Origin of the sequence: Campylobacter coli LMG 9860, assembly GCF_000254135.1 — a bacterium.
In the GTDB taxonomy this organism is placed as follows: domain Bacteria; phylum Campylobacterota; class Campylobacteria; order Campylobacterales; family Campylobacteraceae; genus Campylobacter_D; species Campylobacter_D coli.
Window position 1 is genome coordinate 57672 of sequence record NZ_AINS01000033.1, and the last position, 46654, is coordinate 104325.

At 32.3% G+C, this 46654-nt stretch carries 48 protein-coding genes, 6 tRNA genes, 1 pseudogene and 1 riboswitch (1 of these 56 running past the window's edge); of the genes and pseudogenes, 12 read left to right on the forward strand and 43 right to left on the reverse strand.

Annotated elements, in window-relative coordinates; genetic code table 11:
• The 17 genes from CCO88_RS04695 to CCO88_RS04770 form a co-directional block, all read right to left on the reverse strand.
• Window positions 1-986, reverse strand: partial view of a tetratricopeptide repeat protein gene (locus tag CCO88_RS04695; protein WP_002779477.1) — the 5' portion only. 292 nt of this gene lie to the left of the window's left edge; the window shows 986 of its 1278 coding nt (coding positions 1-986); the start codon lies at window positions 984-986; its stop codon lies off the left edge, out of view.
• A complete protein-coding gene (locus CCO88_RS04700) occupies window positions 959-1333 on the reverse strand; it encodes a YkgJ family cysteine cluster protein (RefSeq protein WP_002779476.1) in 375 nt (124 codons plus the stop codon). Before CCO88_RS04700 ends, CCO88_RS04695 begins: the two co-directional genes overlap by 28 nt.
• Window positions 1323-2024, reverse strand: a complete 702-nt coding sequence (locus tag CCO88_RS04705) for a tRNA1(Val) (adenine(37)-N6)-methyltransferase (protein WP_002779475.1) — start codon at window positions 2022-2024, stop codon at window positions 1323-1325. The genes CCO88_RS04700 and CCO88_RS04705 overlap by 11 nt, the downstream gene beginning before the upstream one ends.
• Window positions 2025-2026: 2 nt before the next feature.
• Window positions 2027-2179 carry a hypothetical protein gene (locus CCO88_RS10405; protein WP_002779473.1) on the reverse strand — a complete coding sequence of 51 codons (153 nt, stop codon included), beginning with the start codon at window positions 2177-2179 and terminating at the stop codon, window positions 2027-2029.
• Between the two features lie 50 nt (window positions 2180-2229).
• Window positions 2230-2306: transfer RNA gene (locus tag CCO88_RS04710), tRNA-Arg, on the reverse strand.
• A gap of 28 nt (window positions 2307-2334) precedes the next feature.
• Window positions 2335-4410, reverse strand: coding sequence for an elongation factor G (gene fusA / locus CCO88_RS04715; RefSeq protein ID WP_002780804.1), 2076 nt, complete (start codon window positions 4408-4410; stop codon window positions 2335-2337).
• Window positions 4411-4422: 12 nt separating this feature from the next.
• Complete coding sequence (gene rpsG / locus CCO88_RS04720; RefSeq protein ID WP_002782933.1) at window positions 4423-4893, reverse strand: 30S ribosomal protein S7; 471 nt, start codon at window positions 4891-4893, stop codon at window positions 4423-4425.
• 69 nt (window positions 4894-4962) lie between these two features.
• Window positions 4963-5346 (reverse strand): 30S ribosomal protein S12, encoded by a 384-nt coding sequence (gene rpsL / locus CCO88_RS04725; RefSeq protein WP_002839619.1) that lies wholly within the window; start codon window positions 5344-5346, stop codon window positions 4963-4965.
• Between the two features lie 139 nt (window positions 5347-5485).
• Window positions 5486-6925 carry an aldehyde dehydrogenase gene (gene aldA, locus CCO88_RS04730; RefSeq protein ID WP_002812504.1) on the reverse strand — a complete coding sequence of 480 codons (1440 nt, stop codon included), beginning with the start codon at window positions 6923-6925 and terminating at the stop codon, window positions 5486-5488.
• 13 nt (window positions 6926-6938) lie between these two features.
• Entirely contained in the window at window positions 6939-7256 is a 318-nt protein-coding gene (locus CCO88_RS04735) for an L-rhamnose mutarotase (RefSeq protein WP_002780800.1), read from the reverse strand.
• A complete protein-coding gene (locus CCO88_RS04740) occupies window positions 7232-8026 on the reverse strand; it encodes an amidohydrolase family protein (RefSeq protein WP_002780799.1) in 795 nt (264 codons plus the stop codon). Before CCO88_RS04740 ends, CCO88_RS04735 begins: the two co-directional genes overlap by 25 nt.
• Window position 8027: 1 nt before the next feature.
• The gene (fucP, locus tag CCO88_RS04745) at window positions 8028-9269 is read right to left on the reverse strand and encodes an L-fucose:H+ symporter permease (RefSeq protein WP_002779466.1); all 1242 of its coding nucleotides are present in this window, start codon (window positions 9267-9269) and stop codon (window positions 8028-8030) included.
• A 10-nt stretch (window positions 9270-9279) separates the two neighbouring features.
• Complete coding sequence (locus CCO88_RS04750; protein WP_002779465.1) at window positions 9280-10068, reverse strand: SDR family oxidoreductase; 789 nt, start codon at window positions 10066-10068, stop codon at window positions 9280-9282.
• A gap of 14 nt (window positions 10069-10082) precedes the next feature.
• The gene (locus CCO88_RS04755; protein WP_002806556.1) at window positions 10083-11354 is read right to left on the reverse strand and encodes an MFS transporter; all 1272 of its coding nucleotides are present in this window, start codon (window positions 11352-11354) and stop codon (window positions 10083-10085) included.
• Between the two features lie 9 nt (window positions 11355-11363).
• The gene (locus tag CCO88_RS04760; protein WP_002806554.1) at window positions 11364-12530 is read right to left on the reverse strand and encodes a UxaA family hydrolase; all 1167 of its coding nucleotides are present in this window, start codon (window positions 12528-12530) and stop codon (window positions 11364-11366) included.
• A gap of 2 nt (window positions 12531-12532) precedes the next feature.
• Window positions 12533-12796 carry a UxaA family hydrolase gene (locus tag CCO88_RS04765; RefSeq protein WP_002779462.1) on the reverse strand — a complete coding sequence of 88 codons (264 nt, stop codon included), beginning with the start codon at window positions 12794-12796 and terminating at the stop codon, window positions 12533-12535.
• Window positions 12793-13701 (reverse strand): dihydrodipicolinate synthase family protein, encoded by a 909-nt coding sequence (locus CCO88_RS04770; RefSeq protein WP_002793543.1) that lies wholly within the window; start codon window positions 13699-13701, stop codon window positions 12793-12795. The genes CCO88_RS04765 and CCO88_RS04770 overlap by 4 nt, the downstream gene beginning before the upstream one ends.
• A gap of 229 nt (window positions 13702-13930) precedes the next feature.
• Between CCO88_RS04770 and CCO88_RS04775 the strand changes: the two genes are divergently transcribed.
• Window positions 13931-14692 carry an IclR family transcriptional regulator gene (locus CCO88_RS04775; RefSeq protein WP_002793545.1) on the forward strand — a complete coding sequence of 254 codons (762 nt, stop codon included), beginning with the start codon at window positions 13931-13933 and terminating at the stop codon, window positions 14690-14692.
• Between the two features lie 30 nt (window positions 14693-14722).
• On the opposite strand, the gene rpoC is transcribed toward CCO88_RS04775, so the two are convergent.
• The 19 genes from rpoC to nssR all read right to left on the reverse strand — a co-directional run bounded on the left by rpoC (window position 14723) and on the right by nssR (window position 31354).
• The gene (gene rpoC, locus CCO88_RS04780; protein WP_002839623.1) at window positions 14723-19273 is read right to left on the reverse strand and encodes a DNA-directed RNA polymerase subunit beta'; all 4551 of its coding nucleotides are present in this window, start codon (window positions 19271-19273) and stop codon (window positions 14723-14725) included.
• Window positions 19266-23393, reverse strand: a complete 4128-nt coding sequence (gene rpoB, locus CCO88_RS04785; RefSeq protein ID WP_002782940.1) for a DNA-directed RNA polymerase subunit beta — start codon at window positions 23391-23393, stop codon at window positions 19266-19268. The genes rpoC and rpoB overlap by 8 nt, the downstream gene beginning before the upstream one ends.
• 119 nt (window positions 23394-23512) lie before the next feature.
• Window positions 23513-23890: a 50S ribosomal protein L7/L12 gene (gene rplL / locus CCO88_RS04790; RefSeq protein WP_002779455.1), complete on the reverse strand. Its 378-nt coding sequence runs from the start codon at window positions 23888-23890 to the stop codon at window positions 23513-23515.
• Window positions 23891-23907: 17 nt separating this feature from the next.
• Window positions 23908-24387, reverse strand: a complete 480-nt coding sequence (gene rplJ, locus CCO88_RS04795; protein ID WP_002806542.1) for a 50S ribosomal protein L10 — start codon at window positions 24385-24387, stop codon at window positions 23908-23910.
• A 148-nt stretch (window positions 24388-24535) separates the two neighbouring features.
• The gene (gene rplA, locus CCO88_RS04800) at window positions 24536-25237 is read right to left on the reverse strand and encodes a 50S ribosomal protein L1 (RefSeq protein ID WP_002779453.1); all 702 of its coding nucleotides are present in this window, start codon (window positions 25235-25237) and stop codon (window positions 24536-24538) included.
• 57 nt (window positions 25238-25294) lie between these two features.
• On the reverse strand, window positions 25295-25720 hold the full coding sequence (gene rplK, locus CCO88_RS04805; protein ID WP_002779452.1) for a 50S ribosomal protein L11: 426 nt from the start codon (window positions 25718-25720) through the stop codon (window positions 25295-25297).
• A gap of 25 nt (window positions 25721-25745) precedes the next feature.
• On the reverse strand, window positions 25746-26279 hold the full coding sequence (gene nusG, locus CCO88_RS04810; protein WP_002779451.1) for a transcription termination/antitermination protein NusG: 534 nt from the start codon (window positions 26277-26279) through the stop codon (window positions 25746-25748).
• Window positions 26280-26292: 13 nt separating this feature from the next.
• The gene (gene secE / locus CCO88_RS04815) at window positions 26293-26472 is read right to left on the reverse strand and encodes a preprotein translocase subunit SecE (RefSeq protein WP_002780792.1); all 180 of its coding nucleotides are present in this window, start codon (window positions 26470-26472) and stop codon (window positions 26293-26295) included.
• Between the two features lie 18 nt (window positions 26473-26490).
• Window positions 26491-26566: transfer RNA gene (locus CCO88_RS04820), tRNA-Trp, on the reverse strand.
• Between the two features lie 11 nt (window positions 26567-26577).
• Window positions 26578-26736: a 50S ribosomal protein L33 gene (rpmG, locus tag CCO88_RS04825; RefSeq protein ID WP_002779449.1), complete on the reverse strand. Its 159-nt coding sequence runs from the start codon at window positions 26734-26736 to the stop codon at window positions 26578-26580.
• Between the two features lie 52 nt (window positions 26737-26788).
• Window positions 26789-27988 carry an elongation factor Tu gene (tuf, locus tag CCO88_RS04830; protein WP_002779448.1) on the reverse strand — a complete coding sequence of 400 codons (1200 nt, stop codon included), beginning with the start codon at window positions 27986-27988 and terminating at the stop codon, window positions 26789-26791.
• 60 nt (window positions 27989-28048) lie between these two features.
• Window positions 28049-28123, reverse strand: a tRNA-Thr gene (locus tag CCO88_RS04835).
• Between the two features lie 95 nt (window positions 28124-28218).
• A tRNA-Gly gene (locus tag CCO88_RS04840) sits at window positions 28219-28295 on the reverse strand.
• Between the two features lie 6 nt (window positions 28296-28301).
• Window positions 28302-28387: transfer RNA gene (locus tag CCO88_RS04845), tRNA-Tyr, on the reverse strand.
• 60 nt (window positions 28388-28447) lie between these two features.
• Window positions 28448-28523 (reverse strand) — tRNA-Thr (locus CCO88_RS04850).
• A gap of 134 nt (window positions 28524-28657) precedes the next feature.
• The gene (locus CCO88_RS04855; RefSeq protein WP_002815436.1) at window positions 28658-29395 is read right to left on the reverse strand and encodes an amino acid ABC transporter ATP-binding protein; all 738 of its coding nucleotides are present in this window, start codon (window positions 29393-29395) and stop codon (window positions 28658-28660) included.
• Between the two features lies 1 nt (window position 29396).
• Window positions 29397-30053: an amino acid ABC transporter permease gene (locus tag CCO88_RS04860; RefSeq protein WP_002809477.1), complete on the reverse strand. Its 657-nt coding sequence runs from the start codon at window positions 30051-30053 to the stop codon at window positions 29397-29399.
• Window positions 30046-30747, reverse strand: a complete 702-nt coding sequence (locus CCO88_RS04865) for an amino acid ABC transporter permease (RefSeq protein ID WP_002778476.1) — start codon at window positions 30745-30747, stop codon at window positions 30046-30048. Before CCO88_RS04865 ends, CCO88_RS04860 begins: the two co-directional genes overlap by 8 nt.
• Before the next feature lie 10 nt (window positions 30748-30757).
• The gene (gene nssR / locus CCO88_RS04870; protein ID WP_002780788.1) at window positions 30758-31354 is read right to left on the reverse strand and encodes a nitrosative stress-sensitive transcriptional regulator NssR; all 597 of its coding nucleotides are present in this window, start codon (window positions 31352-31354) and stop codon (window positions 30758-30760) included.
• An 81-nt stretch (window positions 31355-31435) separates the two neighbouring features.
• Here nssR and ctb point away from each other — a divergent pair, with 81 nt between their 5' ends.
• Window positions 31436-31822 (forward strand): truncated hemoglobin Ctb, encoded by a 387-nt coding sequence (ctb, locus tag CCO88_RS04875; protein WP_002780786.1) that lies wholly within the window; start codon window positions 31436-31438, stop codon window positions 31820-31822.
• A gap of 2 nt (window positions 31823-31824) precedes the next feature.
• Here the strand turns inward: ctb and recG are convergent, their stop codons facing one another.
• The 3 genes from recG to CCO88_RS04890 are packed head-to-tail and all read right to left on the reverse strand — an operon-like array spanning window position 31825 to window position 35895.
• A complete protein-coding gene (recG, locus tag CCO88_RS04880) occupies window positions 31825-33639 on the reverse strand; it encodes an ATP-dependent DNA helicase RecG (RefSeq protein ID WP_002839628.1) in 1815 nt (604 codons plus the stop codon).
• The gene (locus CCO88_RS04885) at window positions 33629-34849 is read right to left on the reverse strand and encodes a M16 family metallopeptidase (RefSeq protein ID WP_002785991.1); all 1221 of its coding nucleotides are present in this window, start codon (window positions 34847-34849) and stop codon (window positions 33629-33631) included. The genes recG and CCO88_RS04885 overlap by 11 nt, the downstream gene beginning before the upstream one ends.
• Window positions 34849-35895, reverse strand: coding sequence for a dehypoxanthine futalosine cyclase (locus CCO88_RS04890; RefSeq protein WP_002785990.1), 1047 nt, complete (start codon window positions 35893-35895; stop codon window positions 34849-34851). Before CCO88_RS04890 ends, CCO88_RS04885 begins: the two co-directional genes overlap by 1 nt.
• A 71-nt stretch (window positions 35896-35966) precedes the next feature.
• Between CCO88_RS04890 and CCO88_RS04895 the strand changes: the two genes are divergently transcribed.
• The gene (locus CCO88_RS04895; protein WP_002778467.1) at window positions 35967-37154 is read left to right on the forward strand and encodes an MFS transporter; all 1188 of its coding nucleotides are present in this window, start codon (window positions 35967-35969) and stop codon (window positions 37152-37154) included.
• Between the two features lie 26 nt (window positions 37155-37180).
• On the opposite strand, the gene nusA is transcribed toward CCO88_RS04895, so the two are convergent.
• Entirely contained in the window at window positions 37181-38269 is a 1089-nt protein-coding gene (nusA, locus tag CCO88_RS04900) for a transcription termination factor NusA (RefSeq protein WP_002778466.1), read from the reverse strand.
• Window positions 38270-38393: 124 nt separating this feature from the next.
• Here nusA and CCO88_RS04905 point away from each other — a divergent pair, with 124 nt between their 5' ends.
• Genes CCO88_RS04905 through CCO88_RS04930 form a run of 6 tightly spaced genes read left to right on the forward strand, consistent with a single transcriptional unit; the run spans window position 38394 to window position 42572 of the window.
• The gene (locus CCO88_RS04905; RefSeq protein WP_002778465.1) at window positions 38394-38636 is read left to right on the forward strand and encodes an HP0268 family nuclease; all 243 of its coding nucleotides are present in this window, start codon (window positions 38394-38396) and stop codon (window positions 38634-38636) included.
• Window positions 38633-39934: a tRNA (N6-isopentenyl adenosine(37)-C2)-methylthiotransferase MiaB gene (gene miaB / locus CCO88_RS04910; RefSeq protein ID WP_002780781.1), complete on the forward strand. Its 1302-nt coding sequence runs from the start codon at window positions 38633-38635 to the stop codon at window positions 39932-39934. Before CCO88_RS04905 ends, miaB begins: the two co-directional genes overlap by 4 nt.
• Entirely contained in the window at window positions 39918-40541 is a 624-nt protein-coding gene (locus tag CCO88_RS04915; protein WP_002778463.1) for a lysophospholipid acyltransferase family protein, read from the forward strand. The genes miaB and CCO88_RS04915 overlap by 17 nt, the downstream gene beginning before the upstream one ends.
• A gap of 8 nt (window positions 40542-40549) precedes the next feature.
• Window positions 40550-41536 (forward strand): hypothetical protein, encoded by a 987-nt coding sequence (locus CCO88_RS04920; protein WP_002780779.1) that lies wholly within the window; start codon window positions 40550-40552, stop codon window positions 41534-41536.
• Window positions 41533-42057 carry a hypothetical protein gene (locus CCO88_RS04925; protein ID WP_002780778.1) on the forward strand — a complete coding sequence of 175 codons (525 nt, stop codon included), beginning with the start codon at window positions 41533-41535 and terminating at the stop codon, window positions 42055-42057. The genes CCO88_RS04920 and CCO88_RS04925 overlap by 4 nt, the downstream gene beginning before the upstream one ends.
• Window positions 42054-42572: a hypothetical protein gene (locus CCO88_RS04930; protein ID WP_002780767.1), complete on the forward strand. Its 519-nt coding sequence runs from the start codon at window positions 42054-42056 to the stop codon at window positions 42570-42572. The genes CCO88_RS04925 and CCO88_RS04930 overlap by 4 nt, the downstream gene beginning before the upstream one ends.
• On the opposite strand, the gene thiC is transcribed toward CCO88_RS04930, so the two are convergent.
• The 3 genes from thiC to rpe all read right to left on the reverse strand — a co-directional run bounded on the left by thiC (window position 42564) and on the right by rpe (window position 45433).
• Complete coding sequence (gene thiC / locus CCO88_RS04935) at window positions 42564-43856, reverse strand: phosphomethylpyrimidine synthase ThiC (RefSeq protein WP_002780766.1); 1293 nt, start codon at window positions 43854-43856, stop codon at window positions 42564-42566. The genes CCO88_RS04930 and thiC overlap by 9 nt on opposite strands.
• A 44-nt stretch (window positions 43857-43900) precedes the next feature.
• Window positions 43901-44005: riboswitch (TPP riboswitch) on the reverse strand.
• A gap of 22 nt (window positions 44006-44027) precedes the next feature.
• Entirely contained in the window at window positions 44028-44789 is a 762-nt protein-coding gene (locus CCO88_RS04940; protein WP_002780764.1) for a 3'-5' exonuclease, read from the reverse strand.
• A complete protein-coding gene (gene rpe / locus CCO88_RS04945; RefSeq protein WP_002783571.1) occupies window positions 44786-45433 on the reverse strand; it encodes a ribulose-phosphate 3-epimerase in 648 nt (215 codons plus the stop codon). The genes CCO88_RS04940 and rpe overlap by 4 nt, the downstream gene beginning before the upstream one ends.
• 137 nt (window positions 45434-45570) lie before the next feature.
• Between rpe and rpmB the strand changes: the two genes are divergently transcribed.
• The 3 genes and pseudogenes from rpmB to CCO88_RS04960 form a co-directional block, all read left to right on the forward strand.
• Entirely contained in the window at window positions 45571-45765 is a 195-nt protein-coding gene (gene rpmB / locus CCO88_RS04950; RefSeq protein WP_002778456.1) for a 50S ribosomal protein L28, read from the forward strand.
• Window positions 45766-45961: 196 nt separating this feature from the next.
• The gene (locus CCO88_RS04955; RefSeq protein WP_002778454.1) at window positions 45962-46177 is read left to right on the forward strand and encodes an HP1242/YdcH family protein; all 216 of its coding nucleotides are present in this window, start codon (window positions 45962-45964) and stop codon (window positions 46175-46177) included.
• An 11-nt stretch (window positions 46178-46188) separates the two neighbouring features.
• Window positions 46189-46654 (forward strand): annotated as a pseudogene (locus CCO88_RS04960) (methyl-accepting chemotaxis protein); the annotation flags it as partial.

Consider the following 46654-nt stretch of genomic DNA (forward strand, 5'->3'; position numbering starts at 1 on the left):
AATTTTTCGCTCACAAGAGCAACAACCTGCGGAGTGATTTTTTTATTCAAATTTGCTTCTTCAAATTCAAACACTGCTGCACGCAAAAGATATTCTTTCTCTTGAGTGCGTTTATAAATTTGCATACTAAGATCTTTAGCCTTGTTGTATAATTTTAACCTTTGATATAAATAAAGCTTCATATCATCATCTGCATTATATTTTAAAGCAAAATGCAATGCTTCTTTGTCTTTGTTTTGAGAACTTAAAAGCTCGATAAGAGCTAGGATAAAGCTTTTGTTTTTTGTAATATTATAAAGCTCTATATAAATTTCTTGTAAAGCTTTGCTATTGCCCTTATCATTATAAATCTTTGCTAGTAAAATGCAAGTTTTAAGAGTGCAACCATTAATATTTTTTGAATTTTCTAGTATATTTTTAATGCTTGAAGTATCATTTAATATAGCATAAACACCCACGAGCTTAAACAAAATCTCCTCGTTTTGAACTTGATTATAGGCTAGTTGATAATATTTTATGGCATCTTTTAAATTATTTTGGCGTATTAATACATCTCCATAAAGCTCTAAATTTCTTGGATCATCACTTTTTTTCTTTAAAAGCCCTTGGATAAGCTCTTGAGCTTCTTTAAGATTATAAGAATTTAAGGCATAAAGTGCACTAAGACGCTTAAGATTATCACTCTTATCAAGATAAGGCTTGGCTATATTATTTATCTCTTCTTTTTTATCAAGGTTGTTTGCTAGAGTTAGCAAAAATGCATTTTCTAAAAAATTAGTAATATTATAATCTCTAAAAAGTGCCAAAAACTCATCCCTAGCTTCTTCATATTGATTAAAATATTCATAATTATAAGCTTTCATGATCCTTAAATCAAATTCATTGCTCTTTTGCTGCTTATAATCGGGGTAAGCTATAATCGTTTTTGAAGCCCCACACGCAGTTAAAAAAAAGCCTATTAAGACAAATAACAAATTCCTATACATTCTTTTTTTAGCTCCTCTTGATGTGTTTTAAAATATTCCCAAAAAGGAAAGGTGCGGCATTGCTTCGGACGAAAATCATAAATAGAGCAATTTCTTTTTTCCTTATCGAAAAAAATACATGCAAATCCATCTTCAAATTCAACTTCCTTAAAACTCATTCTAAAGCCTACCTTTTTTAAATATTTCAAAGCAAATTCTTTTTCATCTAATTGCAAATGCTCTCTCAAAGCCTTTAACTCTTCCTTGTTTGCAAAAATATTTCCACTTTCTCCTGTGCAACATTTTCCACCGCATTCTTGACAAGCATTTTCATTAAATCCATAAGAAAAATCTTTATTAAATATCATAACTTTCCAACCTAAATCTAGAGTGAATCTCTTGCATTTGCTCACTCAAATTCTCATTTTTATAGATAAAAAAAGGGGGTAAAATCTCACAAGGCGATTTTACACTTTTTCTAGCTTGCACCAAGACAAGTCTTGCTGAAATATTTTGATGAGTATGTACAAAACGAATTTTAGTTAATTTTAGCTTTTTACTCTCTAAAACAAGGCAAATTTTATCTAAAGCCAAGGCTTCGTAACAAAAATACAATACCCCCATAGGTTTTAACAAAGCATTGGATCTAACAATAAATTCATTTAAAGTCAAATATTTTTGAAATTTACTTATATTTTTATGCGTATTTTTACCCTCATGCGCCCCATCTCTATAAAAAGGTGGATTACAAACTATAAAATCAAATTTTTTATCATTTTGAAAATTTCTAAAATCTTCATGCAATACTCCAGCTTGTATATTATTTTGTTTTAGATTACGATGAATGAGTTCTATATTTTCTTGTTGTATATCAAGCAAAGATAAATCTAAATTAGAAACAAATTTTTTAAGTAAAATTCCTATAATACCACATCCCGAACCTACTTCCAAGACTTGATTTTTAATACCCATTTCTAAAACAAAATCAGCTAAAAGTAAAGAATCGCTGTTGTAACGATAACCATCACTCAATTGGGCTAATTTAATACTATCTTGCATTTTCAATGGGTTGGAATTTTAATTCTTTTTAAAGGAGTATTTTCTTTGCTTGTGTTTTGTTCTTGTTTTAAAGCATTATTTTGACTTGCAAAATCTATAAAATTTTGAGCAAAAAGTAAGGAAGATAATGATATTGTGAAAAAAAATTTCAACATAATTTTCCTTGAAATTTATATTCTATTTAAGTTTATTTAAAAAATTTAAATGGTGTCCACGGCGAGATTCGAACTCACGGCCTCAAAATTAGGAATTTTGCGCTCTATCCTGCTGAGCTACGAGGACAGAAAGCGGGAAAAATCCCGCTAAAAATTTAACCGTTTCTTTTTTTGATGATTTCATCCGCAACATTTTTAGGAACTTCATCATAATGATCAAATTCCATAGAATAAGTCGCACGACCTTGAGTTTGACTTCTAAGATCAGTAGAATAACCAAACATTTCAGCCAAAGGACAAAATGCTGTGATGATTTTATTTCCACCACGCTCATCCATGCTATTTACTTGACCACGGCGTTTGTTAAGATCTCCAATAACATCGCCCATGTAATCTTCAGGAGTTTCTACTTCAACTTTCATCATAGGCTCTAAGATCACAGCACCTGCTTTTCTAGCACCTTCTTTAAAGCCCATAGAAGCAGCAAGTTTAAACGCCATCTCAGATGAATCCACCTCGTGATAACTTCCATCATAAACAGTTACTTTAACATCTTCTACTGGATAACCTGCTAAAACACCATTTTGCAATGCTTCTTGAACACCTTTATCAACCGCAGGAATATATTCTTTTGGAATTACCCCACCTTTGATATCATTAACAAACTCATATCCACTACCTGGCTCAAGTGGCTCAAGGCGTAAGAATACATGTCCGTATTGACCACGACCGCCTGATTGCTTAGCGTATTTGTATTCTTGTTCAACAGTTTTTCTAATGGTTTCGCGGTAAGCAACTTGAGGTTGTCCCACTTCAGCTTCCACTTTAAATTCACGAAGCATACGATCAACAATAATTTCAAGGTGTAATTCACCCATACCTGAAATGATAGTTTGGCCACTTTCTTCATCTGTAGAAACTCTAAAACTTGGATCTTCTTGTGCTAATTTATTTAAAGCAATAGACATTTTTTCTTGATCTGCTTTAGTTTTTGGTTCTACTGCAACAGAAATAACAGGATCTGGGAAATCCATTCTTTCAAGAATTACCTTATCTTTTTCACTTGCAAGAGTATCCCCTGTTAAAGTATCTTTAAGTCCTACAACTGCACCGATTTCTCCTGCGTAAAGAACTTTAATTTCTTCTCTTTTATTAGAGTGCATTTTTAACAAACGACCAATTCTTTCTTTTTTATCTTTGGTTGAGTTATAAGCATAAGAACCGCTTTCTAAACATCCACGATAAACACGCACGAAAGTAAGTTGTCCTACAAATGGATCTGTCATAATTTTAAATGCAAGTCCTGCAAATTCGCCATCATCGGTTGATTTTACAGAAACTTCTGTGCCGTCTTCATATTCACCCTTGATATTTGCCACTTCATCAGGAGCTGGTAAATAAGCCACAACAGCATCAAGTAAAGGTTGAACACCCTTATTTTTAAATGCAGTTCCACAAAGCATAGGAACAATAGAAAGACTTAAACACCCTGCTTTAATACCAGTTTTAATTTCCTCAAGGCTTAATTCTTCACCGCCTAGATATTTTTCCATCAACTCATCTGAAGTTTCTGAAACCGCTTCTATCATTTTAGTGCGATATTCTTCTGCTTTTTCTTTAAGCTCAGCAGGAATTTCTTTTTCTACATAATCTGTTGGCTTAGTATCATCTTCCCAAACTAAAGCTTTCATAGTTACAAGATCGATAACACCTTTGAAATTATCTTCAGCGCCGATTGGAATTTGAAGTGGAACTGGATTAGCTTTTAAGCGATTACGAATTTGATCTTCTACATTATAGAAGTTTGCGCCGATTCTATCCATTTTATTTACAAAAACTATTCTTGGAACACCATATTTATTTGCTTGTCTCCAAACAGTTTCGCTTTGAGGTTGCACCCCACCTACTGAACAAAATACTGCAACAGCACCATCAAGAACACGCATAGATCTTTCAACTTCTATGGTGAAATCCACGTGGCCCGGAGTGTCTATAAGGTTAATTTGATGATCTTTCCAAAAACAAGTCGTCGCAGCAGAGGTAATAGTAATACCTCTTTCTTTTTCTTGCTCCATCCAGTCCATAGTCGCAGCACCATCATGCACTTCGCCTATTTTATGACTCATACCTGTAAAGAAAAGAATTCTCTCACTTGTAGTTGTTTTTCCCGCATCAATATGTGCAGCAATACCGATATTTCTAACCCTTTTTAAAGGAGTACTTCTAGACATTTTTTCTCCTTCTTACCAACGATAGTGAGCAAATGCTTTATTTGCTTCAGCCATTTTGTAAGTATCTTCTTTTTTCTTAAATGAAGCACCTTTGCTATTTGCCGCATCTAAAAGTTCAGCTGCAAGTTTATCTATCATAGTTCTTTCACTTCTTTTTCTAGCAAAAGAAATAATCCAACGAATTGCTAAAGCTTGTTGTCTAGCAGGACGAACCTCTACTGGAACTTGATAAGTCGCCCCACCTACGCGGCGAGATTTTACCTCTAGCAAAGGTTTAATATTTTCAATCGCATCATTAAAGATATCAATACCTTTTTTTTCTCCACCTTTTTTATCGATAAGTTCTAAAGCACCATACATAATCGTAGTAGCTGTGCTTTTTTTACCATCATACATTAAAGAATTAATAAATTTTGTGATTACTTTGTTACCATAAATCGGATCAGGCAAGACTTCTCTTACCGGAGCTTTTCTTCTTCTCATTATTTTTCCTTCAAATTTTAAATTTTACTCAAACAAAATCAAATCTAACGGATTTGTCTGTCTAAAAAATTACTTAGCACTTGCTTTAGGGCGTTTTGCACCATATTTAGAACGAGAAACTGTTCTTTTTGCAACACCCGCAGTATCAAGCGCACCACGCACGATGTGATATTTCACACCTGGTAAGTCTTTTACCCTACCCCCACGCACTAAAACAATGCTGTGTTCTTGTAGGTTGTGACCTTCACCGCCGATATAGCTAATCACTTCAAAGCCGCTAGTAAGTCTTACTTTGGCAACTTTTCTTAATGCTGAGTTTGGTTTTCTAGGAGTTGTTGTATAAACCCTAGTGCAAACTCCCCTTCTTTGTGGGCAATTTTTAAGCGCTGGAGATTTAGATTTTTCTAAAACTTTTTTGCGCTCTTTTCTAACCAATTGATTTATGGTAGGCACAATAATTCCTTTCTTTAAAAAATATAATAAACTTTAGATGATATCTAAATTTTACTTACAAAAATATAAACTAGAGATGTTTTAGTAGTGACTAAAATTAAAAATCCTATCCCATCTAAAACTAGATGAGATAATAAAATTATTGTTTATTGGTATTATATTGCAGATAAACTACATGAGTAGCTAAATACTCTTCAAGACCATGTTTTCCATCAGCTCCACCTATGCCACTTTTTCTAAAACCTGCGTGAAAACCTTGCATGGCTTCAAAATTTTCACGGTTTATATAAGTTTCGCCAAATTTAATTTCTCTACTGGCTCTCATAGCTATATCTAAATTTTGCGTATAAATAGAACTTGTAAGTCCATATTCACAATCATTTGCCATGTCAATTGCTTCATCAAGTGTATCAAATTTAACAATAGGCAAAATCGGAGCAAAAATTTCTTTTTGCATAATCTCATCTTCGTGTTTAACATTAGTAAGAACGCTTGCAGGAAAATAATATCCACTTGTATCGGTGATTTTTCCACCACATTCTACAACTGCTCCTTTATCCGTGGCTCTTTGAAGCATTGCTAAAGCATTATCAACCCCTGTTTGATTGACAAGCGGTCCCATATCAAAATCACCCTTTAAAGTATTTCCAACGCTTACCTTACTCATGGCTTTTACAAATTTATCTACAAATTCATCATAAACACTTGTATGCACATAAGCTCTTTCAGCACAATTGCAAACTTGTCCGTTATTACAAATTCTACTTGCCTTAATCGCCTCTACTGCCAAATCAATATCCGCATCTTTGCACACTATAGCCGGTGCTTTTCCACCAAGCTCCAAAGAAACTTTAATGATATTTTTAGCCGCAGCTTCCATTACTCTAATCCCTGCTTCAACACTTCCAGTAAGACTTACCATACCTATATTTTCATTGCTTGATAATTCATGTCCTACTACACTGCCTTTACCTGCAACCAAATTAAATACACCTTTTGGCAAAGAACTTTGCGAAACAAGCTTTGCAAATTCAAAAGCATTGTTTGGAGTTTCACTGCTTGGCTTTATAACAATAGTATTTCCTGTTAGTAAAGCAGGTGCCATCTTCCTTGCGATTAAGAAAAATGGAAAATTCCAAGGTAAAATTCCACCAATTACCCCAATAGCACTTTTATATAAATATATATGTTCATTAGCTCTATCACTTTGTATGATTTCACCCTCATATCTTCTAGCCCATTCGGCCGTATAATCCATATAATCTGCTGTAAAACTAATCTCCACACTAGCTAAAGATCTAGTTTTTCCTTGCTCTTGCATTAAAATTTCTGTTAAGAAATTAGCATTTTTGCGTATTAAACTAGCTATTTCTTTTAAATGATTTGCTCTCTCAATCGCTGGCTTGGCCTCCCAAGATTTTTGTGCTTTTTTGGCTGCTTCAATCGCTCTTTTAGTATCTTCTAAAGAAGCACTCGCTACTTTTGAAATGACTTCTTTAGTAGCTGGATTTAAAACTTCGATAAAATCCCCATTATGTGGGATAAATTCCCCATCAATATAATTTAAATAAGTTGTCATTTTTTCTCCTTTTTTAGTCTAAGTGAAACACTTCTTCCATATTTAGCCACTTTTGTCCTGCATAGCCTAAAGATATTTGACAAGGATCTGTTACTTTCCACCATTTTTGTGTGTTTTCATCTCTTGCCATTTTAGCTATATCCGCTTCAAAATCAGCACCTACATATTCAAAATATGCAAATAAATATTCTCCGAACAAATAAATGGAATAATTTTGCATATTGCATTTCTTAATCATCTCGCAAACCCCTTCATAAGGCTTTGCGTGAAGATTTTTATATTCCTCTATTTTTTCCTTTTTTATCTTTATGATTTGGCCATATCTTTGCATCTATCCTCCTTGTAAATTGATAAAGCATTTTGATAAAATATCTTATTTAAGTTTTTGAAAATTTTACTTTCTATGATGAGTTTAGCCCACTTAGCTGGAGCTATTTTTGCCACAGGATAATTGCTACCAAATATGAATTTATCTTCACTAAAATTTTCTTTAAAAAAAGCAAAAAGCTCATAAATAAATTCCTTTGAGGTTTGTTCTGAAAAATCATCTGGAACCGAAAGCTTAATATATAAATTTGGAAATTTTTTCAAAAGATTTAAATCTTTTTTATACTCATTTAAACGATCTATTTTTGGACTTCCTAGATGATTTAAAACCACTTTTAAATTTGGATTTTTATTTAAAAATTTTTCTAAAAAACTGAGTTCTTCATTTTTCATACAAGCTTCAAAAGGTATATTGAAAGTTTTTAAAATTTCTATTTTTTCTTCAAAATCTGCTTCAAATAGTCTTTTAGCTTCTTTTTTACTCGTGTGCATTACTTCCCTAAAAGAGCTAAGTTCTTCTTTATATTTTAAATCCGCTAAACAAAGCAAAAGATTATGAAGCTTTTTTTGCTCTAAAGCAAATAAAGCTTCCTTTTCTAAATCATCGCTATTGGTTTCAACATACATAGCACCTAAAAATTCAAATCCTTCATATTCTTCTTTTGCTCTAAAAAAATCATAATTTTGCTCTAATTTTTCATTGCCTTTTAACCATGAAATAGACATTTTATCCAAATCCCAAAGATGCAAATGTGCATCAAAAATCTTTTGCATTTTAAGCCTTTATCTTTGAGCCAACAAAACCATACCAAGCCACATATAAAAATAAAGGTGCCATTGCTAAATACCCCATACCTGTGCCATAATGATCATTAATAAAACCTATAATTAAAGGCATAATCGCTCCACCTACTATACTCATTACAAGCAAAGAACCGCCTAGTTTTACTTGATTTAAAGGCAAATTCTTTGTTGCAACTGCAAAAATAGTAGGAAAAGAGATAGACATAAAGAAAAATAAAGCAATTAAAAGAATAGTACTTAAAAAACCACTCGTAAAATACAAGCCAAAGCATATGAGTACATTAATTAAAGAATAAAGTCCTAAAATTTTCTCACCTTTAATCACTTTCATCAAAGGAGTAGAAACAATACGTCCTAGCATAAATGCAACCAAAGCTATAGAAAAATAATAAGCAGCTTGCGCATCTTTTAATCCTTCATTATGATCTACTACATAATTAATAAAAAACGCCCCTGCTGCAACTTGATTTGCTATATATGAAAATTGCGCTAAAAGTCCTAAATTAAAATGTCTGTGTTTAAAAACATGTATAGGCTTAGAATCATCTTTTTGTTTATAATCATCACTTACCGCACTTCCTTCTGGAAGCTTATTTAGAACAAAAGCAATTAAAATCAAAATAACAATAGCAGCAATTCCTACATAAACAAGCTGAACATTACCCATATTGGCTAGCAATGCAGCTTCGATTTGCTCCGCACTCGCACCCTCTTCTTGCTTGGTAATAGATAAAAATAAAGCTCCACCTATAATAGGTCCTACAAATTGTCCCAAACCATTAAAACTTTGTGCGGCATTGATTCTAAAACTTGCATTTTTTTCATCTCCAAGTTTTACCATGTAAGGATTTGCACTAGTTTCTAAAGAACCAATGCCACAAGCTAAAACAAAAAACGCAAATAAAAACAAATGAAAAGAAGCTAAATTTGTAGCAGGTATAATAAGCAAAGCCCCTACAGCATAAAGTGCTAAACCGAAAATAATCCCCATTTTATAAGAATACTTATTGGCTATATAACCCGCTGGCAAGGCTATGATAAAATAAGCTCCAAAATAAGCAAATTGTAAAAATCCACTTTCATGCTGGCTAATGTGAAGATGATTTTGAAAATTTTTATTCATTACATCGATAAGCCCATAACTTACTCCCCATAAAAAGAAAAGAGAAGTCACCAAAACAATAGCTATTTTTATATTCTTAGAATCAGTCATTTTTTACTCCTTAAATTTCATCCCAATTCAATGCTCTATCCAAATGAACATAACCTCCATCTGGCATTAAAATTTGTCCTGTAGTATGTGAAGCCAAAGGACTAAGTGTAAAAACTGCAGTATTTGCAATCTCTTCTATAGTGGTAAAACGATGTCCTAAAGGTATAGTTTTTGCGATTTTCTCATATTGCTCTTTAGGGTTAGGGAAATTTTGCAACCATTTTTCATAAAGAGGAGTCATAACTTCAGCTGGTGCTATGGCATTTACTCTAACACTATCTTTAGCAAAAGCACAAGCCCATTCCCTAGTAAAACCTATTTGAGCAGCTTTTGCCGAAGCATAAGCTGAAGTTCTTCCTTGTCCTGTGATACCTGTTTTACTCACTATATTTAAAATACTGCCTTGCTCTTTTTTAATATAAGGCAAACACTCTTTTGCCATAGCATAATAATGAAAAAGATTGTTTTCGTAAGATTTAATCAAATCTTTAGTGCTTGTGTTTTCAATATGCAAATTATCATTTGCACCTGCATTATTTACAAGGGCATAAATTCCACCATGTTTTGTAACAACTTTTTTTATAAGTTCTTCAATTTGTTCATAATTTTTTAGATCAATTTCATAAAATTCATAGCTTTTGCATAAATTTTTTAATTCTTCGTCGTGCTCTTTAGGCATAGATCTTGAAAAAACTACAGGAATTCCACCCTCCATAGCCCATAATTTAGCAATACCATAACCAATGCCTTTAGCACCACCTGTAATAATACAAACCTTATTTTTAATTTTTAAATCCATTTATTCTCCTTTATCTAATTTAAAGTCATTTTTAAATGCACTAATATCAATACGCCTAAAACTGCTATTAATGCTAGTGTTATAAGTCCAAACTCAACCCCAAAATGATTTTCTATGTATGTTTTTAAAGTCGGTGCGACAAAACCACCTAAATTTCCTAAAGACCCTATAAGTGCGATAGCAGCTGCACCACCTTTTCCCTTTAAAACTTGAGTTGGTAAATTCCAAAATATAGGCTGAATTACGATAAAACCTATAACAGCCAAGCTAATAAAAAATAAAAATGGTGCTAAATTCGCAACAAAAGTCGAAGCTATCATGCTTAAACTTGCTAATAATAAAAATAAAATCGCATATAAATTCCAAGAGCGTTTTTTATCCGCCAATGAGGTAAATATTGGCAAGGCGATAAAAACAAAAATCCAAGGAATAGCATTTAAAAGCCCTACTTCAAAACCCACATTTATTTGCAATATTTGAGCTATTTTACTTGGTAAATAAAAAAGAACGCCATAAACGCTTAATTGTATGCAAAAATAAACAAATACAAATTTCCATACTAAAATATTTTTAAAAATATCCTTGATAGAATAATCTTTTGCCTTGGAATTACAAATTTCTATATTTTTTAATAAAACAGTTTTTTCTTTTACATCCAACCATTTAGCATCTTTTGGGTAAGAGTCAAGATAAAACAAACAAAAAACACCCACCAAAACAGTAATTCCGCCCTCGATTAAAAACATCCACTGCCAATTTTTAAAATACATATTTGGTGCATAATCAAGTATAAAACCACTGATTAAAGAACCAAAAACAAAAGCTATAGGCACACCCATTTGATAAATTCCATAAGCTTTTGATCGATATATAGCTGGAAAAAAATAACTAAGATACAAAATAATCCCTGGACTAAAACCTGCTTCAGTCAACCCTAGAAAAAACCTTAATATATAAAAACTTGTTTCTCCTTGTATAAAAATCATAGCCATAGTTACAAGTCCCCAAGTGATCATTATGCGACTTAACCAAATCTTAGCTCCTAATTTATGCAAAAGTAAATTTGAAGGCACTTCAAACAAAGCATAACCAACAAAAAATATCCCAGCACCCAAAGCATACGCAGTTTCGCTAATACCCGCATCCATTTCGATGTGAGATTTCACAAAACTAATATTTGTCCTATCAAGCATAGAAAGACAAAACATCAAAACAATTAAAGGTAGAATACGCCAAGATATTTTCTTACAAACCAGCTCTAATTTTGTTAATTTTAAATGCCCCATTTTTAGTCCCTAACAAGTTGTAGCAAGTCTCCAAACTGAAAAATCATTTTGCTCGTTTATTTCAGCTTTTACCAATTCTCCATCTGAAATTCGCACGATTAATTCTATAAGCTCATCACGCACTTCTTCTTTTGTTTTTACCCCATCTATAATGCTTCCTGCGTTAATATCAATAGCATCATTCATATTTTCATAACAAAAAGTATTAGAACTCATTTTAATTGTAGGCACAATAGCAGAACCCGTTGGAGTGCCACGACCTGTAGTAAAAACACAAATATTTGCTCCACCTGCAACCATAGCACTAAGTTGTTCTATATCATTACCTGGCGTATTCATAAAAGTAAGTCCTTTAGAAACTATAGGTTTGGCATAATCAATCACATCCATTAAGGTTCTGGTTCCTGCTTTATAAACACAACCTAAGGATTTTTCCTCTATAGTACTAAGCCCACCTGCAATGTTTCCCGGACTAGGGTTTGCTCCTCGAATATCAGCACGAAAAGACTTGACTAAATTCTCATAAGCTAAAATCTTATCATATACCTTTTTAGCTATTTCATCGTTTTTTGCTCTCTTAGCAAGTATAGCTTCACAACCTATAAGCTCTGTAGTTTCTGCTAAAATTACCGCACCACCCTCATCAATGACAAAATCACTCAAACTTCCTAAAGCAGGATTAGCACTAAGTCCGCTATAGCTATCACTTCCACCGCATTCTGTGCCTAAAATCAAATCACTAAAATCTCCTTCACTTTTTTGTAACTTTGCAGCACTTTCAAGCATTTCATTGACTATTTTAATACCTTTTTCAATGGTATTTTTACTACCACCGCATTCTTGTATCACTAAATATTCAACCTTTTTATAAGGCGTTGCTTCTTTGATTTTTTCTGCTACTACTTTAGCTTGTATTACCTCACAACCAAGCCCTACAATTAAAACACCAAAAACATTGGCATTGCTCCCATGACCTATCAAAACATCTCTGGTTTGCAAAGCATCAAATTCAAGCTGGGAGCAACCATGCTGATGGTTGATATAAACCGCTCCATTACATTTTCTAGCTATATTTTCACACACTTTATTAGCACAATGTACACTTGGTATGATAATGACTTTATTTCTTAAGCCAAATTTTCCATCTTCTCTTCTATAGCCCATTATCTTTTTCATATTTATTCCTTATCTCCACGACCTCTAATTCCCGCAGTATTATGGATATGCACCCATTCCCCTGTACTAATATCGCAACTTGCACTAGCTATAGCTTCTGCGTATTTGATAATAATTTCATCTTTTTTTATATCCTTTAGTGCAAATTTATGTCCGCTTGCAATATCATTTAAAAGCTCAATATTTGCCACTTTTTCGCCTTTTTTAAAGTCACGCAAAGCTGTGGCAACATTGTCTTTTTCATTGACTATAATATATCCTTTCATAGTTTTATACCTGTTTCTTTTTCTATAGTTTTAATAAGCTCTTTTGCTTCATCAAAGCGAGTGTTTAATTCTTCTTTTGTAGCAGGTGATAAAGGATGAATACTAGCATTTACAAATTCAAATCCTCTGGCCTTTAAAAGCAAAGCAAAACCCATAGGAAAAGCTATGCTCATACCAAATCTTATGGCCTTTAATAAACTTTTTTGTATTAGCAAAGCTCTGCCTATATTTTTTTCATTGATTGATTTGTAAATTTCGCTCATAAGTTCTGGAAAAACTCCACCTATGCTAGTCATAGAACCTTTTGCACCTGCTAATAATGCACCTACATAAAATTCTTCTCTTCCTACAAAAACATCAAAATTACTAGGTACTACATCTAAAATATGATTTAAAAGCAAAGCATCTCCGCTACTATCTTTTATACCCACAACATTATCAAGCTTTGAAACCTTTTCTATAAATTTTAAGCTTAGTGCTGGTGCAAAAAGAGGTATATTATAAACATATAAGGGAAGTTTCACTTCAGAAGCTAAATATTTTACATATTCAAAAAGTGCATCTTCACTCAATTTATAATAATAAGGCATAGCAAGTAATAAGGCATCAAGACCTAATTCATAAGCTTTTTGCGCCAAAATAAAAGTGTTTTCATAAATTGTCGAGGTAATACCCGTGATGATAGGTATATTATTTTTTGTAGCCTTTTTGGTGAGTTTCATTAACTTAACTTGCTCTTCCACGCTCAAAGCTTGAGAATCCCCTGCACTTCCATTACAAAACAATCCGTTCAAGCCTTTAGAAATACCAAATTCACAATAGCGAATAAATTCTTTTTCATTGATACTTCCATCATCTTTATATGGAGTAAGTAAAGCCGGTAAAGTTCCTTTTAAAATTCCCATTTTTTTCCTTTCGTATATACAAAAATATATTTATATATAAAAAATATAACAAAATATTTGTAAAAAAATCAAGCTGTTAACTTGGTAAAAATTCGTATTTTATTCTTATTAACTGCCAATTTTTACAAAAAAATATTAAAATTAATAAATAATAAAAATTATGATTTTATGTTACTAAAAGTAAAAAATATGCTAAAATTTATAAAAATAAAACAAGGATAAAGACAATATGCATCAGCCCACTCTTAGAGTATTAAATATTCTAGAATTACTTGCAAAAGAAAAGCTTACCTTAAGTGCTATAGCTAAAAAATTAAACATTCCTGCTGGAACTCTTTGGCCTATTTTACAAACTCTTCAAGAAAAAAAATATATCAAATGTGATTTAAAAAATAAAAGTTATTATTTGGATTTTAAGATTATAGAATTAGGATGTAATATAAAAAATGAAAATAATATTTTTGAAATAATCAAAAAGCATATGAAAAATATAAGAAATTTAACCAATCAAACTTGTCAAATGGGAATTTTAAAAGATGGAAATGTGCTTTATTTAGAAAAAATTGATGCCAATAATACAGTACAATTAAAATCTTTTATAGGCACTTCGTATCCTGCTTATGCAACATCTTTAGGCAAAGCCTTACTATCAAATAAAAATAAAAAGGAATTAGAAAAACTTTATCCTAAAAATTTTGATAAAATTACAGAAAACACCTTAAATAATATAAATGAACTCTATCAACAAATCAAGCAAATTAAAAAAGAAAAAATTGCCATAGAAATTGGAGAAATGAATCCTCAAATTGAATGTATGGCTATAGGCATAGAACATAAAAATAAAATAATTGCTGCCATTAGTATATCTTATCTAATTTATTGCTCTAATAAAGCTTTTAGAGAAAAAAATAAAAAAATACTTCTAGAAGAAAAAAATAAAATAGAAAAAGTTTTAAAAATTTATTTTAATGATTTAGATACACTGTATTAATATAGCCCCGAAGGGCTATAAAATAGAGTTTTATTCTTGTTCTTTAAGTTTTAAATTTTGTTCGCCATAAAGCCCTGTTCCAACAGGAATCATTCTACCTAGAATAACATTTTCTTTTAAATCTTCTAAGTAGTCAAATTTACCTGCGATACTTGCTTCAGTGAGTACTTTTGTTGTTTCTTGGAATGAAGCTGCAGAAATCACACTATCACTGCCTATCGCTGCTCTTGTAACACCTAAAAGTACAGGTTCGGCAATAGCTGGTTCTCCGCCCAATCTAAGAATTCGCTCATTTTCTTCGCGGAATTTGCGTCTTGAAACCAAATCCCCTTCGATAAATTTAGTATGTCCACTATTAATAATTTTAACCTGTCTTAACATTTGAGAAACTATAACCTCAATATGCTTATCAGAAATAACAACCCCTTGACCTCGGTATACTTGTTGAATTTCAGAAATCAAGTAATAATGCAAGGCTTTTTCGCCTAAAATTTTAAGCACATCGTGACTTGAAACTACTCCATCAGTTAGCTTTTCACCTGCGTGAATAAATTCACCTTCTCTTACTTGAATATGTTTTGATTTATCGATCAAATATTCTGCGCTTGTGCCATCTTCTGCTTGGATAATCAATCTTTCTTTTGAGCGTAAAGGCTTATCAAAACGAACCACACCGTCAATCTCTGCAATTACTGCTGCATTTTTTGGTTTTCTTGCTTCAAAAAGCTCTGAAACCCTTGGAAGACCTCCGGTAATGTCTTTTGATTTCGCTGCTGCTTTTGGAGTTTTTGCCAAAATATCTGCTTGAGAAATTTTATCACCATCATGAACAAAAATAACCGTTTTTGGCTCCAACTGATAACGCACTGCTTTATCACCTTTACCTGCAATTATCAAAGTCGGTCTTACTCCGCTTGGTAAATACTCATTGATCACTAGCGAGCGCTTGCCTGTTGCCTCATCGATTTGCTCATCTGCACTATAACCTGCTTCTATATCTTCAAAACTTACCACACCATCAATCTCTGCAATGATAGTATTATTATAAGCATCCCATTCTGCAATAACTGACTTTTCTTGTTTTGGCGCACTAGCGATTATAGAATCAAAATTAACCTCTTCGCTATCATTAAATTCTATTCTTGACTCTCTTGGGATGTAATGTCTTTTTGCCTCTCTATCATTTTCATCAGCAACTACAACAAAAAATCCTTTTTCTTTTACTATATCGCCTTTTTTAATATTTCTAACCCTATCAAGTCGATCGCCCTTAAGAATATAGAATTTTAAAATTCCTTTTTCCCCTGCTTTGATATTTTGCACAACAGGATCCCCATCTTTTACAAGAATTTCACTTGCAAATGGAATACGGTTTGGCACATTCCAACCCTCTTTAATCATCTCAACAATACTTTCATTTTCTTCAACTTCAGCACCGCTTTGATACGGTAAATAAAGCTTTCCATCAATGCTTCCGCTAACGCCCGCTAATTCATTTGGTTTAGCAAGATCGTATTTTCTAAGAATATATTTTGCTTCTTGTTTTTTATCTTTTATAGAAACAATTACATCTTCGTGGATATTTTCTATATTGATAATACCCTTAAATGGTGCTTTAATTTTTGGCTCTACAAGTAAAATAGCCGCATTTCTACGATTAGCCACTATGTCTTTTCCCTCTTTATTTTTATAAGTTTTAAGATTATAAAATCTTATAAAACCTTCTTTTTGGGCGCTTACCTGTCTATCTTGTAAATCTGTACTTGCAGTTCCCCCGCTGTGGAAAGTTCTAAGTGTAAGCTGAGTTCCTGGTTCACCAATAGACTGAGCAGAAATGATACCTACTGCCTCACCTGGTTTAACAAGCTTACCTTCACCTAGGTTAATTCCGTAACATTTTGCACAAATTCCTTTTTTAGCCTTACAAGTGATTGGAGTGCGAATATTTACGCTTTTCACACCACTTTCACCTAGTATTCTGGCTTTTTCTTCATCCATTAAAGTACCTTCTGTAAAAAGCACAGAATTTGTAATAGGATCGATTACATCTTCAGCTATAACCCTGCCTAAAATTCTTTCTTCCAAGGTTTCTATAATAGAACTATCTGCAGTGATCTCATTGATTTCAACACCCTCATGTGTTCCACAATCTTCAACAGTAATTTTTACATTTTGTGCTACATCGATAAGTTTTCTTGTCAAATAACCTGCATTTGCTGTTTTAAGAGCGGTATCTGCCAAACCTTTTCTAGCCCCGTGAGTTGAGATAAAATACTCAAGAACATTCAAACCTTCACGGAAATTTGAAATAATAGGCGTTTCGATGATCGAACCATCAGGCTTAGTCATAAGTCCTCTCATAGCAGCAAGCTGAGAAATTTGAGCTGCACTACCTCTAGCACCTGAATCTGCCATCATATAGATAGAATTAAAGCCTTCCTTATCTTTTTCAACAAGCTTCATCATATCTCTTGAAAGAGTATTGTTAGTGGTTTTCCAAATATCAATAATTTTGTTATATCTTTCACCTGAAGTGATCAAACCAAGATTATAAGAATTTTGAATTTCTCTTACTTGCTTTTTAGCCTCGTCAATAGCCTTTTGTTTATCATTAGGAACGATAATATCAGCGATAGATATAGAAATACCTGCCTTAGTCGCATATTCAAAACCTAAATTTTTAAGTTTATCTAAAAAGCTTGCAGTAGTTTGTAAACCACCTTGTTTATATACATGATCCACAAGTGCAGCAATATCTTTCTTTTTTAAAACCTTATTCCACATATTCTCAGTAACAAAATCAGGTAAAATAGATTTAATAATAAGTCTTCCTGCTGTTGTAGTAATCTTTCTACCATCAACCATAGTTTGAATGCTAGCATGAATATCAAGGCATTTACTTTCAAGGGCCATCATTACTTCATCAATGCCTGTGCATATCTTATGTGAACCTTTTGCACCCATTTTTTCCAAAGAAAGATAATAAATTCCTAAAACCATATCTTGAGAAGGTACAGTTACAGACTTTCCACTTGCAGGCAAAAGAATATTCATAGAAGAAAGCATTAAAACCTTACATTCTGCGATCGCTTCTTGAGAAAGTGGCACATGCACCGCCATTTGGTCACCATCAAAATCCGCGTTAAATGCTGCACAAACTAAAGGATGGAGTTGTATTGCCTTCCCCTCAACTAAAACAGGATGGAAAGCTTGGATAGAAAGTTTATGTAGAGTTGGAGCACGGTTTAACATAACAGGATGCCCTTTTACCACCTCTTCTAAACATTCCCAAACCTCATTAGTTTTGTTTTCTATCATTTTTTTAGCTTGTTTTACTGTAGTGGCATAACCTTTTTCTTCAAGCTTAGCCAATAAATGTGGCTTGAAAAGTTCTAAAGCCATTTTTTTAGGTAAGCCACATTGATCCATTCTAAGTTTTGGTCCTACAACAATAACGCTACGACCTGAAAAATCCACCCTTTTACCTAGCAAGTTTTGTCTAAAACGACCTTGTTTACCTTTGATAATTTCACTCAAAGATTTTAACGGGCGTTTGTTTGCTCCTTTAACTGCATTAGCACGACGACCATTATCAAAAAGTGCATCTACAGCTTCTTGTAGCATTCTTTTTTCATTTCTGATAATAATTTCAGGCGCATCAAGCTCCATAAGTTTTTTAAGACGTGTATTTCTGTTAATAACACGGCGGTATAAATCATTTACATCAGAAACTGCAAATTTACCCCCATCTAAAGCAACCAAAGGACGCAAATCAGGTGGCAATACAGGTAAGTTTGTAATCATCATCCATTCAGGACGATTTGGTACTGCATCTTCGTTATTTGTATTTGCATTTAAATTTGAATTTAAGAAGTTTTCTACAACTTTTAAACGCTTTATAATGGTTTTTTTCTTAGCTTCTGAATTTGTAGCAGCCATTTCTTCTTTAAGCTGATTTAAAAGCGCCACAAGATCTAAATTTGCTAGCAAGTCACGGACTACTTCGCCCCCCATTCTTGCTTTAAAGCCACTATTTTCATAACGCTGCATCAAATTTTGATATTGTTCTTCATTTAATACATCGCAGTATTCTACTTTTTTGGTGCTTTCATTATCATAATACGCATCTCCTGCATTTTCCACGATATAAGCCTCATAATAAAGTACGCGTTCAAGATCCTTCATTTTAACACCTAGAAGTGTTCCTATACGACTTGGAAGAGAATTAACATACCAAATATGAGCTACTGGGGTTACAAGTTCAATATGCCCCATTCTAGAGCGACGAACTTTTGAATTTGCAACTTCAACTCCACATTTTTCACACTTAACGCCTTTAAAGCGCATTTTTTTGTATTTACCACAAAGACATTCATAATCTCTAATAGGTCCAAAAATTTTAGCGCAAAAAAGCCCATCTCTTTCTGGTTTTAAAGTTCTATAATTAATAGTCTCTGGCTTTTTTACTTCACCATAAGACCAAGATTTAATTTTTTCAGGACTTGCAAGTCTAAGTTGAAATGCTTCAAAATCCCTAGGTCTTGCATCTTCTTTTATTTCTATTACTTTAAATTTACTCATTATCTTCATCCTTGTCAAAAATCTCAACATCTAAAGCTAGAGACTTAAGCTCATTAGTCAATACAAAAAATGTCTCCGGAATTCCTGTTGCTGGGACATTTTCTCCTTTGGTAAGCGCTTTATAAGCACTAAATCTACCTTCAACATCATCGGATTTTATAGTAAGCATCTCTCTTAAGGTATGAGCCGCTCCATAAGCTTCAAGCGCCCAAACTTCCATTTCACCAAATCTTTGTCCACCAAAGAGTGCTTTACCGCCCACAGGCTGCTGGGTAACCAAACTATAAGGTCCAGTACTTCTAGCATGAACTTTTTCATCGACCAAATGGTGAAGTTTTAGCATATACATACATCCTACATGAACTCTCTCAGCGATTTTTTCTCCAGTGCGCCCATCATAAAGTTCTGTTTTGCCATCCATGTCAATCTTTGCTATTTCAAAAAGTTTTGCAAACTCTTCTATATTGACTCCCTCGAAAACAGGAGTTGCAAATTTAACACCCTTGCTCCAATCTCTTGCGTAATTTAAAAGCTCTTCATCGCTTAAATTTTTAATAAATTCTTTTTCATTTACAAGTCTTGGAATAGAACATATTTCAAGCATTTTTGCTCTTAATTCTTTAACGAAATCTTTTTGTTTTCTGTCAAAAATTTCTTGAATTTGATCACCCAGTCTAAGCCCTACAAGACCTAAGTGGCTTTCTAAAATTTGCCCTATATTCATACGGCTTGGAACCCCAAGTGGATTGAGTGCAATATCCACACTTTTTCCATTTGGCAAATAAGGCATATCCACTTCAGGTACTATAGTAGAAACTATACCTTTGTTTCCATGGCGTCCTGCCATTTTATCGCCCACTTTAAGCTTGCGTTTTGTTGCGATATACACCTTAACAAGCTTAATTACTCCACTTGGTAAGATATCATCTTTTTCTAAAATTTCAAGTTTTTCATCATGTTCAGCTTTAAGCTTTTTCTTCTCATTTTGGAAATGATTTTTTAAATCATCGTATTCTTTTTGAATCTCTTTAGAATAAGCTTTAATCAAAGTTGTTAAAGTAAAACGATTGATTTTTTCAAGTTCGCTAATATCTGCAGTTTGTCCTTTTTTATAATTTTTATCTCCAATTTTTTGATCGCTATTTAAAGGGGCTTTGGAAAGAAGAGCACAAACACGAAGCATTTCTTCTCTATCCATCATCAAAAGTCTATCATGATGTTCTTTTTCTAAAGCCATTTTTTCTTTATCATAAGATTTTATTGCGCGATCATCTTTTTCATAGCCTTTTTTAGTGAAAATTTTAACATCCACAACAACACCCTCTAAAGAAGCGGTTGCATAAAGGGATTTATTCACAACATGTCCTGCTTTTTCTCCAAAAATCGCTCTTAAAAGTCTTTCTTCAGGAGTTGGTTTAACCTCACCTTTTGGAGAAACCTTACCCACCAAAATCATACCTGGTTTAATATGGGTACCAATTTTTGCAATACCGCTCTCATCAAGATGCGCAACATCTTCTTCTTTTACATTTGGAATATCTTTGGTAATTTCTTCTATACCGTCTTTTAGTTCTCTTGCTTCAATTTCTTTTTCGTAAATATGAACACTAGTAAAAGTATCTTCGCGTATAATTCTTTCACTTACTACTATAGCATCCTCATAGTTATAACCATTCCAAGGCATAAAAGCGATTAAAGCATTTTTACCTATAGCAAGTTCGCCTTGATCCATAGAAGGACCATCTGCGATAATTTGTCCTGCTTTTACTATATCACCTTTTTTAACAATAGGGTGTTGAATATAATTTGTATTTTGATTGGTTCTTAAATTTTTCTCCATAGTGTAATGGTCAATAAATGGACCTTTATCATCTTCACCTAAAATAAAAATGCTTTTATTATCCACTTTCTCAACCACACCGCCACGCTTTGCTTTAACAGCTTCCCAAGCATCACGCGCAATAATTTGTTCCATACCTGTTCCTACTATCGGAGCTGAAGCAGTAAGAAGTGGCACAGCTTGACGTTGCATGTTTGAACCCATTAGCGCTCTGTTTGCATCATCGTGCTCTAAAAACGGAATCAAAGAAGCTGCAACTCCAACAACCATACCTGAGCAAAGATCGATTAATTGCACTTCTTCGCGTCTTGCAAGTATAGTTTCACCATCTTGTCTAGCCTCAACAAATTCTTCTACTATATTGCCTTTAGCATCAACCTTAGTTGAAGCTGGTGCGATAAACAAGCCTTCTTCTTGTGTCGCTGTAAGATAAACAACTTCATTAGTCACTTTACCATTTGCAACTTTTCTATATGGTGCTTCAACAAAGCCAAGTTCATTTACTTTTGCATAAGTAGAAAGAGTGTTAATCAAACCAATATTTTGACCTTCAGGTGTTTCAACTGGACAAATTCTACCATAATGTGTCGAGTGAACATCACGTACTTCAAAACCTGCTCTTTCTTTTACAAGTCCACCTTCACCAAGCGCTGATAAACGACGCTTATGAGTAACCTCGCTTAAAGGGTTGGTTTGATCCATAAATTGCGAAAGCTGACCTCCTGTAAAAAATTCAATGATAGTTGTAGTAATCATTTTAGGATTGATTAAATCATAAGGCATTACTTTATCAAGATCCGCATTTAAAGAAGTAAATTTATCTCTGATCGCCTTTTGCATTTTTGCAAGACCTAAATGAAGTTCATTAGCTAAAAGTTCACCTATAGAACGTATACGACGATTTCCTAAATGATCTCTATCATCAATATGTCCTTTACCATTTTTTACTTTAATTAAATATTTTGCAGTTTTGATAATGTCTTCATTGGTTAGAACTGTTACATATTCTGGAACTTCAAGTCCTAGTTTATGGTTCATTTTCATACGACCTACTTTAGTAAGATCATATCTTTCAGGATTAAAAAATAAATCATTAACAAAGGCTTTAGCCGCATCTTTTACAACAGGCTCACCTGGGCGCATTACTTTATAAATTCTAATAGCTGCTAAATCATTTTCATCATCGATATTTTCACTTTGTTTTAATAATTTTAAAGTTTCATTATCTTGTGCAAATGAATTAATAATAGCTGCATCCACTCCATTTGCCAAGTCATTAGCTATTTCAAAACTTTTTTGCTCTTTAATTTTAGCAAGTTTGCTTTCATCAAGTAAAGTTAGAGAGTCAAATAAAACTTCGCCACTTTCTTTATCAATAATAGGATTGGCTAGATAACGATTTAACAAAATTTCTACTGGATATTCTATCCATTTTAAGCCATCTTTAATAAGCTGTTCGGCTTTTTTCTTGGTTAATCTTTTACCGGCTTGATGGATAATATTACCCTTTTCATCCTTGATATCGTATTCTATTCTATCCATAAAATCACTTGGATTAAATTCTGTTAAAAATTTATCTTTTTTAACGTGAATAGTCTGAATAGGATAAAATAATTTAATAATATCTTGTTTTTTATATCCTAAAGCTCTAAAAAGCATTGTTACTGGAACTTTTCTTCTTTTATTAATCCTTACATACAATACATCCTTAGCATCATATTCAAAATAAAGCCAAGAACCGCGATCAGGAATAATTTGAGCAGTGTATACAAGCTTATTAACAACAGTCGAGCTTTCTTCTTCTTTGAAGATTACGCCTGGACTTCTATGAAGCTGATTAACTACAACTCTTTCAACCCCATTGATAATAAAAGAAACCCTATCTGTCATCAATGGAATTTCTCTTATATAAATTTCTTGTTCCTTGATATCTTTTATACCAACTTTTTCACCTGTTTTCTCATCTTTCTCATGTAAGGTAAGACGGATTTTCATTTTTAAATTTACAGAGTAAGTCAAACCTCTTTCCATGCACTCACGAATTGTGTATTTTGGTTTTCCAATTTCGCTACTAACATACTCAAGACTTAACCTATTTTGTGGATCATGGATAGGAAAGATTGATTTAAATACTTTTTCTATTCCACTTTCACCATTTTCAAGATTTAAAAAATAATCAAAACTTGCTTTTTGAAGTTGAAGAAGATTTGGAATTTCTATTTGCTTTGAAATATTGGAGAAATCTACTCTTAAACGATTTCTTAATTTATTGTCTAACATATTGCATATACCTCGTGGTAAATTTTGTAAATTTAAAAAAGAAGACCTAATATCTAGGTAAAAAATAAAAAAGAAGACTTACTTAAATAAGCAAATCTTCTTAAACTTTTAAAGCTTAATTACTTAAGTTCTACTTTAGCACCAGCTTCTTCAAGTTGTTTTTTAGCTTCTTCTGCATCAGCTTTAGCCACGCCTTCTTTTAAGGTTGAAGGTGTTTGCTCTACTGCATCTTTTGCTTCTTTAAGTCCAAGACCAGTTAAAGCACGAACGATTTTAATTACTTCGATCTTTTTAGCACCACCATCAACTAAAACGATATCAAATTCAGTTTTTTCTTCAGCTGCAGCTGCTGCACCACCTGCTGCTGCACCACCTGCTACCATTACAGGAGCAGCAGATACACCAAATTTTTCTTCAAATTCTTTTACAAGCTCAGAAAGCTCAAGAACACTTAAATTTGAAATAAATTCTAATACATCTTCTTTAGAAATTGCCATTTTTTATCCTTTATTTATTATTCAGATTCTTTTTTATTTTTAAGCGCATTTAAACCAATAGTGAAATTGGTAATTGGCGCATTCCAAACTTGCAAAAGCATAGCAAGCAACTCGTTGCGAGAAGGCATTTTTGCCAAAGCTCTAACCTTAGCAACATCTGCAACTTCGCCTTCAATATGAGCAGTTTTAATTTCAAATTTATCATTATTTTCTTCAAATTTAGCTGCTACTTTTGAAACGCTAAGTTGATCCTCGCCCCAAAGATAAATATTAGTATCTTTAAGAACCAGACCTGTTTTACCGGAATTATTAAGAGCAATGTTAGCCAAAGTGTTTTTAATAATTTGAACTTTTACATTGTTTTCTCTCGCATTATTTCTAAGTTCTTCAAGCTTTTTAGTGCTCAAGCCTTTGTAATTACAAACTACAATTGCTTCGCTAATTTTAAATTCTTCTTGAAGTTTAGCAATAATCTCAACTTTTTCGCTTCTAGTCACATTTTCTCCTTTCCGATTGAGATTTCAAGCAGAGTGGTTTTACCCAAATTAAGCTTTCGCCTCGACTATCTTCAATCTAAAATAAACATCTCAAAAAATAAAAATTTTTTCAGATGTTTATTTAAAAAGAGTTGCATTATAGCAACTCTTACTTCATATCAAGTAATTCTTGCGTTTCAAGTTTTACAGAAGGACTCATTGTTAAAGACAAAGCTGCGCTTTTAATATATCTACCTTTAGCTGCTGCAGGTTTATGTTTATTAATCGCTTTAATAAAAGTAGAAATATTATCCCAAAGTTGCTCTTTAGAAAAACTTACTTTTCCAAGGCCTGCATGAATATTTCCTTGTTTGTCTACACGGAAATTTACTTGTCCGCTTTTAGCATTATTAACTGCTTGAGCTACATCCATAGTAACTGTTCCGGTTTTTGGATTTGGCATTAAACCTTTAGGTCCTAAGATTCTACCTACTTTACCCACAAGACCCATTAAATTAGGAGTTGCGATTAATACATCAAAATTCATATTGCCTTTTTGAATTTCTTCTATCAAGTCATCACTTCCTACAATATCTGCTCCAGCATTTTTTGCTTCATCTGCCTTAGCATCTTTTGCAATAACAGCTACACGAACTTTTTTACCTGTTCCAGCAGGAAGTACAACAGAACCTCTAACCATTTGATCTGCATGTCTTGGATCAACATTCAATTTAAGTGCGATTTCAACAGTTTCATCAAATTTTGCAGATTTTAAATTTCTTACTGTTTCAATTGCTTCATTTAAAGCATACTCTTTGCTTACATCAATTTTTTGTGATAATTCTTTTAATCTTTTAGTTATTTTAGCCATATATTTTTCTCCGCATTTTTAAAGTGCTACCGCTTTTTACCTTAGCGGTAAAAGGTTTTAATCTACGATTTCAACACCCATAGAGCGAGCTGAACCTGCAATAATTTTCGCAGCTTGATCTCTATCCTTAGTATTTAAATCTGCAATTTTTTTATCAACAATTTCTAAAACTTGGGCACGAGTTAATTTACCTACCTTGTTCTTAAGTGGATTATCTGTACCTTTAGAAATTCCAGCTGCTTTTTTAATTAAATCTGTAGCAGGTGGCTGTTTTGTAATAAAAGTAAAGCTTTTATCAGCATAAACAGTAATAACAACAGGAATATTAAATCCTGCCATATCCTTTGTTCTTTCATTAAAAGCTTTACAAAATTCCATGATATTTACACCTTGCTGACCCAAAGCAGGACCTACAGGTGGTGATGGATTAGCTTTTGTAGCTGCAATTTGCAATTTAATTTCGCCTACGACTTTTTTAGCCATAACAAATCTCCTTACTTGATATAAATTAAATTATTTTCTCAACTTGAGAATACAAGATCTCTACTGGAGTAGAACGTCCAAAAATAGAAACATTAAGTTTTAGTAATCCACGAACCATATCGTATTCTTCTACTATAGCAGTAAAGTTTGCAAATGGACCTTCAGTAATTCTTACATTTTCTCCTTCTTCAAAAGAGATTTTAGGTTTTGGAGCAGCACGATTATGCACTTTTTCCAAAATTAAATTAATATCTTTTTCTGTTAAAGGAGTAGGTTTTTTTGATTCTCCAATAAAACGACCAACTTTTGGAAGAGATTGAATGCGATGCCAAAGTTCTGTATTTAAATCTAGATGTGCAAAAACATACCCAGAATACAAACTTCTTTCACTTATCTTCTCTTTTCCATTTTTAAATTCAATAACATCTTCAGTCGGAACAACTATTTCTTTTAGTTGCTCTTCGATTCCATTATCTTTTACTAAATTTTCAATGGCTCTTTTAACTGCCATTTCGCTACCAGCATAAGTTTGGATTGCATACCATTTATGAGTACTCAAATTTTGTTCTCCTTTATACAATCGCAGAAACAATAGAGGACATAATCCAATCCACTAACGCCAAAAACAAAGAAATAACCGCAACCACTACAAAAACTGTAATATAAGCATTTCTTACCTGTTCTTTTAAAGGAAAAATTACTTTCCTTAATTCGGCTTTTGATAATTTAAAATAAGTTATTAATTTTTCCATTTATTTAAACCTTAATTATGGCAGGGCAAGAGGGATTCGAACCCCCAACCATCGGATTTGGAATCCGGTGCTCTACCGTTGGAGCTATTGCCCTAGGGCATAAGCTTAACTTTTTAGCTTAACTTCTTTGTGAAGTGTGTGTTTTTTTAATCTTGGGCAATATTTTTTTAATTCCAATTTTTCTGTAGTATTTTTGCCATTTTTATAGGTGCTATAATTAATATCACCACATTCTTCACATTTTAAACCAACTTTAATTCTCATTTATATTTTCCTTAAAAAATTTAAAGCCAAGTATTAAACTTGGCTTTTAAAATTACTTAATAATTTTAGAAACAACACCTGAACCAACAGTTTTACCACCTTCACGGATAGCAAAACGAGTACCTTCTTCAAGCGCTACTGGTGCAATCAAGCTTACAGTAATTCTTACATTTTCACCAGGCATAACCATTTCAACGCCATCAGCTAATTTAATAGAACCTGTTACATCTGTTGTTCTTACATAGAATTGCGGTCTATAGTTATTAAAGAATGGAGTATGTCTACCACCCTCATCTTTATTTAGGATATAAACTTCAGCTTCGAAATCAGTATGTGGAGTAATTGATTTTGGTTTAGCAAGAACCATACCGCGGATAACTTCTTCTTTTTTTGTGCCACGAAGAAGAACACCAACATTATCCCCTGCTTCACCTTGATCCATTTCTTTTCTAAACATTTCAACGCCAGTTACAGTTGTTGTTTGAGTATCTTTAATACCAACGATTTCTATAGTATCACCAACTTTTACAATACCTTTTTCAATTCTACCTGTAACAACAGTACCACGACCTGAAATTGAGAAAACATCTTCAATTGGCATTAAGAAATCTTTTTCAGTGTCACGAGTTGGAGTTGGAATATAGCTATCAACAGCAGCCATAAGATCCATAATTTTCGCTGACCATTCGCCATCTTGTCCAGCTTTTGCTTCTTCAAGAGCTTTTAAAGCAGAACCTGAAATAATAGGTGTGTCATCACCTGGGAAATCATAAGAGCTTAATAATTCTCTAATTTCCATTTCAACCAATTCTAAAAGTTCAGCATCATCAACCATATCTGCTTTATTCATAAATACAACGATATATGGAACACCTACTTGGCGCGATAGAAGGATGTGCTCTCTAGTTTGTGGCATAGGACCATCAGCTGCAGAAACAACAAGGATAGCACCGTCCATTTGAGCAGCACCAGTGATCATGTTTTTAACATAGTCAGCGTGACCTGGACAATCAACGTGTGCATAGTGGCGATTATCTGTTTCATATTCAATATGAGAAGTTGCAATAGTGATACCTCTTTCTTTTTCTTCAGGAGCGTTATCAATATTATCATAATCTTTAAGTTCTGCCAAACCTCTTCTTGAAAGAACAGCAGAAATAGCAGCTGTCAAAGTAGTTTTACCGTGGTCAACGTGACCAATAGTACCAATGTTTACATGTGGCTTATTACGTGAAAATTTTTCTTTAGCCATTTTTTCCTCCATATAAAAATTTAACAAGGCAAGTCTATATTTATAATTTTTTCAATTTTATGGAGCTCATAGCGGGAATTGAACCCGCGACCTCTCCCTTACCAAGGGAGTGCTCTACCTCTGAGCCATACGAGCGCTCAGAAAAATTATATAAAAACATAGACAACTAAAAAACAATTTTAGGGGATTTACTGTAAGTTAGAAAAAAAATACAGCTCCCAGTCAAACTTTGGAGCGGGAAACGGGACTCGAACCCGCGACCCTCAGCTTGGAAGGCTGATGCTCTAGCCAACTGAGCTACTCCCGCAAAGCATGGTGGTGAGTCGTGGATTCGAACCACGGAAGGCGAAAGCCAGCAGATTTACAGTCTGCCCTCGTTGGCCACTTGAGTAACTCACCATAAATGAAATATTACATCTAAGCTTATTGTAATATTCTGGTCAAACACTGCTAAAATAATGGAGCTGGTTAAGGGACTTGAACCCCCGACCTGCTGCTTACAAGGCAGCTGCTCTACCAACTGAGCTAAACCAGCAAATAATTTAAAGATGGTATTATATCTGAAAAAAAATAGTTTGTCAAGATTATGCGCTATAAATTATTTAAAAAACAATTTCATAATTAAAAATTTCCCATTAAAAATACAAAAACTAAGATTTTTTATTGAAATCATTTATGATAGTCAAATAAATTAAGGAATTTCTTAGCTCTTTCGCTTTTAGGATTTTCAAAAAAACCATCAGGAGTATTTTCTTCGATAATTTCTCCATTATCCATAAAAATTATTCTATCGGCTACCGCTCTTGCAAATCCCATCTCGTGAGTGACTATAAGCATAGTCATTCCATCTTTTGCCAAATTTAAAATTACCTCTAAAACTTCACGAACGATTTCAGGATCAAGTGCTGCTGTAACCTCATCAAAAAGCATAAGCTCTGGATTCATGCAAAGACTGCGCACTATAGCTATTCTTTGTTTTTGCCCTCCGCTTAACTCTTTTGGATAAGCATCGATTTTATGTGCTAAACCTACTTTTTCAAGCCAAATTTTAGCTTCTTGCAAAACTTCTTCTTTAGCTCTTTTTTGTACTTTTAAAGGACCTAAAAGTATGTTATCTTTCACGCTTAAATGTTCAAATAGCTCGTATGATTGAAATACCATACCCACTTTTTGACGCACTCTTGTCCAATCTTTAAAATTTTTATCGATCTTATCTTGTCCTATTTCTATAACCCCATCTGCAATTTCCTCAAGCCCATTAATACAACGCAAAAGAGTAGATTTTCCGCAACCACTTGGACCTAAAATCACCACCACTTCTTTTTGTTTTACTTCTAAGTTGATATTCTTTAAAGCATGATGAGAGCCATAATATTTTTGCAAATTTTTTATCTTTAAAATACTCATTTTAACTCCATTTTTTTTCTAATTTTTTAGAATATAAAGTAACAGGATAGCAAATTAAAAAAAAGATAAAAAAGATTAGACCATAAATAATAAATGGTGCTAAATCATTTTTGTTGTTAAATTCGATGATTTGCTGCCCCACTTTTACAAGCTCTACCGCACCGATTAAATAAGCAAAAGTTGTACTTTTAATCATGCGTGTTAATAAATTCATACTCATAGGTGTTAAACGACGCATAGCTTGAGGAATGATAATATAAAAATAACTTTGAGCTTTATTTAAACCAAGACTTGCTGCACTTTCGTATTGGTGTTTAGGAATGCTTTTTAAAGAAGTTCTTACCAAATCCATCATTTCAAAACTTCCCCAAATACCAAAAACAATAATAGCCGAACTTACACTGCTTAAATTTATACCCAACCATCTAGAAAGTCCAAAATATACCATAAAAAGCCATACTAGTAGCGGCATAACACGAACAAATTCTAAAGCAAAACGACATAAAATATAAATATAACGATTTTTCAGACTCATCAAAATACCTAAAAAAAGCCCGCCAAAAGAAGTTATAATAATACTTACAATAGAAATTTCAAGTGTGATATACAAGCCTTTCCAAAGTCGACTTAAAGTATCTGGATTTAATAGATCAAACATTTGAAAACCTTTTTTCCAAAAAGAACAAAAACAAAGAAATAGGCAGTATGATACATAAATATCCCAAAAACAAAAGCAATAAAAGCTCATCCGTTTTATAAGTAAGTGAATTTAAACCCTTCATAACGGTGACTAAATCCGGCAAAGCTATAATGCTCACAACAGAGGTTTCTTTAATAAGAAAAACAATATTTGCGCTTATTCCTGGCAAGCAAACCCCTAAAGCTTGAGGCATTATAACATAACGCAAATTATTCAATTTAGTAAAACCCAAAGAAAGACCTGCTTCAAATTGCTGCTTTTTAATGGCTTCAAAACCAGCTCTAAAACTCTCTGCCATATAAGAACCGCCCAAAAAACTAAGCCCCACAATAGCACAAGCAAACGCTGGACGCAAAGCCTCATCTACACTTAAACAAATCAAATTCAAAGGCGGAATTTGTTCTAAATGAATATCAAATTTAGGCAAAGCATAATACAAGAAAAAAAGCTGTATCAATAAAGGAGTATTGCGAGAAAATTCTATATAAACTTTACAAAAAGCTTCCATAATCGTTATTTTAAAATAACTCATTAAAATACAAAAAAAGCCTATAATTATAGAAAAAATAATACCAAAAAAACTAAGTTTTAAAGTAAGCCAAGCAGCTGCAATAAAAGCATTTGAATTAGCTAGTATAAAATCAAAATCCATTTTATTCCTATTACCAAAGTCCTTTTTTTAAACCCTCTTTATCTAGGATCTCAATTTTACCCTTTTTTGTCTCAATTAGCTCTGAATTTTTAAATTCTTTTAGAATTCTTGACAAAGATTCAGCACGAACACTTAAATCCACTGCAATTTGTCTTTGCGAAATTTGAGCCAAATTCTTTTCATTTTCCAAAAGATATCTTGCAAGTTTACTTTTTAAATCCAAAGAATTTTCTAATAATTTTTTTTCTAAAATTTTAATTTTTTCAAAAAGAGATGAAATAAGCAAGAAATTAAATTCTTTATTTTGGCTGCACAGGGTTTCAAAATCTTCAAAATCAATTTCTAAAATTTCACAATATTCTTCACAAATAGCATTTGCTGGATATCTCAAACGCTTAAATGTAGGCATTTCGGCTATAAAATTAGGCGGGGTAAAATAATGCAAAGTAATCTCTTTTTCGCCTGCTGTGCTTTTGTATACACGCACTCTACCTTTTAAAAGAATAAAAAATTTTAATGCCTTTTCGCCTTCAAAAAATAAAATATTATTTTTTTCAAATTTTCTTATTTTACCTATACCCTTTAAAAAATCTAAATACTCTTGCATTATAATATTTAACCTATGTTAATTTTATCTCATTTTGTTTGTGCTATATTAACGATAAATTTTTATCCAAAGGCAAACACAATGAAATATGAAACTATAAATCAAGAAAGTATAGCTAAACTTATGGAACTTTTTTATGACAAAATAAGAAAAGATAAGGATTTAGGGCCTATTTTTAACAATGCCATAGGAACTAGCGATGAAGCTTGGAAAGAGCACAAAGCAAAAATAGGGAATTTTTGGGCAGGAATGTTGCTAGGGGAAGGTGATTATATCGGACAACCTCTAAAAAAACATCTTGATTTGCCTCCTTTTCCGCAAGAATTTTTTGGAATTTGGTTAGGACTTTTTGAAGAAAGTTTAGATAAAATTTACAATAATGAAGAAATGAAAAATGTTATTTTACAGCGCGCACAAATGATAGCCTCGCATTTTCAAAATATGCTTTATCGTTTTGGTGGACATTAAGATTATATTTCCATCAAATCTTTTTTTGCTTTTTCCAAAATGTATTCATCTTTGGAAAAATCAAAATATTTAAATTCATTTCCATGCTGGATAAATCCATCGAGCAAATCTCCACTCAAACGATTTTTAAGATCAAGTTCTGCGATTTTAAAACCATCTAAAGTACTAGCAAATTCTTTTAAACGACTTGGAATTTCTTTGAGTTTTGTATAAAGATAACAAGTGCTTTTAAGTCCGACACGGCCCACGCGTCCGCGAAGTTGATGCAAGGTAGCAAGGCCTAAGCGCTCCGCTCCTACAATAACAATAGTACTAAGCCTTGGCAATGAAATTCCTACTTCTACGACTGTGGTGCTTAATAAAATATTTCCCTCATCACGAAACCGCTCCAAAATTTCATCCTTTTGCTTGTCTTTTCCATGCGTAACAAAAACTTTTTCATAATTATCCTCCCAATACCTCCTTGCTTGTTCTAAAGAAAGATAAGGAATTTTATCGCTTGGATTGACTAAGGGATAGATGATGATGATTTGATGATTTTGTGCGATTTCTTCTTTGATTTTTTCACTAAGCTTTGCAAAACCTTCATTTTGTATACAAAGAGTGGTGATATCCTTTTTAAAAGGCATTTCCTTGATAAAACTAAAATTTAAAAGTTCTGATTGTATCATGCTTAAAGTTCTTGGAATGGGAGTTGCAGAAAATTGTATAAAATGTGGGGCTAATTCATTTTCATTTAAAGAATAAATTTGCTGACGCTGCGCAGAGCCAAAGCGATGCTGCTCATCTATCATTACAAGCACAGCATTATGACTTTGAAGGTGAATGAGCGCATGGGTTCCTATAATCAAATTGGCTTTTTTAATTTTTTCTTCCAAATCTTTTTCTTTTTTACCCCCTTTAATAAATAAAATATCCACAAATTCAGGCAAAAGCTTTTTTGCCTCTTCATAGAGTTGATTGGCAAGTATGCTAGTAGGAGCCATTAAGATAGCTTGTTTTGGATACACCATCAAAGCAGCGCCCAACAAAACCAAAGTCTTGCCACAGCCTACATCCCCCATAACCACCCGTCTTTTAGCTTCTTTAGAGTCCAAATCTTGCTCTATATCCTTTAAAGCATTTAATTGATCACGAGTGGGTGAAAAGGGTAAATTTTTTAGCCAATTGGCTGTATTGAAAATTTCAATTTCATAAGCTTTAAAGTGACTTTTTTTAGCCTTCAAGCGTTTTAAAAAATTGTAAATTTCAATATATTTTAAATCTTTCTCAAAGCGCTCCAAATTCTCAAACATCAAAAAACTTTTTTCATCATAAGTGTGTAAATTTAAAAGAAAATGGATATATTTATCCTCAATCCCACTTTCTTTTAAATTTTCATAATTAAGATATTTGTGTATAAATTCAGAAATTTTTTTATCTTGTAAACCTTGAATTTGATATTTTGGAGCAAAACCTGCAAAAGAAGTTAAAATTTTAGGATTGTTAAATTGCCAAACATGGCCAAAACGCGTAAGTTTCCCATTTAAAATAAGTTCTTTGCCTATTTTGCAAATTCCAAAGTGCCAAGCCCTAGGATGAAAAAACACAAAGGAAATGTCTTGACTCCACTCTTTACAAAATCCCAAACCAAAGAGCTGACCTTTTTTTGAATGAATGCTTTTAATGATTATTTTTTGAGTGCATAGCTCATTTTCTTTAGGTGTTTTGCTTGGACTTAAATTTTCGATTTTTTTAGGTAAGATAAGCGCTAAATCAATCGCGCTTTTAATTTTTAATTTTTTAAAAAAATCAAAATCATTTTCTTTAATTTTCATTTGCAATACTTGCAAAATTTAAATCTAAAATTTCATTATGTTTTTGAATATAAGCATTTAGCTCTTGAAGCTCTACTTTTTCTATAAGCTTTAATTCTTCTTTATAATATCCTTTTGGCAATCCCTGATAGTACTCATTAAAACTTATCGACAAACGCCTACTAAGACTTTCATAACGCAAAGGAGTTGAACCTATGAGAAAATTTTTAGCCTGCACAAGCTCATTTTGACTCACTCCTTCTTTTACAAAATCTCTAAATACTTCTTTAACTATCTTTTTAGCTTCTTTAGCACTTTCATTTTTAGTTTGCAAATAACCAAAAACTCTAGTAAAAGATGCATTCATATCAAGCATAGCATAAGCAGAATACGCAAGCCCTCTTTTAACACGAATTTCTTCCATTATCCTTGATCCAAAACCGCCTTGACCTAAAATAAATAGTGCGATTTTTGCAAGATAAAAATCCTTATCATTAAATTTTGTAAAAAAGGGTGCAGCAAAGTAAATATAGGCTTGTTCGCTTTCTTTTCTGATTTGGATTATGTCTTTATTTTTTGAGTTAATTTCATAAGTTTTTTGTGAATTTTGACTGCCTTTTTGAAGTTTTGCTAATAATTTATTTAATAAGCCTTTAGCCTTTTCTTGGGCTAAATTCCCGCCTAAAATCACTACAAGATTGCTTAAATTAATATTTTTCTTATAAAAACTCTCCAAGTCGCTTAAAGAAATTTGCTTGATACTTTTTTCATCGCCATCATTTGGACTTTGAAATTCTTTACATTCAAAAATTTCGCTATTAAGCAAATTTTTTGCTAAATAATCAAAATCACTATTTTTACTAGCAAGCTCACCTAGGGCATTGATTTTTAATTTTTCTAAAATTTTTTCTTCAAATCTAGGATTTAAGAGTAAGTTTTCTAAGTGTTTTAAAGCAAATTCAAAATTTTCTTTCAAGCAAGAAAGATTGATTTCTAAACTTTCAAAACCACTACTTGCTTCCAAATTTACAGCTTTAAATTCCAATTCTTTAAAAAAGCTATCATCTACACCCTCATTTAAAATTCTTGCAAACATCTTTGCAAGTCCTGCTATTTCATCATAACTTCTTCCACAGTTTCTAAAAACAAGCTTTAAGATAACAATAGGAAAATCGTTATTTTCTTCAAAAATAAAAGGAATTTTTACTCCACTAACTTCTAAATTCTGCATTAAAACCTTTCTAAAATTTCATAAGCTGTATTACGCTTAGCGGGATTTTCACCTAAGCTTTTAATCAGTCTTATCATCTCATCTTGATTCATTCTATAACTCGCACCTGCAGCGCTTACAACATTTTCTTCCATCATGGTTGAGCCTAAATCATTGGCCCCAAATTTTAAAGCAAGTTGCCCAATCAATGAACCTTGTGTTACCCAAGAACTTTGTAAATTTTTAAAATTATCCAAATAAAGTCTAGCCAAAGCTAAAAGTCTTAAATATTTGTTTGAACTTTGCTTCATGATTTCAGGATGTTTTTGGATTAATGCTGTATTTTCACTTTGAAAACTCCATAAAATAAAAGCTCTAAATCCTCCTGTTTCATCTTGTAATTTTCTTAAATGCTCGAAGTGATCTATAATCTCCTCATCACTTTCAACCGTTCCAAACATCATAGTAGCAGTGCTTTTCATACCGATTTCATGCGCTCTTCTATGTACTTCTAGCCAAGTAGCAGTATCGCATTTATTAGGCGCGATAATATCTCGCACTCTATCGCTTAATACCTCAGCACCCGCTCCAGGTATTGAAAACAAACCTTTAGCTTGAAGTCTTTGTAAAACTTCAGAAATTGAAATTTTAGAAGCCTTGGCAATATAAGCAATCTCAACTGCAGAAAAACCATGCACGGTAATATTTGGATAATGCTCCTTAATCCACGAAACAAGCTCTTCATACCATTCTATTTTTAATTTAGGATGCACCCCGCCTTGAAAAAGAATTTGCGTCCCTCCAATAGCTTCAAGCTCTTCGATTTTTTTACCAATTTCTTCAAAACTCAAAATATAAGCGTCATCTTCTTTATGATGGCGATAAAAAGCACAAAAAGAACAATCTATGCAACAAACATTGGTGTAGTTTATATTTCTATCTACAACAAAGGTGGTGATTTTTTCGGGATGAAGTTCTAATTTTCTTTGATAAGCCATTTCTCCAAGTTCTACTAAATTTGCATTCCTTAACAAATAAAGAGCTTCTTCTTTATCTAATCTTTTCAAGTTATTTCCTTAAATCCATTTTTAGCTTTATTATAGCATTTAAAAACATAAATTATGCTATAGTTTCGCTTATGAATTATATTGACTTATTGAAAAATAATAAAAATATTAGAATACTAACCTTAGTACAATTTATCGTGTATTTTGGCGCTTGGTTTTCCCAAACAGGTGTTTTTACTCTTTTAGTAAGCCTTAACGCTCCTACTTGGGCAACGGCTACAAGCGCTATGCTTGCTTTTTTACCAGGAGTTTTGCTTGCTCCTATTAATGGAGTTATAGTAGAAAAAAACAAACCCAAAAAGCTTTTGTTAAGTATGATTAGCATAGAACTTGTTTCTATTTTCTGCCTTATCTTTGTAACCAGTCTTAGCATGCTTTGGCTTTTATTTATTTTAATTTTTGTTAGACTTTGCGTGGCTTCGATTTATTTTCAAGCTGAAATGAGCTTGCTAGCTAAAATTTTAAATCCAAAAGAACTCAAGCTTGCTAATGAGATGCATAGTGTAATTTGGGCGGTTTCTTATACAGCAAGTATGGCAAGTGCGGGAATTTTTATCAATTTCTTTGGCATTAAAGCGGCCTTTTTGTTTGATTGTTGTCTGATAATTATTGGAATTTTATTTTTAACCAAACTTCATATTCCTCATTTTAAACAAAAAATTCAAAATAAATTTTTTATTCTGATTAAAGAAGGTTTTTTATATGTTTTACAAAATAAAATTATCCTTCATCTTATTATATTGCACGCTTTTATAGGACTTACCGCTTATGAAACACTCGTAACTTTATTAGCCCAACACGAATACAAAGAAGTTTTATCCGCTGCTTTGGTTATAGGGTTTTTAAATGCAATAAGGGCTTTAGCTTTAGCTTTTGGTCCTATTTTTCTAAGTAAAATCACAAACAATAAAAATGTATTTTTTCTATACTTAGGTCAAGGTTTAGGAATTATACTTTGGGCTTTAACCCAGTTTAATTTTTATATTTCATTTATAGGCCTTATTGCTGCGGGATTTTGTACCTCATCCCTTTGGGCTTATACTTATACTATGATTCAGAAAAATTGTGATAAAACTTACTATGGCAGAGTGATTGCTTATACAGATATGGTTTATCTTAGCTTTAGCGCTCTTATTTCTCAACTCATGGGCTTATTGTTTGAACAAGGTTTTAAGCTTGCTATAATCACGGCTTTACTTGGAGTGGTATTTATATTTGCGGCTTTTTATTGGAGATGGTTTGATAAGAAATATTTGTGAATTTTACAAATTCACAAATTAAAAGATTAAATTTTAAATAAATCTTGCAAGTTTTTCAAGGCTTCTTCATTACTTAAAGTATTGCTTGTGGTGCGAGCATTCACTTCATTAAGTTCGATTTCATATCCACTAAGCATACCCGCAAGACGAATATTAATACCGCTTTTTCCAATGGCCTTACTCTTTTGCTCGCTGTTTAAAGTTACAATTGCTTTTTCATTTTCAATTTTTACAGAACTCACTATAGCAGGTGCTAAAGCTCTTGCGATTAAAATTTCAGGTTCATTGCTAAATTCAATACAATCTATATTTTCATTATGTAATTCTTTACTCACAGCGTTGATTCTAACCCCTTTTACACCTACAGTAGCTCCCACAGGATCAATATTTGCCCCATTTGCTTGAAGTATAATTTTCGCTCTTTCTCCAGGAATTCTAGCGCATTTAACTACGCTTACATATCCATCTTTAATTTCAGGCACCTCTGCTTCAAGTAAACATTCTAAAAATTTAGGGCTTGTGCGACTTAGCTCCATTTTAATACCCTTATCCGTATAAACACGGCGTATCACAGCTTTAACAACATCGCCCACTTTAAATTTTTCACCCTTGATGCGATTTTTTCTAGGTAAAAAAGCTCTTAGCTCATCGATTTCTATATAGGTATTTTCCTCATTATCAATTCGCACAACATTTCCAAAAACCATTTGACCGACTTTATTTTTATATTTTTCAAAAATGGTTTGCTCAAGTAGTTTTTGTATATGGTATTCTAATTCTTTATGTAAAATATTTACAGCTGTTCTTCCTAAATTTTCTAAAGAACATTCATAGGTAAGCTCATCACCAATTTCAACATCAGGTGCTTCTTTTTTAGCCTTGCTAAATTCAATATAACTTTCTTTATTTTCATTCAATCTTTCGTCATTATCAGCCACAACTGTAATTTTTTGATAAAGATTTAAATTTTTTCTATCTACAAAAAAGTCATATTCTTGCCCATAAATTCTTTTTGCTGTATTTATCAAAGCTATAATAACTTTTTCTTTCACGCTTTCTATATCTAAATTTTTCTCATTCGCAATGCTTTCTATAATGTCTGCGATTCTTTCCATAATTATCGATACCTTTTCTTTTGGGATTTTTTTAAGAAAGTAGATTAAAAGTATATCTTTAATAAGTTTAATTAAAAGTAAAATTTGATAAAATTATAGATTTAAAAGACGCTAAGGATATAATATGGATTTAAAATTGGCAAGAAATTTAATCAATGAAGAGCCTAAAAATATTAGTCTAGCTAAAATTGAAGAGGCTGTAAATCAAGAAGGACAAAAGTTTTTTTATTTTGATAAAGAAAATTCACACAAAGATCTTATTGCCTTGGTTGAACACTTTGAAAAAAAAGGCTTAAGTGTTTATCATAGAACTATCAGATATGGTTTAGATAGTAATGATTTTATGTATGAGGTTCATATTCTTTGAGCTCGAAAAAACTTTTTATTCAAACCTTAGGCTGTGCAATGAATGTCAGAGATTCTGAACATATGATAGCAGAACTGACGCAAAAAGATAATTATACTTTAACAGAAGATATTAAAGAAGCAGATTTGATACTTATCAATACCTGCTCTGTGCGTGAAAAGCCTGTGCATAAGCTTTTTTCAGAAGTGGGTGGCTTTGAAAAGGTTAAAAAATCAGGCGCAAAAATAGGAGTTTGTGGATGTACAGCTTCTCATTTAGGGAGTGAAATCTTTCGTCGTGCTCCTTATGTGGATTTTGTACTAGGAGCTAGGAATATTTCTAAAATTACCCAAGCTGTTAACACTCCTAAATTTATGAGCGTTGATATAGATTATGATGAGAGTGAATTCGCTTTTGGGGATTTTAGAAATAGCATTTATAAATCATATATTAATATCTCTATAGGTTGTGATAAGCATTGTACTTATTGTATAGTTCCCCATACAAGGGGAGATGAAATTTCCATTCCTTTAAATATCATCTATAAAGAAGCACAAAAAGCAGTAGATAAAGGAGCTAAGGAAATTTTCCTATTAGGACAAAATGTCAATAATTATGGTAAAAGATTTAGAAATGAACACAAAAAAATGGATTTTTCAGATCTTTTAGAAGAACTTAGCACCATAGAAGGATTAGAGCGCATCCGTTTTACAAGTCCTCATCCTCTACATATGGACGATAAATTTTTAGAAGTATTTGCCAAAAATCCAAAAGTTTGTAAATCAATGCATATGCCTTTGCAAAGTGGCTCAAGTCAAATTTTAAAAGCTATGAAGCGTGGTTACACCAAAGAATGGTATCTAGATAGGGCATTAAAATTAAGAGAACTTTGCCCAAATGTTAGCATATCCACAGATATTATTGTTGCATTTCCAGGAGAAAGCGATAAAGACTTTGAAGAAACCATGGAAGTTTTAGAAAAAGTACGCTTTGAACAAATGTTTTCTTTTAAATACTCTAAACGCCCTTTAACCAAAGCTGCTACCATGCCAAATCAAATCGATGAAGAGATAGCCTCAAATCGACTTAGTACTCTACAGGCTCGTCATAATGAAATTTTAGACGATATTGTTAAAAAACAAGAAAATAAAACTTTTAAAGTTCTTTTTGAAGAATTAAGAGCAGGCAATGCTATCGTGGGTAGAACAGATAATAATTTTCTAGTGCAAGTTGAAGGCAGCGAAGAGCTCTTAGGAACTTTTAAAGAAGTAAAAATTACTAATGCAAAGCGTATGGTTTTATATGGGGAAATCATTTAAAATAGCTTTTATAGCACGCTTAGTTTTCATTCTACAATGGTTGATTTTTCTTACTTGTAAAAAAACCTACAAAGGTGATAAAGTTGATCAAATTTCTAATGTGATACTTTTTTGGCATGGGCGTCTTGCCCTTATGCCTTTCGCATTTAGGCATTTTGGCAAAAAAGGAAAAAAAGCTTATGTTATGATCTCTCATCATAGAGATGGGGAGCAAATTGCTAGAATTATCAAATTGTTTGGATTAGATACCGTGCGTGGAAGCACTTCAAAAGGAGCTAGTACAGCTCTTCGAAGTGCTTTTAAAATTTTAGATGAAAATCATGATGTAGTCATTACTCCTGATGGGCCACGCGGACCTTATCATAGCATTTCAGATGGAGCGGTATTGCTTGCACAGAAAAAAAATGTTAAAATAAGAATTTTAAACTATGAGGCAAGAAATTTTTGGGAATTTAAAAGTTGGGATAAAATGATTTTACCTAAGCCTTTTACTCATTTAGTCTATAGGCTTAGCGAACCCTTGGATATTTCAAGTTTAGATAAAGATCAAGCTAAATTTTTTTTACTTGAACATTTTAAAAAAATTGAACAAATGGATAAATTTTAAGGAATAAAATGTTATTTTTACTTAAAAAAATATTACCACAACTTTTCACAAGTATTATTTTAGAAGATAAAAAAAACATCCTTAAAACTTCTATATATAAAAATCACAAACTTATAAGTAGTAATGAAAAAACCTTTGATAAGAGTGAAAAATTATTAGAATATGTAAAAACACTCAATAGCAAATTTTTATTTTATCACACAGCATTATTTTTAAATGTCAAAGAGCAAGGTTTGATTCCTAGTAAAAACGACAAGGATTTTGAGCGTTTTAATGTAGGTAAAATGAGCTTAAAATCCATCGCTTTAAATAATGCTTTGATATACACAGCAACAGAACACATAGAATACTTTAATGAATTGTTTGAAGATTATGGTGGTTTAGATTTTTTATACTCTCCTTTTGCTATACTTTATCATAATATTTTAAAAGAAAAACTAAACAGCGATAAAATAACTCTTTACGCCTATAAGCATGAGCATATTCTAACTCTTATAATTTGCCGAGGTATTGAAATTTTATATGGAGATATCATTTTCTTTGAAGAAGAATTGGATCTAGAATTTGGACATCAAGAAGAGAATTTAGACAACTTAGGCGAAGATACATTAAATGATACTGAAGTAACGCTTGATAATTTTAATGAAACCCTAGAAGATAAGCTTAAAGCTCTTGATCAATTTGATAATATTTTAGGAAATAATGAGAATGATTCAGAGTTTTTGGATGGCAAAGATAAATTTGATCTTGAAGAAATGGATCAATTTGGAAACGACATAGAACTTTGTCGTCATATTGTTACAAGTATTGAAAAATTTTATAAAGATGACAAATATCCAAGTGCGTTTATCGATAAGGCTTTAATCCTTAGCACCAAAGAGCTTGATCAAAGTGCTATTGAATTTTTAGAAGAAGAAACTTTACTGGAAATTGAGTCTAAGCCAATCAATACCTTAGATTCAATCATAGAACTTATGCAAAAGGAGCTTCAGTGAAAAGCTATAGCTTCATACAACCTAGAAAAAAACCTATCTTTACACTCTTTGACAAAATATGGTTTGGGCTTTTTAGTTTTGGTATAGTTTTTATTTTTGCGGTATATTTTCTATATCTTACTCAAATCGCATTAACGCATAATTTTATAGAAGAACAAAAAGAACAAGTTTTGCAATTTCAAAATAAAACACAAGAAAACGGAAAATTATATGATATTCTTCTAGAACAAAGTAAAATTGCAAATACCTTTCACACTCAAAATCAAGCTTTCAAAAATAGCTTAAAAAATCTTTTTGATATAATAGTTAAAACCGATGGAATCACTCTTGAAAGTATAGAACAAGAAGAAAATTCTCTAAAACTTATAGGAGTTACGCCAACAAAAGAAATGTTTGCCCTACTTTTAGAAACACCGCTAAAAAGTATTTTTGATCAAAGCTTTACAACTTATTATCGTTTAAACAATGGCTGGTATCGCTTTATTAGCATAAGTAAACAAAATTCAGGAGTTTTACAATGAAAGATAAAAGTCTTGAAGAATTAAATATTTTAAAGATTGTTATTTATGTTTTAAGCTTTATTACTGTATGTACTGCTTTGATTTTATTTTTATTATTGCCTGTGCTGAAAGATTACAAACAAACCCATTTAAGAAAAAATTCGCAAGCAGCTATATTTAATGCAGCAAAAGCTAAGCTAGATGCTAGTGAAAATAAAATAAGCGCCTTAAGAACAGAAAATAATAAAAGTCTAGAGCAATTTGAACAACAATTCAATCTCACGCACTTTCAAAATTTTTTAGAAAAATACTTTGAAAATATCCAAATAACAGAACTTAAACTAGATAAAAAAGAAAAATATCTTACCCATAGAATCAACATCCGAGCATCGATAAATAATCCTAGACGCTTATATGACTTCATAGATGCCTTAGCTCAATATAACAATCTTGTAAAGATTGATTATCCCATGACCTTAAAGGCTAGTGATCATGGGATAATGATAAATCTTAATGTGCAAATTTACTCAAACTAGACTTACATTCTCGCCTTTTAAGACCTGATTCATTGTATTCATAGCACACATTTTTCCACACATAGAGCAGGAATTTAGATCATCGGGGCGTCTTTCGTTAAACATTTTTTTAGCTTTTTCGCCATCAATGGCAAGTTTAAACATTTTCTCCCAGTCGATATCCTGTCTCGCCTTACTCATCTCATCATCTCTTTTTCTTTCTTTTGGAAGCTTAGCTAAATCCCCTGCATGAGCTGCAATCTTAGTAGCTACTATACCATCTCTAACATCATTTAAATTAGGCAATCTTAAATGTTCAGCAGGAGTTACATAACAAAGTATATCAGCACCCGCAGCAGCAGCCACAGCACCACCGATAGCTCCACTTATATGATCATATCCAGCACCAATATCCGTAACTAAAGGCCCTAGAACATAAAAAGGAGCGCCTTTGCAAATGCGTTTTTCAATTTGCATATTAGCTTCAATCTCATTAATTGCCATATGTCCAGGTCCTTCTATCATTACTTGAACACCTGCTTCCCACGCTCTTTGAGTGAGTAAAGATAATTCGATAAGTTCAGAAATTTGCGCTGCATCACTTGCATCATGTGTAGATCCTGGACGCAAAGCATCACCTAAAGATAGTGTCACATCGTATTTTAAACAAATTTCAAGCAAATCATCATAGTATTCAAAAAAAGGATTTTCAGCTTCTTTCATAGCCATCCACGCATAAAGTACTGATCCTCCTCTAGAAACTATATTAGTAAGTCTTTTGCTTTCTTTAAAAACTCTAGCCGCGCGCGAATTTATACCCGCATGTATAGTCATAAAATCAACCCCGCTTTTTGCATGATGATAAACCACATCTAAAAAATCCCTAGCGCTGATTTGTTTTAGATCTTTTTCTAAAAATCCTACCGCATCATAAACTGGAACTGTTCCTATCATAGCTTTTGAAACTGCGATAAGCTCATCTCTAAAACGACTTGTTTTGCCATAATTGCTTAAATCCATAATAGCTTCGATTCCAAATTTGTGAGCAAGCTCTACTTTTTTCATCTCCTCACTATAATCAACACAATCATTTGAAACACCTAAATTTACATTTACCTTAGTGCGAAGTCCAAGTCCTATACCATTTGGATCAAGACTTTTATGATTGATATTAGCAGGGATGATAATCTTACCACAAGCTATATTTGCAAGCAAAAAATCTTTGCTTACTTCTTCTTTTTGAGCAACAATCTCCATTTCTTTGGTAAAAATACCTTCTTTGGCATAAAGCATTTGAGTTTTCATATTTATCCTTTGAAAAATTTGGATAAATGAGGGTGCAAGTAAATTGTAGAAAGTATAAATCTTCCCGACGCTAGCATTATCTAGTTCCGGTTCGGTCTAAGCTTTTAGCTTACTCTCAGCCTGTATCACAAGCTCCCGTCATTTATGTTTTAATTATACTCTTTAAATATTTTATTTTTGCTTTATGCGAGAAGTCTTGGTAAAATTTATAAGTTCTTCAGTGGTTTTGATATGATAAGGGAGTTTGCCAAGACAATGTTTAAAAATTTCAGCCGCAGCCAAAGCGTCGTTTAAAGCTCTATGGTGGGCATTTTTTATCCCTAAAAGCTCTTTTAAAACATCTAATTTATATCTTGGACTTTCTATACAGCATTGCGCAAATTCTATGGTGCAAATACGACGATTAAGCAAAATTCCAAAACCACACTCATTTAAAGCCTTGGAAATAAAACCATAATCAAAACGCACATTATGTGCGACAAAAATACTGTCTTTTAAAAAAAGTCTAAAATCATTTAAAACCTTAGTCAAACTCGGTGCATCTTTTACCATGTCTAAATTAATTCCTGTAAGTTCTGTAATATTTTCAGGAATTTCTTTTACCTGTACCAAAGAGCTAAAACGATCGATTTCTTGCAAATTTTTTATCTTAACTGCACCTATTTCTAAAATTTGTCCGTTTTTAATCCCGCCTGTACTTTCTATATCTACAATGCAAAAAATTTCTTCTTTGATCTTTTTTGTACGCGTTTGCAAGGTAAAAATATTATTTTTATCTAGAGTTAAACCCAAACCCAAAAGCTCGAAAGTTTCTAAATCAAGTTCATAATCTTTTAATTCTTCAATCTTTTTAAATTCTTTAATTACCCACTCATAGGGCTTGCTTTGCTTACTTAAGATAGAAATAATCTGATCAACTTGCTGCAAACTCAAAATTCAAGCTTTAAAGATGAAATTGAAGTTTTATAATCATTTGAAGAAAAAATATAACTTCCAGCGACTAAAATATCTGCTCCCGCAGCTTCTAAATCGCTTGCATTTAAGCCATTAACCCCACCATCAACCTCTATAAAAACCTTAGCATTTTTTTCATCGATCAGTCTTCTTAATTCTTTGATTTTATCATATACTAAAGGTAAAAATTTTTGTCCGCCAAAGCCAGGATTAACACTCATTAAAAGCACCATATCTACAAAGTCTATCATATGTTTTATGGAATTTATAGGAGTATGTGGATTTAAAACAATAGCAGGATGGATTCCTTGACTTCTTATATACTCGCAAAGTCGTATAGGGTGGGCTTCACTTTCTATATGAAAAGAAATAAATTTAGGCTTGATAGGGATAAAAAGATCTACAAATTTACCCACATCTTTTACCATTAAATGGACATCTAAAGGTATTTCGGTAATGGTTGAAATTTTTTCTATTACACAGGGTCCAAAGGTTAAATTTGGAACAAAATGCCCGTCCATAACATCAATGTGCAAAAGATCAGCTCCTGCTTCATCAATTGCTTTAATCTCTTCTTCTAGTTTTAAAAAATTGGCCGATAATAAACTCGGAGCTACATACATAAGCTTAGCCTCGTAAAGTAAAAAATTTTAAAGAAAAACATTTTATCTATTTATAAATTAAAAATAGTATAAATATTTGAATATTTTAAGCTTAAATTTGATAAAATCTTGATTTAAAATTTCCAAAGGATGCAAATATGGCAAGAATATGTCAAATCACAGGTAAGGGACCAATGGTGGGTAATAATGTCAGCCATGCTAACAATAAAACAAAAAGACGCTTTTTACCTAATCTTAGAACAGTTCGTGTAACCCTAGAAGATGGCACTACAAGAAAAATGAGAATTGCTGCCTCTACTTTAAGAACTTTAAAAAAACAAAACTCTAAATAAACTCTTGAGGATTCGTCCTCAATGACTTAAAAATCTTCATTATAATTATTTAATTTAACAAATCGCTAATTTGTAACATATTTAAGATTTATTGAATTATTTAGCATTTTTTAAGCCAAAAATATCATTTAATTAGTTATAATGTAACATATCGTTTAATATTTTTTAAATTGTATCAATTTTTAAGGAGAATTTTATGTTACATGAATATCGTGAACTTATGTCAGAGTTAAAAGGAAAAGATGCGCATTTTGATAAATTATTTGAGCGCCATAATGAACTTGACGATCAAATTAAAGATGCAGAAGAAGGAAGAAATTTATTAAGTGATATTGAAATTTCAAATCTTAAAAAAGAAAAATTACATATTAAAGATCAGTTAAACCAATATCTAGCAAACTATAAAAAATAGGGTAAAAAAATATGTTTGGAAGTAAAATAAATCATACAGAGCTTCAAGATATCAAGAATGAAAACCAAAATCTTACTCAGCAGCTTGAGAAAATCAAGGCTGAAAATTTAGAGTTAAAAGATAAAATTTCACTCTTAGAGCAAGAAGCTTTAGAGTCAAAGTTAAAAACCGATCTTTTAAATGTATTATTAAGCGGTGTTTTAAAAAATATTACCATAGTCCAAAGTGATATGCTTGAAAATGTTAATAAAGCTGAAATTATTTCTAATTATTCCAAAACTTCACTAGCTGAAATGGATGAATTAAACCATATAGCCAATTCTATAAACGCTTCTTTGGGTGATATCACAGAGTCAGCTAATAAAACACGCGATGTTGCAGGAACTTTACATCGTAGCGTTGATGAGATTACAAATGTAATTAACCTTATTAAAGATGTATCCGATCAAACCAATCTTTTAGCATTAAATGCTGCTA

What these genes read in the sequence shown, in the direction of transcription:
- thiC (WP_002780766.1), bottom strand. Translation starts at nt 43,856, where the DNA reads ATGAAAACTCAAATGCTTTATGCCAAAGAAGGTATTTTTACCAAAGAA.
- rplA (WP_002779453.1), bottom strand. Translation starts at nt 25,237, where the DNA reads ATGGCTAAAATAACTAAAAGATTAAAAGAATTATCACAAAAAATTGAT.
- CCO88_RS04855 (WP_002815436.1), bottom strand. Translation starts at nt 29,395, where the DNA reads ATGAGTATTTTAAAGATAAAAAATTTGCAAAAATATTATGGCTCTCAT.
- rpoC (WP_002839623.1), bottom strand. Translation starts at nt 19,273, where the DNA reads ATGAGTAAATTTAAAGTAATAGAAATAAAAGAAGATGCAAGACCTAGG.
- CCO88_RS04955 (WP_002778454.1), top strand. Translation starts at nt 45,962, where the DNA reads ATGTTACATGAATATCGTGAACTTATGTCAGAGTTAAAAGGAAAAGAT.
- rplL (WP_002779455.1), bottom strand. Translation starts at nt 23,890, where the DNA reads ATGGCAATTTCTAAAGAAGATGTATTAGAATTTATTTCAAATTTAAGT.
- CCO88_RS04735 (WP_002780800.1), bottom strand. Translation starts at nt 7,256, where the DNA reads ATGCAAAGATATGGCCAAATCATAAAGATAAAAAAGGAAAAAATAGAG.
- rpe (WP_002783571.1), bottom strand. Translation starts at nt 45,433, where the DNA reads ATGTATGTAGCTCCGAGTTTATTATCGGCCAATTTTTTAAAACTAGAA.
- CCO88_RS04705 (WP_002779475.1), bottom strand. Translation starts at nt 2,024, where the DNA reads ATGCAAGATAGTATTAAATTAGCCCAATTGAGTGATGGTTATCGTTAC.
- CCO88_RS10405 (WP_002779473.1), bottom strand. Translation starts at nt 2,179, where the DNA reads ATGTTGAAATTTTTTTTCACAATATCATTATCTTCCTTACTTTTTGCT.
- CCO88_RS04750 (WP_002779465.1), bottom strand. Translation starts at nt 10,068, where the DNA reads ATGGATTTAAAAATTAAAAATAAGGTTTGTATTATTACAGGTGGTGCT.
- nssR (WP_002780788.1), bottom strand. Translation starts at nt 31,354, where the DNA reads ATGCAAGAGTATTTAGATTTTTTAAAGGGTATAGGTAAAATAAGAAAA.
- CCO88_RS04920 (WP_002780779.1), top strand. Translation starts at nt 40,550, where the DNA reads ATGTTATTTTTACTTAAAAAAATATTACCACAACTTTTCACAAGTATT.
- secE (WP_002780792.1), bottom strand. Translation starts at nt 26,472, where the DNA reads ATGGAAAAATTAATAACTTATTTTAAATTATCAAAAGCCGAATTAAGG.
- fucP (WP_002779466.1), bottom strand. Translation starts at nt 9,269, where the DNA reads ATGACTGATTCTAAGAATATAAAAATAGCTATTGTTTTGGTGACTTCT.
- CCO88_RS04885 (WP_002785991.1), bottom strand. Translation starts at nt 34,849, where the DNA reads ATGCAGAATTTAGAAGTTAGTGGAGTAAAAATTCCTTTTATTTTTGAA.
- rpmB (WP_002778456.1), top strand. Translation starts at nt 45,571, where the DNA reads ATGGCAAGAATATGTCAAATCACAGGTAAGGGACCAATGGTGGGTAAT.
- nusA (WP_002778466.1), bottom strand. Translation starts at nt 38,269, where the DNA reads ATGGAAAGAATCGCAGACATTATAGAAAGCATTGCGAATGAGAAAAAT.
- CCO88_RS04860 (WP_002809477.1), bottom strand. Translation starts at nt 30,053, where the DNA reads ATGTTTGATCTATTAAATCCAGATACTTTAAGTCGACTTTGGAAAGGC.
- aldA (WP_002812504.1), bottom strand. Translation starts at nt 6,925, where the DNA reads ATGACAACTTATTTAAATTATATTGATGGGGAATTTATCCCACATAAT.
- CCO88_RS04755 (WP_002806556.1), bottom strand. Translation starts at nt 11,354, where the DNA reads ATGGGGCATTTAAAATTAACAAAATTAGAGCTGGTTTGTAAGAAAATA.
- CCO88_RS04865 (WP_002778476.1), bottom strand. Translation starts at nt 30,747, where the DNA reads ATGGATTTTGATTTTATACTAGCTAATTCAAATGCTTTTATTGCAGCT.
- CCO88_RS04760 (WP_002806554.1), bottom strand. Translation starts at nt 12,530, where the DNA reads ATGAAAAAGATAATGGGCTATAGAAGAGAAGATGGAAAATTTGGCTTA.
- CCO88_RS04895 (WP_002778467.1), top strand. Translation starts at nt 35,967, where the DNA reads ATGAATTATATTGACTTATTGAAAAATAATAAAAATATTAGAATACTA.
- CCO88_RS04700 (WP_002779476.1), bottom strand. Translation starts at nt 1,333, where the DNA reads ATGATATTTAATAAAGATTTTTCTTATGGATTTAATGAAAATGCTTGT.
- rpoB (WP_002782940.1), bottom strand. Translation starts at nt 23,393, where the DNA reads ATGTTAGACAATAAATTAAGAAATCGTTTAAGAGTAGATTTCTCCAAT.
- CCO88_RS04775 (WP_002793545.1), top strand. Translation starts at nt 13,931, where the DNA reads ATGCATCAGCCCACTCTTAGAGTATTAAATATTCTAGAATTACTTGCA.
- CCO88_RS04930 (WP_002780767.1), top strand. Translation starts at nt 42,054, where the DNA reads ATGAAAGATAAAAGTCTTGAAGAATTAAATATTTTAAAGATTGTTATT.
- CCO88_RS04905 (WP_002778465.1), top strand. Translation starts at nt 38,394, where the DNA reads ATGGATTTAAAATTGGCAAGAAATTTAATCAATGAAGAGCCTAAAAAT.
- rpmG (WP_002779449.1), bottom strand. Translation starts at nt 26,736, where the DNA reads ATGAGAATTAAAGTTGGTTTAAAATGTGAAGAATGTGGTGATATTAAT.
- CCO88_RS04770 (WP_002793543.1), bottom strand. Translation starts at nt 13,701, where the DNA reads ATGGGAATTTTAAAAGGAACTTTACCGGCTTTACTTACTCCATATAAA.
- rpsG (WP_002782933.1), bottom strand. Translation starts at nt 4,893, where the DNA reads ATGAGAAGAAGAAAAGCTCCGGTAAGAGAAGTCTTGCCTGATCCGATT.
- recG (WP_002839628.1), bottom strand. Translation starts at nt 33,639, where the DNA reads ATGAAAATTAAAGAAAATGATTTTGATTTTTTTAAAAAATTAAAAATT.
- ctb (WP_002780786.1), top strand. Translation starts at nt 31,436, where the DNA reads ATGAAATATGAAACTATAAATCAAGAAAGTATAGCTAAACTTATGGAA.
- CCO88_RS04765 (WP_002779462.1), bottom strand. Translation starts at nt 12,796, where the DNA reads ATGAAAGGATATATTATAGTCAATGAAAAAGACAATGTTGCCACAGCT.
- CCO88_RS04915 (WP_002778463.1), top strand. Translation starts at nt 39,918, where the DNA reads ATGGGGAAATCATTTAAAATAGCTTTTATAGCACGCTTAGTTTTCATT.
- CCO88_RS04740 (WP_002780799.1), bottom strand. Translation starts at nt 8,026, where the DNA reads ATGCAAAAGATTTTTGATGCACATTTGCATCTTTGGGATTTGGATAAA.
- tuf (WP_002779448.1), bottom strand. Translation starts at nt 27,988, where the DNA reads ATGGCTAAAGAAAAATTTTCACGTAATAAGCCACATGTAAACATTGGT.
- fusA (WP_002780804.1), bottom strand. Translation starts at nt 4,410, where the DNA reads ATGTCTAGAAGTACTCCTTTAAAAAGGGTTAGAAATATCGGTATTGCT.
- rplK (WP_002779452.1), bottom strand. Translation starts at nt 25,720, where the DNA reads ATGGCTAAAAAAGTCGTAGGCGAAATTAAATTGCAAATTGCAGCTACA.